The organism is Streptomyces sp. NPDC026417 (assembly GCF_055567695.1).
In genome coordinates this window covers 988-57,373 of record NZ_JBVHPY010000012.1, presented here as the reverse complement: position 1 = coordinate 57,373, position 56,386 = coordinate 988, and the positions used below count along the sequence as shown (strand labels likewise).

Below are 56,386 nucleotides of genomic sequence, written 5' to 3'. Positions count from 1 at the left end.
CGGCACGTGCTGACGGCCACCGGTGCCCGGGCCGCCGTCGAGAAGCGGATCGAGCGGCTCGCCGCCCGCAGCGCCGAGCATCTCGCGGGGGCCGGGATCCTGCCCGCCGTACGGGTCCGCCTGCACGCCCTGATGTGCGCGGCGGCCGGGACGGCACCGGCCCCCGACCAGGCGGCCGAACCGCCGGAGACCGCCGAGAAGGACCCGGCCGCATGCCTGACCGGCGCCGGAGCCGCGGGAGGAACACGATGACCAGGACGATCCCCGGCCGCACCGACCACGTGGTGGTGGTCGGCGCGGGGCTGGCCGGACTGTCGGCCGCCCTCCATCTGCTCGGCGCCGGACGGCGGGTGACCGTCGTCGAGCGGGGCGCCCTGCCGGGCGGACGCGCCGGGCGCATCGACCGGGCCGGATACCGCATCGACACCGGCCCCACCGTGCTGACCATGCCGGACATCGCCGACGAGGCGTTCGCCGCCGTCGGCGACAGCCTCCACGACCGCGTCGACCTCATCCCCCTCCACCCCGCCTACCGGGCGCGCTTCGCCGACGGCAGCGAACTCGACGTGCACACCCGGGCGGACGCGATGGAGGCCGAGATCGAACGTTTCGCCGGGGCCCGGGAGGCCGCCGGCTACCGGCGCCTGCGGCACTGGCTCGAACGGCTCTACGCCGTCCAGATGCGCCGCTTCATCGACGCCAACTTCGACTCGCCGCTGCAACTGCTCACCCCGGACCTGGGCCGGCTCGCCGCACTCGGCGGGTTCGGACGGCTGGACGCCCGCATCGGACGGTTCCTCGGCGACGAACGGCTGCGGCGCGTCTTCTCCTTCCAGGCCCTGTACGCCGGAGTGCCCCCGGAGCGGGCCCTCGCCGCGTACGCCGTCATCGCCTACATGGACACCGTCGCCGGGGTGTACTTCCCGCGCGGCGGCATGCACGCCCTGCCCCAGGGCATGGCCGACGCCGCCGCCGACGCGGGCGCCGACCTCCGCTACGAACACGACGTGACGGGTCTCGAACGCTCCGGCTCACGCGTCACGGCGGTCCTCACCTCGCAGGGCCGCATCGCCTGCGACGCCGTCGTGCTCACCCCCGACCTGCCCGTCACCTACCGCCTGCTGGGCCGCAGCCCGCGCCGTCCGCTGGCACTGCGGCACGCCCCGTCCGCCGTCGTCCTGCACGCCGGCACGGACCGGACCTGGCCGGGCCTCGGACACCACACGCTCTCCTTCGGCGGGGCCTGGAAGGGCACCTTCGACGAACTGACCAGGACCGGGAGCCTGATGACCGACCCGTCCCTGCTGATCACCCGCCCCACCGCCACCGATCCCTCCCTGGCCCCCGAAGGCAGGCACCTGCACTACATCCTGGCCCCCTGCCCCAACACCGACATCGGACCCGGCGCCGCCGCCTGGGGCGACCTCGCTCCCCGCTACCGAGACAGCCTGCTGGCGGTCCTGGAGCAGCGCGGACTCGACGGGATCGCCTCGTCGATCGAGGAGCAGTGCCTGGTCACCCCCGCCGACTGGCACGGGCAGGGGCTCGCGGCGGGCACCCCTTTCTCCGCGGCCCACACCTTCGCGCAGACCGGCCCCTTCCGCCCGCGCAACCTCGTCAGCGGCACCGAGAACGCGGTGCTGGCGGGTTGCGGAACCACCCCTGGGGTCGGTGTCCCGACCGTCCTCATCTCCGGAAAGCTCGCCGCGGCCCGGGTCGCCGGGCCGTCCTCCCGCCGCGGTCCGCGCCCCGCCGCCCGCCGTACGACCGTGGAAGGCGCCCGCCCATGACCGACCGTGAACTCGACGCCGCGGGCATCCACGATCCGCGGCTGCGCGCCGCCTACACGCACTGCCGCACGCTCAACGCCCGGCACGGACGCACCTACTTCCTCGCCACCCGGCTGCTGCCCGTCGCCCGACGGCCGGCCGTCCACGCGCTGTACGGCTTCGCGCGCTGGGCCGACGACATCGTGGACTCCCTGGACGACCCGCGCACCGTCCACGACCGCACCGCGGCGCTCGCCCGGCTGGAAACGCGCCTGGACCTCGGACTGCGGCGCGAGGGCCCGGTCGACGAGCCGGTCGTCGCGGCGCTCGCCGACACGGCCGCCCGCTACCACATCGACCACCGGCACTTCGTCGACTTCATGGCCTCCATGCGCAGCGACCTGCACGTCACGGGCTATGCGACCTACGAGGACCTGTACGGCTACATGCACGGCTCGGCGGCCGTCATCGGGCTGCAGATGCTGCCGGTGCTCGGCACGGTCGTACCGCGGGAGGAGGCCGCCCCGCACGCCGCGGCCCTCGGCGTGGCCTTCCAGCTCACCAACTTCCTCCGCGACGTGGGGGAGGACCTCGACCGCGGTCGCGTCTACCTGCCGGCGGATCTGCTCGCCGCCCACGGCGTCGACCGGGCGCTGCTGCGGTGGAGCCGGGACACGGGCCGCCGTGACCACCGGATCACCGAGGCGCTGCGCGCCGCCGAGGACCTGACCCGCGGCGTCTACCGCACGGCGGCCCCCGGACTGGCGATGCTCGACCCGGTGGCGCGGCCCTGCATCCGTACCGCGTTCGTCCTGTACGGGGCCATCCTCGACACCGTCGCGGACGAGGGGTACGCCGTCCTGCACCGCCGTGCGGTGGTACCCCGGCGCCGGCGGGCCGCGGTCGCGCTCGACGGTCTCGTGCGCGTCGCGGCGGCCCGGGTCAGAGCGGGTGGCGAGGACCGCACGGCACAGCGGACCGCCCGCTGTGACACCTCCGACGGCCGCACCTGGTCGTCCCGGCGCAAGGAGGCGGCGTGAACAGCCCGCACCGTCCCGTACCCGGCCGGCTGCCCCTGCGGCTGCGGCGCCGTGCCGTGGCCTGGGACAAGCAGCGCCCCACCTGGCGCGACGCCCGGCCGGGCGTCATCGCCGACGCCCTGAAGCGGGCGCTGGCCCGCCCGTCGGGCAACTGGTACGTCGTCGGGGCCACCCGGGATCTGAGCCCCTCCCGCCCGTTGGCCTGCTCGGTCGCCGGGCAGGAGGTCGTCGTCTGGCGCGACGCGGGCGGGCGTCTCGTGGCGGGGCCGGGGGTGTGCCCGCACCTGGGGGCGCCGCTGGCCGACAGCCCCGTCCGCTGCGGCACCCTCGTCTGCCACTGGCACGGCCTCGCCCTGGACGGCGGCCCCGCCGCGGGCTGGGAGCCGCTCCCCGTCCACGACGACGGTGTGCTGGTGTGGGTGCGCCTCGACGGAGTCGGGGGCGAGGAGCCGTTGTCCGCACCGCTGGTGCCGGTCCGGCCGCCGCTGCCGGGAGCGGTCGAGGCCGTGTACAGCGCGGTCGGCGGGTGCGAGCCGGAGGACGTGGTGGCCAACCGGCTCGACCCCTGGCACGGCGCCTGGTTCCACCCGTACTCCTTCGTGGACCTCACCGTCGTGCGCAGTCCCGCCGACCCGGGAGCCGGCGAAGGTGACGACGCCTTCGCCGTGGACGTCTCGTTCAAGCTCGCGGGTCGGCTCGTCGTGCCGGTACGCGCGGTGTTCACGGCACCGGAACCGCGCACGGTGGTCATGCACATCACCGACGGGGAGGGGGAGGGCTCGGTGGTCGAGACACACGCCACCCCGCTGGGTCCGGACGGACTCGGGCGCCCGCGCACCACCGTGACCGAGGCGATCGTGGCCGCGTCCGGCCGCCGCGGTTTCGCCGTGGCCCGGGGCGCGGCGCCCCTGCTCCGTCCGCTGATGCGGGCGGCCGCGGGCCGCCTGTGGCGCGACGACCTGGCCTATGCCGAACGGCGCTGGCACCTGCGCAGCACGGGACGCTTCCCGGGCTGAAGTCACCCCGGGCCCCGAGCCGACTCTCCGCGCCGCGAACCGCGAAGAGTTCTTCGCAAAGAAGTCTTTGCGAAGAACCCTTTGCGGTCTAGGGTGTGCGCTATGACGGAGACGAGTGAGGAGCCCAACGGCCCCCGGGCCGACGCGGATTCGGTGGTACTCGATGCCAAGGGGCTGCGGGCCCTGGCGCATCCGGTACGCGTCCAGCTGGTCGGCCTGCTGCGCAAGTACGGCCCGTCGACGGCCACCCGCCTCGCGGAGCGGCTGGGCGTGAACTCGGGAACGGCCAGCTACCACCTGCGCCAGCTCGGTGCGGCCGGCTTCGTGGAGGAGGACGCGGAACGCGGCAACGCGCGTGAGCGCTGGTGGCGCGCCGTCCACCGGACGACGGAGCTCAACGACCGGGACCTGGCCGACCGTGAGCCCGAGGCCACCCTGGCCTACCTGCAGTCCGTCGCCTCCACCTATGCCGTGCGCACCCAGCAGGCCCTGAACGAGCTGCACACGATGCCCCACGCATGGCGGGGCACCTTCGACATGAGCGACTGGTCCCTGCGGCTCACGCCCGAGGAATGCGTCGCCCTGCGCCTGGAGTTGCGGGAGGTCGTCGACCGCTACCGGCCGGACACGCCGGAGGCCGCGGCCGAGGCCCCCGAGGGCGCCGAGCGGATCTCCGTGATCACGCAGATCCTGCCCGAACTGGACGCGCCGCCCGCGCCGGACGAGTACCCCGGCTCCCGTGAGGAGACGGGACCGCGGACCTCATGACAGGCGGCAGCCCCGACGCCGGCGGCATACCCGGGCGACGGTCCCTGCGGCCGCTGACCGGAGTCCTCGCCGCCATGGCCGTGTCGCTGACCGGCACCCGGGTCTCCGCCGTCGCCCTGCCGTGGTTCGTGCTCGTCACGACCGGCAGCGCCACCCGGACCGGGCTGGTCGCCTTCTGCGAGATGGCCCCCTACGTCCTGGTGAAGGCGCTCTCCGGACCGGTCACGGACCGCATCGGACCCCGGGTCGTCTCCTGGACCACCGACCTGGTCAGCGCGGCAGCCGTGGCCGCCGTCCCGCTGCTGCACACCCTCGGCCTGCTGTCCTTCCCGCTCCTGCTGGCCCTGGTGGCGGTGATCGGAGCCACCCGCGGTCCCGGTGACCTGGCCAAGGAGGTCATGGTTCCCGAGGCGGCCGAGCACGGCCGGGTGCCGCTGGAGCGGGCCACCGGACTGTCCGGCGTGACCGAGCGGCTCGCGTCCACCGTCGGACCCGCGGCCGGCGGCGCCCTCGTCGCCTCGGTCGGCCCGCTGACCGGACTCGTCTTCAACGCGGGCTGCTTCGCGCTCGGGTCCGTGATCGTCGCGCTGGCCCTGCCGCGCGGCCTGGGACGGCCGGCCGAGGACGCCACCACGGAGACCGCGGCCGAACCCGAGGGCTACTGGCGGCGGTTCGGCGCGGGCTTCACCTTCCTGCGGAGCGAGCCGCTGCTGCTCACCGTGATCGTCGTGATCGGCCTCACCAACCTGCTCGACGCGGCCTTCGCCACCGTCCTCGCCCCCGTCTGGGCGGAGGAGTCCGGCAACGGGCCCGCCGCCCTCGGCCTGACGGGCAGTGTGATGGGGGCCGCGGCGGTGGGCGGGAGCCTGATCGCGACGCTGGCCGCACACCGGCTGCCGCGCCGCGTGGTGTTCTTCACCGGCTTCCTGCTGATCGGTGCCCCCCGGTTCCTCGTCCTCGCCCTCGACGCCCCGATGAGTGCGGTGCTGGTCGTGTTCGCGGTCGGTGGATTCGGCGCGGGCTTCGTCAACCCGGTCCTCGGAGCCCTGCTCCTCGAACGGGTACCGCGTCCGATGCTGGGCCGGGTCAACGCCCTCGGCGACTCGCTGGCCTGGGCGGGCATTCCGCTCGGCGGGCTCATCGCCGGAGCGGCGGTCGCCTCCGCCGGACTCGTACCGGTGCTGCTCGTCTGCGGAGCCGCGTACTTCCTCACCACGAACCTGGCCGGGCTGAGACCGGAATGGCGCGAGATGGACCGCGGGCGCCGCCGGAACGGCGGGGGACGGTCCGACGAGGACACCCCGCTGCCCGGCGCGAAACTCCCGGCCTGACGCCCGGTCGGCCGGAGCGGAACCGCGGCACGGCCTGCGGTTGCCCGGCCGGCCGTGTCGTGGCTGTGCGCGGGAGCGGCGGCACGAGGTGCGCCCCGGGCGGGGACCGGCGGCAGGGCTTCGACCCGGCCGAGGAGGGACGGCGCAGGCGTCCCTCCGCGCGGCTACCGGCCGAGGCCGCCGTTGCTCTGCAGCAGCTGGCCGTTGATCCACCCGCCCTCGGGGGAGCAGAGGAACGTGACCAGGTTCGCGCAGTCCTGGGGGACGCCCAGCCGTCCCAGCGGAGTGGAGCGGGCCAGCTCCGTCTTCTGCTCCTCGGCCATCCATCCCGTGTCGGTGGGCCCCGGGTTGACGGCGTTGCAGCTCACCCCCAGACGGGCGAGCTCACGGGCGGCGGCCAGCGTGATGCGGTCCATCGCCCCCTTGCTCGCCCCGTACGGCAGGTTGCCGGCGGTGTGATCGCTCGTCAGGCCGATGATCCGGCCGCTGCCGTGGGGCCCGCGGAAACGGAGACCGTATTCCCGGATCAGCAGCCAGCTCGCCCGGGCGTTGACCGCGAAGTGCCGGTCGAAGCTCTCCACCGAGGTGTCCAGCAGCCCGGAGTCCACCGATTCGCAGTGGCAGAGCACCAGCGCCGTGACGTTCCCCAGCTCGCGTTCGACGTCGTCGAAGAGCCGGGCGGGCGCGGCAGGATCGCCCAGGTCCGCCTCCACCGCGTGCGTTCTCGCCCCGAGGGACGCCGCCTTCTGCCGCAACTCCTCGGGGGCACCCGGCTCCGCGCCCCACTGCATGCGTGCGTCGTACGGGGTCCAGTACGTGAAGGCCACGTCCCAGCCGGCCCGGGCCAGGCCCAGCACCACGGACGAGGCGATGCCCGCCGACCGCCCCGCCCCCGTGACCAGGGCGAGCTTCCGCCCCGCGTCCTCCGCGTCCGGCCGGTGCTCCGTGCGCTTCCCACCAGTCATGATCCTCATCCTGGCGAACCGCGGTGACGACGGCACCCGGTTTCCCCGCCGAGGCGCCGCGGGCTCAGCCCAGCCAGTGCCCGTCGCGCATGAGGGTGCGTCCCCGAAGCTCGTTCGCCTCACGCCAGGCCTGGATGCGCCGCGGGCGGATCCGGAAGTACTGGTAGGGCTCGTCGAGCTTGCGCGGGTCGAAGCCGGTCCTGGCGGCGAAGGTGTCGCCCGTCCCGGGGCCCAGACCGTCGACGTCGACCGGTTCGGCGGTGCCGTCGATCACGACGACGTCGCGGGTCGGCCCGAGGCCGATCCGCACCCGGCCGTCCGCCAGCAGGTTCCGGCCGGTGACGGAGTCGCGCGGAGTGGCGACGAGGAGCGCGCTCCCGTCCCACAGGTAGGAGAGCGGGACGAGATGGACACCGGCGGCGGAGCCCGACGTGGCCACCCAGAGATCGATGTCGTTCTCCAGCCTTGTGCGGGTGTCCCGCAGTCTCTCCTCAAGTCCACGCGGCGGCGCGCCCGTCATGCTTCCTCCGGCTCACTCGGTGGGGACCTTCCCCGGGGGAGGGACTCCGTCGGCCCTCGGTCGGTTCCCCGGCACTGGCGCGGAGCGCCGGGCCGCACGGGGAGGGCGGCTCGGGCAGCGGTGTCACGTCAGGACGCGGACGCCAGGGACGCCGCTTCCCAGGCGAACCCGTCCGGGTCGGTGAAGGGACCCGCGTCGCCGCCGATGGCCAGCCGGTGCGAGCCCGTGCCGTCGGGGGAGACACCGGCGTCCTTGGCCAGCGCCCGGCGCCGGTACAGGGCGAGCTTGACCGGGCTCGACCCGGCCTCGAACTCGACGTACATGCGGCCGAAGCTCTTCGCCACGGTGAGGCCCCGCTCGACGTAGAACCGCTTGCTCGCGGCCACGTCGGCGACGCCCAGCAGGAGCACGATGTCGTCGATCTGCCGGGTGGCGGGGCCGGTGTCCTTCTTCGCCGACGTGGCGACCTTCCAGATCGTCCCGTCCGGGGCCTGCACGACACCGCCGTACCCCCACAGCGACTTCGAGGCGGGCTTCAGGGGCGTGGCACCGGCGTCGAGGGCGGCCCCGAGGAGGGCGTCGACGGTGGCCGGCTGGGACACGGTGAGCGACAGCGTGAACCCGCGGAACCCGGTCGTGGGTGCCTCCGAGGCGCGCAGCCGGAGCTGTGTGTCCAGACCGAAGGCGTCGGTGTAGAAGCGGCGGGCGGCCGTCGGGTCGGCCACGTCGAGGGTGAGGGATGCGATGGATGCCATGCCCCTCACGCTAGGGGCGGCGGGGCGCCGGACGCTTCTCGAATCCTGACCGGTCCCGCGAGGACCCGGTTCCGGTGTGTGGCGGGTCCGGTGTGCACCGGGTCCGGGCCGGTGCCGGTCGGGGGCGCGGAGCGGGAGCCCGTCCGGGCGTCAGACCGTCCCGGGTGCGTGGCCGTCGCCCGGGCCACCGGTCGCGGGGTGGAGGGGAAGCCGTGCGCCGAGGTCGGTGATGTGGACGATCGCCTCGACGGCGGGGCTGGTACGGGTGATCTCCACCGGCAGGCCGATGATCTCCAGCGCGTCCGTCATGCCGAGCAGGCTGTAGAGCCCGCCGACGTCGCAGTACGTGATGCCCGCCAGGTCGAGCCGGACGAGCCGGGTGGTCCGGGGCAGTACGGCGGTGACGATCGCCTCCCGCACCTGCGGACTGGTGTGCACGTCGAGTTCCCCGACCAGCGTCATGAGAATGCTGCCGTGCTCCTGCTGGCTCCGGCGCACCTGCAGCCCCGGCAGAAGGTCTCCGCTCACGTCCGGCACTTTCCGACCGGCCGGGCCGGTCATGACGGGTAGGGCCGCTGCTTTCCCAACGGCCCGGCCCCAGTCTGCCCCAACCCGGCCGCCGGGAACTCGCCCTGGGCACGGCCGGGACATGCTTCCACCGCAGCGACACATCTCGCACACCCGCCGCGCAGGGCTGCGCGAACCGCCGGACGGAGCGCGCGTGACGCGTCGGGTCAGTGCCGGACGAGGCAGAACGGATGACCCGCCGGGTCGGCGTACACCCGCCATCCGCGGCCGCCCCCGCCGGTGTCCAGCGGCGCGGCGCCCAGGGCGAGCACCTGCGCGTGGGCCACGTCGAGGTCCGGAACCTCCAGGTCGAGGTGGAACTGCTGGGGCCGGGCGGGGTCCGGCCACCGGGGCGGGCGATGGTCGTCCACCCGCTGGAAGGCCAGCACGAGCCCCGTGCCCGTGTGCAGGGTCGCCCAGCCGTCGCCGAGCGCCCACCGCGGGTCCGGCCGGTTCACCGCGCCGCCGAGCAGGCCCTCGTAGAACCGGGCGAGTTCGAGAGCGTCGGAGCAGTCCAGCACGACACACTGCAGCTTGGCGATCATGACGGGCAGCGTAGACCGCGCCGGTGACGGTGACGGTGCCGGAGTGGGCTCCGGTCCGTACCGGGGACAGCACCTGGTTCCGGGGCCGGGCCCGGACGCGGGCACGTGGCACGTCCGGGCCCGGCGCGCCCGAGGGGGAGGGGCCCCGGCCGCCCCGTCGTCACTGCCGGCCGACGCGCTCCCGGACCTGTTCGGGGGTCAGGTAGGCGTCCGTGTGCTCGAAGTCCCGCAGAGTGGCGGGCGTACGGGCCAGGAACCCCGTGCGGACGAAGTCGTCACCGGCCACGGAGTTCAGCGCCCAGTTCGTCGCGACCCTGACCTTCGCCACGTTGGTGCGCAGCGCCGACCAGTGGTAGCCGCGAGCGGCGACCAGGGCGGGCAGGCCGCGCAGTTCGACCCCGAGCGGCTTGGACACGGCATCCATGCCGCCGAGGTCCACGACGAGTCCCAGGTCCTTGTGGACGTACGGCGTCATCTGCTGCCCGCGCAGCGTCGCGATGACGTTGTCGGCGACGTGCTTGCCCTGCCGCATCGCGTGCTGAGCGGTCGGCGGGCAGATCGCGCCCTCCACGTCCTTGGCCTCGTCCGGCACCGCGGCGGCGTCACCGAGTGCGAAGACGCCCTCGTGGCCGGGCAGGCACATCTCCGACGTGACCGCCAGCCGCCCCTTGACGGTCTCGGCCCCCAGGGTGCCGATCAGCGGGCTGGCCGCGACGCCGGCCGTCCAGATCAGCGTGTGGGTGGGGATCACCCGGCCGTCCGTGAACGTGACCTGGTCGGGTCCCGCCTTCGCGATGGAGACCCCCAGCGAGACGTCGATGCCCCGCTTGCGCAGGACCTCCAGGGCGCTGCGGCCGAGCTTGTCGCCCAGCTCGGGCATCAGCTTCGGCGCGATGTCGATCAGATGCCACTTGATGAGACGGGGGTCGAGCCTCGGGTACCGCTTGACCGCGTTGTGCGTCAGGCGCTGCAGGCAGGCGGCGGTCTCGGTCCCGGCGTACCCGCCGCCGACCACCACGAACTGCAGCCGCGCCGCCCGCTCCGTCTCGTCCGTGCTGGCGTCGGCGATGTCGAGCTGCGAGATGACGTGGTCGCGGATGTACGCGGCCTCGGCGAGCGTCTTCATGCCCCGGGCGTTGTCCGCGAGGCCGGGGATGTCGAAGGTGCGCGTCACGCTGCCCGGCGCCAGCACGATGTGGTCGTACCGTTCGTTGACGATGTCGCCCGAGATCTTGCGGACGACGCAGACCTTGGACTTCAGGTCCACCCCGATGGCGCCGCCCGGGATGATGCGGGTGCGGTACCGGCGGCTCCGGCGGAGCGATACGGCGACCGACTGAGGCGTCAGCACCCCGGAGGCGACCTGCGGCAGCAGCGGCAGATAGAGCTGGTAGGAGAACGGTGTCACCAGAGCGAGATCGGCCTCGTCGGGTCCGAGCTTGCGTTCCAGCCGCCGGACGCACTCCACTCCCGCGAAGCCCGCTCCCACTACCAAGATCCTCGGTCGTGACACGATTCTCATCCCTTCACCGGCTGCAGACTGTCTGGCTCCCAGGGGTTCCAGTGCCCCCAGGCCGCCGCCTCGCACATGATTGATCCCATCGCGCCACGGGCCGACGCGCCACCGGGCACCCGCCCGCACCCCCTCCGGGCGGAGTTCGCCTGGTGCATCGGCAGTAGGGACGGCACGGGCACCTGTCGTGCCGCGGGCACTCCATCTGCCGTCCGGGGCTTGGGCTGTGGCGGGTGGGGCAGCCTTCGGCTTGTCATGCCCCGGACGCTGTGCCGGACAGGGGAGCCCGGCGCGGAGATGGCGGGCGCCCCCGTGCCGGACGGCGGACAGCGGGCGCCTTCCCTCCGGACGGAGAAATACCTTGACCGCGTTACGCCTTCGAAGACGCGCAGCCCTCATCCGCGGCTCCGCCTCGCGCGAACGGAAAGGGACGTCGCTCGTCCGCGGCTCCGCCCCGCGCGGACCCATACGTCCATGGCTCAGCCACGGCTCCGCCCCGCACGGACGCGGACGCCTCTCGCTCAGCCGCGGCTCCGGCCACCCCGGGCGCGGGCGCGGGCACCTGAGAGGCGGAGGCTCCCCCCGCACCGTCGGCCTTCTGTCGGTCCTGTCTCTTCTCGGCATCGCCCTGGTGGTGCCGTCCCCCGCACGAGCGGACACCGCCTTCTCGGCGAAGATCGACTTCGGTACCGCGGCGACGGTGCCCGTGAGCGGCTACGCGCTCGACCACGGACAGCCCTACGGCGCCCGCACCGGCCCGAACCAGGGCACGGGTCTCACCTACGGCTGGGTGGGCCTCACCGCCGACACCCCGCTCGACCTGACCGGCAACGGCCGCGACAGGGGGACCGCGGAGTCCGACCGGCTGCTCGCCACCTTCGTGCACATGCAACTGCCCGCCTCGTCGGCCGGGGTCAAGACGCCCGGCCGGTGGGAGATGGCGGTGCCCGACGGCACCTACAGCGTGACGGTCGCCGTCGGCGACGCCACCAGTGTGGACAGCGCGCACGCGATCCAGGTGGAGAACCAGAACGCCGTCGACGGGTTCGTCCCCTCCTCCACCACCAGGTACCAGACCCGGACGGTGCACCCCACCGTCACGGACGGCCGGCTGACGATCAGCCCACTCGGCGGCAGCAACACGAAGATCGCGTACGTGACGGTCGCACCGCTCGCCGACGCGGCCGGCCATCCCGGGATCCGGGCCGTGACCCCCGCGAACACGGCGACCGGAGCGTCGCCGACCGGCAGTGTGGTCGCCGACCTCCGGCTCCTGGGCCCCGGCGTCGACGCCGCGACCCTCACCGCCGGAACCGTCACCCTGAAGGAGTCGGCCACCGGCACCGCCGTGGCCGCCCACGTGGTCACCAGCGGCGGCGGCGACGTCGTCAACCTCTCCCCGACCGCGGGTCTGAAGCCCGGCACCCGCTACCGCTTCACGGTCACGAGCGGCGTGAAGGATCTGGACGGCCGGACGTTCACGCCGTGGAGCTCGGTCTTCACGACCGGAGCGGGGGGCGGCGGCGGCGCCGTCGCCTTCGACAAGGTCGCCACGTCCGCGACCGGCAAGAGCTTCGCCTCGGTGCTCAAGGGCCCGGACGGCAAGCTGTACGCGTCCACCCTCGACGGCTACATCATGCGGTACACCATCGCCGCCGACGGCACCCTGGGCGGGGCGGAGACGATCTCCACCGTGCGCACCGACGCGGCGGACCGCGGGCTGCCGGGGGCGCCCGACCGCTCCGTCATCGGGATGGCGTTCGACCCCTCCTCCACGGCCGCGAACCCGGTGCTGTGGATCACCTCCAACACCATGTACGCCGGGGGTACCCCCGCCGAGCCCGACTGGTCCAGCAGCATCGCCCGGCTGAGCGGCCCCGGCCTCACCACGTACACGGAGGTCGTCAGCCACCTGCCCAGGTCGGTGAAGGACCACGAGACCAACTCCCTCGCCTTCGGTCCGGACGGCGCCCTGTACGTGACGCAGGGGGCCAACAACGCGATGGGGGCCGCCGATCCGGTCTGGGGCAATCGGTCCGAGCATCTGCTCAGCGCGGCCGTGCTGCGGCTGGACCCTGCGAAACTCCCGGCCTCCGGCCCGCTCGACGTGCGGACCGAGAGCCCCGGGACGTACGACCCGTATGCCGCGAACGCCCCGCTGACGCTCTACGCGACCGGTGTGCGCAACGCCTACGACCTGGTCTGGCACACCAACGGCCACCTCTACACGCCCACCAACGGGTCGGCGGCCGGGGGCAATACACCGGCGACCCCCACGCCGCTGCCCGCCGCCTGCTCCCGCCGGGTGGACGCGGGGACCGCCGGCGCCTACACCGGCCCGGCCGTTCCGGCGATCACGTCGAATCCCGTCGCCGAGACGGACTACGTCTTCGACGTGAAGAAGAACCGGTACTACGGCCACCCCAATCCGGCCCGCTGCGAATGGGTGCTGGCCGGGGGCAACCCCACGTCGGGGACCAGCCCGTTCGAGGTCACCGGCTACCCGGTCGGCACCCAGCCTGACCGCAACCTGGATCCGGCCGGGATGTACGACGCGGGGCTGCACGCTTCGGCCGACGGTGTCGTCGAGTACCGCAGCGACACGTTCGGCGGCGCGCTCAAGGGCAGGCTCCTCGTGGTCCGGTACAGCAGCGGCCAGGATCTCGTCACCTTCGGCGTCGACGCACAGGGCAGGCTGTCGGCGCCCGCCGTCGGCACCACCGGGTTCACCGGATTCCAGCAGCCGCTCGACGTCACCGAGGACACGGCCCGCGGCACGCTCTACGTCACCGAACTGGGCGCGTCGAGGATCACCCTGCTGAGGCCCAGGGCGACGGCCGCGGGAGCGACGGCCCCACGCTGACCGCGGCACACGCGCCGCGGCCCGGCGGACGGATGTCCTGCGGGGCCGCAGCGGACGGGGGAGGGCTCCGGTGCCGCCCGGCACCGGAGCCCTCACCTGCACACGCCCGCCCGACCGCGCCTCGGCACGCCGAAGAGACGCTCATGGAAGCCGGCCGACGGCCTGGTCCGGGCGATACTTCGGCCTCTAGAAGTCGGCCATCACCCGGTTGATCCAGTCGAGACTCTCCGGCGTGCTCGCGTAGCTGTCCCGCTCGCCGTACTCGCAGTAGGGGTTGTTGTCGCCCGACAGGACGCCCACCTGGTAGCGGAGCCCGTCGACGAGCTTGAACAGCGGACCTCCCGAATCGCCGAAGCAGGCAACGCCGTTGAGCCCGGTGACGTCGATGGCCCGACCTCCGTACAGGTCGACCCCGCTGTTGCTCGCGACCTTGAGCTCGGCACGCTTGAGCACGGGGCTGGAGGCGCCGCCGTAGGTCGTGGAGCCCCACCCGAACGCATAGGTCGTCGCCCCGACAGCCGGGTGGGCGGCACCCGGTGCCCGGACCGGCCGGGTCGTAGTATCGGTGATCCCGGGTGGGAGAGGGGGGTGGGGTATGGGCAGGCGACGTCCCGGCGGCCCGACGCTGGAGGAGGTGGCCGCCCGCGCGGGCGTGGGGCGCGGCACCGTCTCACGGGTCATCAACGACGCGGCCGGCGTGCGGGGTTCGACTCGGGACGCGGTGCGGCGCGCCATCGCCGAGCTGGGATACGTACCCAACCTCGCGGCCCGTTCGCTGGCCGGGCACCGCGCCGACGCCGTCGCGCTGGTGATGACCGAGACGGACTGGCGGCTGTTCGGAGAGCCCTTCTTCAGCGAGATCGTCCGCGCGGTCGGCGACGCCCTGACGGACAGCGGTAGGCAACTGCTGCTCACCCTGATCCGCTCGGAGACCGAGCGTCGGCGCTTCGTCGAATTCGCCCGCGGCGGCCGGGTGGACGGCGTCCTGATGATGTCCGTCCGCGCCCAGGATCCCTTGCCGGACATGCTCGCGGACGCGGGTCTGCCCACCGTGCTGCTGGGGCGCCGCACGGGGGAGGAGTGCGTGACGTACGTCGACGCGGACAACGTCGGCGGTGCGCGCAGCGCCGTCTCTCATCTCCTGGACAGCGGACGCAGGACCATCGCCACCATCACCGGCCCGCTCGACATGTACGTCGCCCAGTGCCGGTTGCGCGGCTATCGCGAGGCGTTGCGGCGCGCGGGAGCCGAGGACGTGCCCTCCCTCGTCGTGGAGGGTGACTTCACGGAGGAGAGCGGACGCCGGGCGATGGCCGACCTCATCGAGCGGCATCCCGGCATCGACGGGGTCTTCGCCGCCTCGGACACGACCGCCGCGGGGGCGCTGAACGCACTGCGTGCGGCGGGCCGCCGGGTGCCGGACGACGTCGGAGTGGTGGGCTTCGACGACTTCCTGCTGGCCCAGCACACCGATCCGAAACTGACCACCGTCCGGCAGCCGGTGGACGAGATCGGCCGGTCCATGGTGCGGCTCCTGGAGGAGGAGATGGAGGAGCCGGCCGTGGCCTGGCGGCACGTCATCCTCCGGACCGAGCTGGTGCTGCGCGACTCGGCCTGATCCGGGGCGGGCGGCCTTGGGCTCGGATGCGGGGCTGCGGGGTGCGTCCGCGCCCCGCTCGCGAGTGACGTGCGTCGAGGCGCCGAGGTGCGTAGAGGGGCGGCAGCCATGCGCCGGGGTGCGTCGGGGTGCGGCAGACGTGCGCCGACGCGCGGCGGCCATGCGCTGAGGCGCGGCGGCATCCACCGACCCGCAGGCGTCCACCGACCCGCAGGCACCCGCCGACGCGCGGGGGCGTCCTCCAGGGGTCGCGGGACATTGATCGGGAGCGCTCCCAGTATCCGGTCCCGATGTCACCTCGGGTCGGCCGGAACCAGGACCTGCGGCTTCCCGATTGCCTTGACGGCATCCGGTTCAGCCTCTTGTCAGGGACATGCGTGACTCCTACAGTCCCTCTCGAATCGCCAATGGGAGCGCTCCCATTCACCGATGCGAGCCCACACCCGAAGGACTCCGGCCGCCCCTCCCAGAGAGGACCCCCCGCATGCGACCGTTACCGCACCCGACCCGCGCCGCCCGTGGCCTGTTCGGCGTACTGCTCACCGCGCTCGCCCTCGTGGCGACGCTCGTCACCGCCACCTCGCCCGCCGCCGCCGACACCGCCATCTGCGAGGAGTTCGGCTCGACCACGATCCAGGGCCGCTACGTCGTCCAGAACAACCGCTGGGGCACCAGCGCCACGCAGTGCATCACCGCCACGGACACGGGATTCCGGATCGACCGGGCCGACGGCTCCGTCCCCACGAACGGCGCCCCGAAGTCGTACCCGTCGGTCTTCAACGGCTGCCACTACACCAACTGTTCGCCGGGTACCAACCTTCCGGCGCAGCTCAGCACCATCTCCGGTGCGCCCAGCAGTATCTCCTACCGCTATGTCGGCGACGCCGTGTACGACGCCGCCTACGACATCTGGCTCGACCCCACGCCGCGCACCGACGGGGTCAACCGGACCGAGATCATGATCTGGTTCAACAAGGTGGGGTCCGTCCAGCCGGTGGGCTCGCAGGTCGGCACGGCCACCGTGGCCGGGCGCACCTGGCAGGTCTGGTCCGGCAACAACGGCGGCAACGACGTGTTGTCCTTCGTCGCCCCTTCGGCGATCAGCAGCTGGAGCTTCGACGTCATGGACTTCGTCCGGCAGGCCGTGAGCCGTGGACTGGCCCAGAACAACTGGTATCTGACGAGTATTCAGGCCGGCTTCGAGCCCTGGCAGAACGGGGCCGGGCTCGCGGTCGACTCCTTCTCCTCCACCGTGAACACGGGTGGCGGCGGCGATCCCGGCAACCCAGGCGGCTCGACCGCCTGCAAGGTGGCGTACGCGACGAACGTGTGGCAGGGCGGCTTCACCGCCGACGTGACCGTCACCAACTCCGGTGCCGCACCGGTCGACGGCTGGAAGCTCGCGTTCACCCTGCCCTCGGGGCAGCGCGTGACCAACGCCTGGAACGCCACGGTCGCCCCGTCGTCCGGCGCCGTCACGGCGAGCAGCGTCGCGCACAACGCACACCTGGGCCCGGGTGCCAGCCAGACCTTCGGCTTCCAGGGGACGTACAGCGGCACGTTCGCCAAGCCGGCGGCCTTCAGTCTGAACGGGACCGCCTGCACGGCCGCGTGACCGGCAGCGGGCAGGCGACCGGTGCGGTCGGATCGCGACGGTTCTGATCGCGACGGTCACGATTCCGGTGGTCGCGATCGCGACGGTCAGGAGCGGGGCGGTACGGACCGGTGCGGTGTGCTTCTGCCGCGATCCCGGCGCCGGCGTCGCCGCGCCCGAGTCGCTCCGGGGCCCGTCCTTCGCCTGCGCCGACAGGGACCGGGCCCCGGGGCCTTCGCGCCGGGAGCCCCAGCCGGCCTCGTCGCGTCCGCTGCGCCCATTCGTGGATCTGCCCCCGCGAGCCGTCGGACGACCGCTCGCCCCGAGGAACAGCGCGCCCCGACCACCACCCGACCCGGTACGACCGGAAGGAGACACCATGGCTCGACGCAGCACCGTTCTGTCGATGGCCGCCGCCTTCGCCACCCTGCTCGCGGCGCTCGGCATGACCCTGCTGGGGCAGGGCTCCGCCGAGGCGCACGGGGTGGCGATGCTTCCCGGCTCGCGCACCTACCTCTGCTATCTGGACGCCCGTACCGGCAACGGCGCTCTGGACCCGACGAACCCCGCGTGCAAGGACGCGGTGAACGACAGCGGCACGACACCTCTGTACAACTGGTTCGCCGTGCTCGACTCCCAGGCGGGCGGCCGGGGCGCCGGGTATGTGCCGGACGGCACCCTGTGCAGCGCGGGCGACCGCTCCCCGTACGACTTCTCCGCCTACAACGCCGCCCGGACCGACTGGCCGAGGACGCACCTGACGTCGGGGAAGACCCTGCGCGTCCAGTACAGCAACTGGGCCGCGCACCCGGGCGACTTCCGGGTGTACCTGTCCAAGCCCGGCTGGTCGCCCTCGTCCGAGCTGGGCTGGGACGACCTGGACCTGATCCAGACGGTCACCAATCCGTCCCAGCAGGGATCGCCGGGCACCGACGGCGGTCACTACTCGTGGGACCTGGCACTGCCGTCCGGCCGCTCGGGCAATGCCCTGATCTTCATCCAGTGGGTGCGGTCCGACAGCCAGGAGAACTTCTTCTCCTGCTCCGACATCGTCTTCGACGGCGGCAACGGAGAGGTGACCGGCATCCGGGATTCCGGCGGCACGCCGACACCCACGCCGACCCCGACACCCACGCCGACCCCGACCCCGTCGGACCCGCACACCGGTTCCTGCATGGCCACCTACACCGTGGTGAACGCGTGGAGCGGCGGCTTCCAGGCGTCCGTCGAGGTGATGAACCACGGCACGGAGCCGCGGAACGGCTGGGCGGTGGCGTGGAAACCCGGTACGGGGACCCGGATCAGCAATGTGTGGAACGGTGCCCTCTCCACCGGCACGGACGGCACGGTGACCGTCAAGAACGTCGACCACAACCGCGTCATCGCCGCCGACGGCAGTGTCACCTTCGGCTTCACCGCCACCTCCTCGGGCAACAACCTGCCCGCTGGTTCGATCGGCTGCGTGTAGGCGCAGATCCGTGCTGAACGCCGGTCGCGGTCCCTTCCCCGGAGGGCCGTGGCCGGCTAGCCGGCGCTGCGGAGACCTGCCCGCCACAGGTCGCGGAGGAGCGAGATCTCGGCCATGTGGTGGATGAATTCCAGGTTGGCCCCGGCCAGTACGCCGACGAAGGGGTCGTCGCGGTCGGAAGCGTACGGATACTGCGAGAAGCCGATCGTGTCGAGCTGCTCCTCGGTGACGGTGGCGACGCTGTCGCGCCAGCGGTCGATCAGCGCCCAGAACCGCTCGAGTGCCAGGGCGGCGGAGGGAGTGAAGTCGACGATCAGCTTCGGCTCCCGGCGCCGCTCGCCGAAGGTCCACTCCCAGCCGCCCGCGAAGTGGAAGTGCAGATGCCCGAGCCGCCACGCGATGGTCGTGACCGGCGTGACGTCGGGCTCCGGCGTGCCGGTGTGGGCGAGGACCTGCTCGACGCGCTCGGTACTCACACTCCAGTCCTCGGCGATCTTCGCGACGGTCATGCCGCCCGCGGCCTGCCGGGCCACCTCGGCGTACTCGCTTGCCGGGATGTCCGCGGCGCCCAGGTCGAGCACCCACTCGCCCGGCCCGAAGGCCCGGGGAGTCGTCGCCTCGCTCCGGCGCCGGATGGACCAGCAGCCGGGCGCCGGTTCCCACAGGTACTCCTCGTCGCCGAGCCCCGCCAGCCGCACCTGCGCCATCTCCCGGGCCTGGTCGAACTGTTCGAGAAGGAGGCCCAGCCGGTCGGTCCGTGTGCCCTGAGTGTCCATGCCCGACCGCTCCCTCGTTCGTCACCGCACCGCCGAGGCGGAACGTAGCGGCTCACCGTGTGCCGCGCGAGCGATTAACCGGCTCGCCCTGCGCCTGGTGGCCGGTCGACCGGTTCACTCGGTGTGCGCCGCGCGACCGGTCGATCCGCAAACGGAGCGGTGGTCAGGCCGGCGGGTGCGTTCGTCCCGCAGGCGTCGCACGAGGTCGCTGCCGGCCGCCGGCCACAGCGCGTGGCCGAAGGAGAAGCCGGCCGCGAGCAGGCGGCCGGGGACGACGCGCCGGCTCTTGAGGAGCAGTTCCGTGTCCGAGCGCAGCAGGAACGCGCCGAGCTCCGCCATCGACCTCGTCGCGGGCAGGCCCACGGGGGCACCCCAGGCGGCCCGCAGCTCCCGCATGAACGCGCGCTGGGGGAGGGGATCGGGGGCCGCGAGGTTGACGGGTCCGTCGAGGTCGTCCCGGGCGATCAGGAACTCGACGGCGCGCACGAAGTCCCGGTCGTGGATCCAGGACACGTACTGCGCGCCTCCCGCGACCGGGCCACCGAGACCGAGCCGTACCAGCCGCAGCAGGACGTCGAAGACGCCGCCGCGATCGGGGCTCATCACCATGGCGGAGCGCAGGGCGACCTTCCGGGTGTGCGGGGTCGGTGCCTCCTCCTGCGCCCGTTCCCAGGCCTTGGCGATCTCGACGCTGTAGGCCCAGTACGCGGGTACGTCCGGCTCGCTGCCGCCGATCACGCCGGTCGCCTCGTCGTGGGGCGCGTCGTGACGATGGGCGTAGACGGTGGCGGTGCTCATCTGCAGCCAGACGCGGGGAGGTCGTGCGGCGGCCCGGATCGCCTCGCCCACCACCCGGGCCGAGTGCACACGCGAATCCATCATGGCCTGCAGATTGGCCGGGGTGTAGCGGCAACTGACGCTGCGTCCGGCCAGGTTGACCACCACGTCGCTGCCGTCGACGGCCTCGGCCCACGGGCCGAGCGTCTCGCCGTCCCAGCGGATCTCGCGTTCGCGCGTGGGCCGTCTCGTCAGGATCCGCACGTCATGCCCGGCCGCGGTCAGGGCTCGGTCCAGGATCGTCCCCACCTGCCCGGTTCCCCCGGGTATCACGATCTTCATCGGGTCTCCCTTCCTGGCACCCCACCCTAGTACAGAAAGTTGAACGCGTTCAAAAAAGGCGAGCGGTCGGCTGAAGGGCGTCGCCTGCGCGAGAGACACGCGGTGCGGGCCGGGGGAGCGCAGAATCGGTGCGTGCGGAGTTGCCCTGCCGGGAGCTCGTCCCTCCGCGGCCCCCGGCCTCACGAGCCGTACCTCGTCGGGAAGTTGACAGCCCGGACCCGGCACGTCAGAGTCCCGGCGTGAGCGACAGTGACGACCTGACGCCGGCCGAGGCGCGTGTCCGGCAGGCCTATCCGAGAGGCGAGTCCGTCGATTTCCGTACCGCCGAGGACGAGGATCCGGCGGACGGCCGCGCATGGGGCGCCGAACGGACCCTCCGGGCGCGAGTGCTGAGGTCACTGCTGCTCGCGGCCCCCCAGGAGGAGGGTGAGGTCGCCGCGCTCAAGGTCACGGGAGCCAGGATCACCGGCGTACTGGACCTGAAGTACGCCACGATCGACGCCGCCGTCCGGCTGAGCCACTGCCACTTCGACGACGTCCCGGACCTCTACGGCGCCCAGGTACGGCAACTGAACGTGTCCAGGTCCGTGCTCCCGGGACTCACGGCGGCGACCTTGCGGGTGGAGGGGGTGCTGCGGATGACGGACTGCCGCATGCGGGGGCCGGTACGGCTCGGCGGGGCGCAGGTGTCCGGGGCACTGTTCATGGAGCGCGCGGAATTCACGTCGACCGACGACGCGGAACCCGTACTGCAGCTCAACCAGGCGACGGTCGGGGACGACGTGTGGGCGCCGGCGCTGCGTGCGCACGGGCAGGTGCGGCTGACGGGCGCCTCCGTGGCGGGCCGGATCAACCTTGAGGACGCCGAGTTCGACAAGCCCGACGGCACCGCGCTGGAGGCACAGAACCTCACCGTGGGAGCAGATGTGAGCGCGCGGTGCGTACGCGCCCGGGGTCGCGTCGAGCTTCGCGGCTCCCGCATACCGGGCCGCCTCGACCTGCTGCACGCCCACCTGTCGCATCCCGGCGACATCGCACTGCGGGCCAGCAGTTGTGTCATCGGCGAACTCTGGCTGCGCCGGGGGGACCGCATCGAGGGGGCCCTGAACCTGCGGCGTTCCCAGATAGAGATCCTGACGCTGGAGCCGGAGATGCTGCCGGACGAGGTGCACCTGAGCAACCTCACGTACACCGTGCTCGCCCCGCACGAGCCCGCAGAGCGCCGCCTTCCGATGCTGGAGAGGGACGGGGAGCGGTACGAGCCGCACCCCTACGAGCAGTTGACGGCGGCGTACCGCCACGTCGGCGACGACGACGCGGCCCGGCTCGTCCAACTCGCCGGGCAGCGCCGCCGGCGGGCCACGCTCACCTGGTACGGACGGCTCTGGGGGTACGTACAGGACGCCACCGTCGGCTACGGGTTCCGCCCGCTGCGGGCGGCCTTCTGGCTGGTGTCCCTCCTGGCGGTCGGGTCGATCGCCTACGGCCTGCACCACCCGCGTCCCGTCAAGGCGGACGAGGCCCCCGACTTCAACCCGGTCTTCTACACCCTCGATCTGCTTCTGCCGATCATCGACTTCGGCCAGGAGTCGGCGTTCACCCCGGCCGGCTGGTACCAGTGGCTGGCCTACGCCCTGATCGTCACCGGCTGGATTCTGGCGACCACCATCGTGGCCGGCGTGAGCCGCACGGTCAGCCGCCAATGAACGCGGGCCCGCATTCCGCGTCCTCGGGCGGGGTGCAGGATCTTCCCCCGACCCTCCGGTGGTCCGGCCGGACCACCGGAGTTCGGCGGACTCCGGAGGTTCAGCGGTCTGCCGGAGGTTCACCGAAATCCAGGAAGTCCAGCCGTGTCCCGGAAGTTCAGCCGGGCACCGGGGACGACCCGCGGGCCCCGGACACGAACGCCAGGATTTCGGGGACCGCGTCCCGCAGGTCGGTGAAATGGCGGTGCACACCGGAGACCTGGGCCGGAGCGTTGACTCCCCACACCGTCATGCCTGCTCGCAGACCCGCCTCCACGCCGGACGGCGCATCCTCGATCACCAGGCACTGCGCCGGATCGGCGCCGAGCCGTTCGGCGGCCAGCAGGTAGGGCACGGGGGACGGTTTGCCCTCGTCCACCGCGGCGGCGTCCACGAGGACGCGCGGGACCGGCAGACCGGTCCGGGCGAAACGCCCGCGGACCCGGTGCGCGTAGTTCGAGGTCACCAGCGCCCACGACGCCGGCGGCAGCGCGTTCAGCAACTCCGCCGCACCCTCGAAGGCCGTGTAGACGCCGGACCGGACGTCGTCGTCCTCCAGCTCGTGCAGCGCCGCCAGGCACTCGGCCGGGGCCTCGTCCGGCGCCACCCGCGCGAAGGTCTCCAGGGGCCGCGTCCGCAGGGCCACCCGGTAGACCTCGTCCGCGTCCAGCCCGTACCGCTCGGCCCACGTCCTCCAGACCCGGCGCTGGTTGTCGATGGCATCGATCAACGTGCCGTCGACGTCGAGGAGGACGTATCTTCCGGATGCGCGTTCCGCGAACTCACTGGTCACAGCGTGATCATGCCATGCCGATCGGAGCGGCGATGAGCTCGCGCGGTGCCTGCCGACGCCAACTCCGCCCGGAGGCAGCCCCGTTCAGGACCCGACGGCGGGCTTCAGCACCTCCCGGCACCAGGTGCGAAAGTCCGTGGGGGCCGGCGAGGTCAGGGCCTGCTGTTCGGCGTCGTAGATGCCGTCGTCCTGGGCGGCGGCCATGTCGGCCAGGCCCTGTGCCCAGGCGTCGCTCATTCCGTACCGCAGCATCGTCGCCTTGTAGGCCTGCGGATCGACCTGCCGGCAGCGGACCGGCCGCTCCAGCACCTCGGTCATGACCTGTGCCATGCCGTTCGGGGACAGGGTGTCGCCGATCACCGGGACGGTGTCCTGCCCCGTCCAGGAGTGATCTGTCAGCAGGGTGGCGGCGACCTCGGCGATGTCCCGCGTGGCGACGGTGGCCAGCGGGCGGTCCACGGCGTTCGCCATGGAGAAGGTGCCCTGCGTTCCGAGTGCCTCGACCTGGTTGAGGAGGTTCTCCATGAAGTACGGCATGGCCAGCGCCCGGTAGTTCACCCCGGTGCCCTCGATCATGTCGTCCATCGCGAACGCGGGGGAGAGCAGTCCGGCGTGCCTGCCATGAGCGCGGCCCAGGCTGGTGACACCGACGACGCGACCGACGCCCTGTGCCACGAAGGCGTCGCAGGCCGGGCGTGTGAAGCCGAGATAGTGGTCGTGGATGTCCTCGGCGCCCGGATCCGGCGGGACCAGCCACAGCACGCTGTCGGCGCCCTTGAACGCCTCGGCGAGCACCCCGGGGTCACGGTGTGAGCCGGGCACAACCTCGACCCGTTCCCTCGTTCGCGGTGCCAGCCGCCCGGGATCGCGGACGATCACCCGGAGCGGCCGGCCCTCGTCCAGCAGCGCATCGAGGATCTGGCGGCCGATCCGGCCGGTGGGAGCAGTGAGGACGATCACGGAGGCCTCCTGAAGCAGACGGTGTGGTGAGGGGTCCTGGAGACGGACACGGGCCCGGGTCGGGGCCCGAATCAGGGCCGAGGCCCCGGCCGTTTCCCTTGTTAACGGTCACACGTTTCCATCGATAACGCAAGCCGCTAACGGTTCGCTGTTATCGTTGGAAACCATGGAGTCCCTGGAGACCGACCGCACCGCGCCGGCGGAGAGCAATCGTGAACGGATCATCGCCGCCGCCGCCCGGCTCCTCGCCGACGGTGGACGCGACGCGGTGGTGACCCGGGCCGTCAGCGCTGCCGCGGGCGTCCAGGCGCCGACCATCTACCGGCTCTTCGGTGACAAGCAGGGACTGCTCGACGCGGTCGCCGAGCACGGCTTCGCGACCCATCTCGGCGCGAAGGCGGGCCTGACACCCACGGGCGACCCGGTCGAGGACCTGCGCACCGGCTGGAACCTCAACCTGGAGTTCGGTCTCGCCAACCCGGCCCTCTACACGCTCATGTACGCCGAGCCCCGCCCCGGCACCGTGCCGCCCGCCGCCACGGCCGCGCTGGAGATCCTCGGGGTCCACATCCACCGGATCGCCGAAGCCGGACGGCTGCGTGTCGACGAGGCCCGCGCCGCCCAACTGGTCCACGCCGTGGGCGGGGGAACCACCCTCGCCCTCATCGCCACCCCCGAGGACCGGCGGGACCTCACCGTGTCCGAGCTGGCCAGGGAAGCGGTCATCGCCGCGATCGCGACCGACGCGCCCGCCGCGCCGGCACCGGGGCCGGCCGGCGCGGCACTGGCCCTGAGGGCCCTCCTCCCGCGGGACGGCGTGCTCACCGCGGGCGAGCGGGCGCTGCTCACCGAGCTCCTCGACCGGATCGCCAAGGACGCGTGACGCCGGTCGGGACGGCGGCAGGCGTCGATCGAGACCGCGGCCGATGCCCGCGGAGCGCCCGCGTGCAGGTCGGATGCCGTGATGAACATATTGAACGCAAACGATCGATACGAATCGTGGGCGTACAGTGAGCGCACGGGATCACGCGCGGCGTTGCCCGTAGTTCGTCCGTCCGGCCTTGCCCCAGGGGGAACCCATGCGACTGCATGTCGACCAGCGCCACGAGCGGGTGCTCGAACTCGTCCGGGAGCGCGGCAGCCTCCGGGTCGCCGACCTCGCGGCCGAACTGGGGGTGTCCGCGGTCACCTTGAGGCGTGACGTGGAGGCCCTCGCCGCGCAGGGCAGGGTGCACCGGCTGCACGGAGCGGTGGTGTGGCCGGGCGACGCGGCCGCCGAGCCGGCGCCCCGGAGGGAGACCGCCGAGGGCGCGGTGATCGGGATGATCGTGCCGACCACCAAGCACATCTTCGCGGACATCGTCCAGGGGGCCCGGGAGGTCGTCACGGGGCAGGGCGGCCGCCTGGTCCTCGGCATGACCGGGTACGTCGACTCCGAGGACCCCGCGCAGGCGGAGCACCTGATCGCGGGCGGCGCGGACGGGCTGCTCGTCGCCCCCAGCTGGTTCGGGGGAGTGCCCGTGGACGGCCAGGAGAAGTGGCTGGTCGACTGCGATGTGCCGACCGTCCTGGTGGAGCGCTCCGCGCCGGCCGGGAACCCCGCGGCGGACCTGGACCGGGTGCGCACGGACCGGGCGCACGGCGCCGCGGTCGCCGTGGGGCACTTCGCGGCGCTGGGCCACCGCCGGATCACCGCTGTGCTCCAGGAGGGGCCGCACGCCGAGCAGATCTCGGCGGGCTATCGGGCTGCCGTCCGGTCCCTCGGACTGCACGCGGACACGGGTGCTCCCGCGACGCGTGAGCACGGGGACTACGAGGCCACGATCGACTACCTCGTCCAGGCCGTCCGAGGGCGCGGGGTCACCGCCGCGCTGATCCACAGCGACGAGGACGCCATCGTGCTGGTGCCGAAGCTCCAGGCGGCGGGCATCGGCGTGCCCGACGACCTCGCACTCATCGCGTACGACGATGAGGTGGCCGGCCTTTCGGACGTCCCCCTCACGGCCGTCGCCCCGCCCACGCGGTCGGTGGGGGAGCTGGCCGCCGGACTGCTGTTGCGGCGGATCGTGGAGAGCCGGAGCGGACACGGTCCCGCACCACGCCAACACATCGAACTGCTCCCCGAGTTGAGGGTGCGGTCGTCCTGCGGTGGCGGAGACTCCGCTTCCTGAGCGTTGTGCGATCGTTTTGATTGTTATGGTCGAACGCTCTTGACTCTGATCGTGTGCGCACAAAAGATGTCCTGCATCCGCCTCTTCCCCGTACGAGGTCTCGTAGGAGCCGTGCCATGTCGCGCACTTCACGTTCGTTCCGTACCCGCCTTGCCGCCACCGCCGCCGTCGCCGCCCTGGGCCTGCTCGCCACCGCCTGCGGCGGCGACGGCTCGTCCGACGCCAGGTCGGACGGCAAGCCGGTCACCATCGACTACTGGACCTGGACGCTCGGAGCCAAGTCGACCGTCGAGGCGTTCAACCGGACGCATCAGGACATCAAGGTCAAGTTCACCGAGATCCCCAGCGCGACGGAGGGCTACAGCAAGCTCTCCAACGCGGTGAAGGCGGGCAACGCTCCCGACGTGGCGACCATCGAGTACCAGATGGTCCCCGAGTTCGCGAGCCAGGGGAACCTGATCGATCTGAGCGAGTACGCCGGTGAAACGGTCAAGTCGAAGTTCCCCGCGTCGATCCAGAGCCTCGTGACCTTCGGCGGGAAGACCTGGACCGTCCCCTACGACGTCGCGCCGCAGCTGTACTACTACCGCACCGACCTGTTCAAGAAGTACGGCATCGACGTCCCCAGGACCTGGGACGAGTTCAGGACGGCCGCCGCCACGGTGAAGAAGAAGGACAAGAACGTACGGCTCGCGTCGATGCCCAAGTCCGACCCCGCCCTGCTGGCGGCCCTGTCCTGGCAGGCGGGCGGCAAGTGGTTCGCGACCGAGGGCGACGCCTGGAAGCCCGGCGTGAACGACGCCGCCACCAAGAAGGTGGCCGCCTACTGGGACGGCCTGGCCAAGGACGACCTGGTGCAGTCCTACACCGGCTACAGCCCCGAGGAGACCAAGGCCCGCGCCACCGGAAAGACGCTCTCCTTCCTCGGCGCCTCCTGGTCCGCGGGTGGCATGAGGACCGCCATGCCCGACCTGAAGGGCAAGTGGGCCGTCGCCCCGCTGCCCGACTGGGGCACCGCCGCCACCGGCAACTACGGAGGCACCTCCTACGGCGTCCTCAAGGGCAGCAAGCACGCCGAGGCGGCCACCGAGTTCATCACCTGGCTCACCACGAACAAGGCCGGGGTCGAGGCCCGCCTCGCCGACCTGGAGTCGCCCAGCAGCGCCCTGCCCGCCAGCCCGGGGCTGCGCACCGTGGCCGCCGCCAAGTTCGACACCTCGTACCTGAACGGCCAGGACCTCTACAAGCTGGCCTCCGAACAGGTCGACACCATCGTCCCCGGCTGGACCTGGGGCCCCAACCAGATGGACGTCTACACCGCGGTGCAGGACGCGGCGGCCAAGTCGGGCTTCGTCTCCGGCGTCGACGCCGGACAGCGGAAGGCCGAGTCGGGCATCGAGGAGCGCGGGCTGAAGCTCGCCGACTGACCCCGCGGGTCCGGCAGTCGGGCACCGCGTCCGGGCAGGACCCGGACCCGGTGCCCGGCCGACCCCGTCCCGAACCGTCTCCCCGCAGCGCCCAGCCCGCCAAGGAGCCCGCAGTGGCAGCACCTGTCGCCCAGCCCGTGAAGGCCGTGAGCCGGCCACCGACGAAGCAGCCCCCCGGGCCCGCGAAGCAGCCGGGCTCCGTCCGGCTCCGGCGCACCCAGCGCCGTGCCGCGGTCCTGTTCATCACTCCGTTCTTCGTGCTGTTCGCCGCCGTCATGGTGGCACCCATCGGCTACGCCGTGTGGATGAGCCTGTTCCAGGAGCACTCCTCCGGGCTCGGATTCGGCGGCACGGAACGGGTGTTCTCCGGTTTCGGCAACTACACCCGAGCGCTGTCCGACGCCGGCTTCCGGGGCTCGTTCGTCCACATCGGGCTCTACTGCGCCCTCTACATCCCGGTGATGATCGGCGGCTCGCTGTTCCTCGCCCTGCTGGTCGACTCGGCGCTCGCGCGCGCCAAACGGTTCTTCCAGCTCGCGCTGTTCCTGCCGCACGCGATCCCCGGGCTGATCGCCTCGATCATCTGGATCTACCTGTACACGCCGGGACTCAGCCCGGTGCTGGAATGGATCGGCGCCTTCGGCGGCTCCTGGAACTTCTACAGCAACGACCACGTGCTGTCGTCCATGGTCAATCTCTGCGCCTGGCAGTGGATCGGCTACAACATGGTCATCTTCTACGCGGCCCTCCAAGCCGTGCCCCGCGAGGTGATCGAGGCGGCCGTCGTCGACGGAGCCGGCGCCGTCCGGACGGCGCTCCAGATCAAGATCCCGATGATCGCCTCGGCGGTCGTCATGACCGTTCTGTTCACCTGCGTCGGCGCGATCCAGATCTTCACCGAGCCGAAACTCCTCAACCAGCGGGGAGCGCCCTCCATCGACACCGAGTGGTCACCGACGCTGTTCATCTGGAAGGCGGGCTTCGTGCAGCACGACTACGGCCTGGCCGCAGCGGCCTCCCTGATCCTGGCCCTCCTCGGCGTCGTCCTCTCCTACATCGTCACCCGGCTCGGCAACCGGTGGAAGGCGGCGTCATGAGCACCCTCACCCGAACCCCGAGCACCCCTCGCCCCGCGGCCGGCCCCGAGACCGCCGCCCCGGCCGCCCGCCGCCGGACCTCGCCCCCCGCCCTGCTCTCCCAGGGCGTCGTGAACGGCGTCCTGATCGTCGCCGCCTTCTACACCCTGATGCCGGTGAGCTGGCTGCTGTTCGCCGCCACCAAGAACGACCGCGACCTCTTCGGCACCTCCGGGTTCTCCCTCGGCGACTTCAACCTGTTCACCAACCTGCATCGCGTCTTCACCTTCAACGACGGCATCTACCTGCGCTGGTTCGGCAACAGCATCCTGTACTCCGTGGTCGGCTCCGCAGCCTCCACGTTCCTGTGCATCGCCACCGGCTACGCCTTCGACAAGTACGAGTTCCGTGGCAAGGAGAAGCTGTTCGGCCTGGTCCTCGGCGGCGTGCTGGTCCCCACCACCGTGATCCAGCTGCCGATGTACCTCCTCGCCACCAAAGCCGGGGTCGTCAACACCTACTGGGCACTCCTGCTGCCCGCCCTGGTCAACCCGTTCGGCGTGTATCTGGCCCGGGTCTTCTCCGAGGGATACGTCCCCGGCGAGGTGCTGGAGGCGGCCCGCGTCGACGGCGCCGGCGAGCTGCGCACCTTCGCCGGCATCTCCCTGCCCATGCTCGCACCGGGCTTCATGACGATCTTCCTGTTCTCGTTCACCGCCAGCTGGAACAACTTCTTCGGTGCACTGGTCATGCTGAACGACGACGAGCTCTACCCGGTCAACCTCGGCCTGTTCATGTGGAACAGCGTCACGCAGCAGCAGCCCGAGTACTACTCGCTCGTCATCACCGGCTCGCTCGTCGCCGTCGTCCCACTGATCGTCGCCTTCGTCTGCCTCCAGCGCTTCTGGCGCTCCGGTCTGACCGCCGGCGCGGTGAAGTGACCATGCTCGTGCCGGAAGACACCCTCCTGGACGGCCCGGACCCGGCGGACACGGGCCGCCGTCCCAGGACCGCCCTGGCCATGGGCCCCGAGGTCCACGGCTCCCTGCTGGCGGAGGGCGCACTCGACAGGCTGCGAACCGTCGCGGCCGTCGACCTCTCCTCCCACATCACCGACTTCGCCACCGCCGAGAGCAGTGAACTGGCCGCTCTGGAAGTCCTCTTCACCCACTGGGGCGCACCACTGCTGACCGACGAGGCGCTGCACCGCATGCCCCGGCTGCGTGCCGTCGTCCATGCGGCGGGCTCCATCAAGCACCATGTCACCGAGTCCGTCTGGAAGCGCGGCATCACCGTCTCCTCCGCGGCGGCCGCCAACGCCCTGCCCGTCGCCGAGTTCACCCTCGCCGCCATCCTCTTCGCCAACAAGCGGGTCCTCGACATCGCCCGCACCTACGCCGACGTACGCACCCGGCCCGCGCTGCTGCCGTACTTCACCGGACACGGCAACTACCGCCGCACGGTCGGCATCGTGGGCGCCTCCCGCATCGGGCGCCGCGTCGTCGAACTGCTCCGCCCCCTGGACCTCGACGTCGTCCTGCACGACCCGTACCTCGACCACGAAGAAGCACGGGACCTGGGGGTGGAACTCGCCGACCTCGACACGCTCGTCGAACGCAGCCACGTCGTGTCCATCCACGCACCCCAACTCCCCGAGACACGGCACATGTTCGACGCCCGCCGCATCGCGCTCCTGCGGGACGGAGCCACGCTCGTCAACACCGCGCGCGGCTCCCTCGTCGACACGGACGCGCTCACCGCGCACCTGCTCACCGGGCGCATCCACGCCGTCCTCGACGTGACGGAACCCGACGTACTGCCCGCCTCCTCACCGCTGTACGCGCTGCCCAACGTGCTGCTCACCCCGCACATCGCCGGCTCCCTCGGCAACGAGCTCGGCCGGATGGCCGACTGGGCCGTCGACGAGGTGCGGCGCTACGGCCGAGGACTCCCGTTCGTCCACGCGGTCGGACCGGAGGAACTCAGCCGTTCGGCCTGAACCGCGGCCGTGTGAGGCGTGCCGTGCCCCGTCCCCCCGGCCGGCCGGCACGCTCGGCGCACCGAACAGCCCCCGCCCCGGCGACCGGGCCCGCCCCGCCCGTGACCGCCGCAACGAAAGGACCCCGCCATGCCCGGTGCCGTCCACCGCGCCCTCGTCGTCGGTATCGACGGCGTACGCCTCGACGTGCTGCGCCGTCTGCCCACTCCGCACCTGGACGCCCTCGCGGCGGCGGGATTCCTCGCCCCCGTCGAGGTGGACGACGGCACACCGACCATGTCGGGCCCGTGCTGGGCGACGATCGTGACCGGCGTAGGTGCCGGGAAACACGGCGTGTGGAGCAACGACTTCAGCGGCCACCGGCTCGAAGTCTTCCCCGACTTCGCCACCCGACTGGCCGAGCAGGACGGCCGCCGCACCTTCGTCGCCGCCGGATGGCAGCCCCTGATGCAGGTGCGCGGCGGCGGCCCCCTCTTCCGCGCCCCCTCCAGGACCGCCTACGTCGCGCCCGCGGCCGACACACCCGAGGCCTGGGAGGAGTGCGACGAGCGGATCACGGTGGAGGCGGCACGGGTCCTCGCCGACGACGACGTCGAGGCGTCGTTCGTCTACCTCGGCGCACCCGACGAGACCGCCCACTTCCTCGGCTGCAGCGACGCCTACGAGGCCTCCGTGCTGCGGGCCGACGAACGGCTCGGCCGGCTGCTCGCGGCGGTGCGGTCCCGCGCCTCCTTCGACGACGAGCGGTGGACCTTCCTCACCGTCACCGACCACGGGCACGTCGACGCGGGCGGTCACGGCGGGCGGTCGCCCGAGGAGCGGACCGCGTGGCTGGCCGCCGCGGGGCCGGGCATCGGTACGCCGCCCCCGCTGGTACGTCATGTCGACGTCGCCGCCCAGGTGTTCGCGGCTGTGGGGCGACTCGCCGACCGGCACTGGACCCTCGACGGCCGCCCCTTTGCGGAGGCTCCCCACGCGGTGCTCCTCGACATGGACGGGACCCTCGTCGACACGGAGTCGCTGTGGCTGCGGACGGTGCGCGAGAGCGCCGCCCGCCTCGGCCACGAGCTGGGCGACGACGACTTGCCCCACGTCCTGGGCCGCTCGGTCCAGGACACCGCGGCCCATCTGAACGGCCTGTCCGGGCGCGACCCGGACGCGCTCGCCGCCGAACTGGACACCGCGTTCCTCACCGCGGTGCAGGCCGAGGTCGCCCCTCTGCCGGGCGCCGTGGAACTCCTCGCCCTACTGGACGAGTTGGGGATCCCGGCGGCTCTGGTCTCGGCTTCCCCGCGCCCCGTGGTGGACAGCGTGCTCAAGGTGCTCGGCGCGCACCGGTTCCGCACGACGGTCGCGGAGGGGGAGACGCCCCGGACCAAGCCCGCAGCGGATCCCTATCTCGTCGCGGCCCGGGCGCTCGGTGTCGATCCCGCGGCCTGTCTCGCCGTCGAGGACAGCCCGGCCGGCGTGGCCGCCGCCGAGGCCGCGGGCTGCCGGGTGCTCGCCGTGCCGTCGTACACGCCGATCGCGCCCGCGCGACGCCGCAGTGTGCGGCCCGGACTCGCGGGGATCGGCGTGCACGACCTGTGGACCGCGGGTCTCCAGGCGTCGGAGGGGGCGCCTGGAGACCCGCACGCCGGTCCTGTGGCCTGAGGGGCCCCGTCGGAGCCGGGGCCGGTCAGCCGAGCCGGACGGTGATCTTCTGGGTGACGCCGGCCGTGGCCCGGAGGTCGCCGAAGGTGAGCTTCAGCGCGGAACCCGTGGTGGCCGAGGTGACGGTGGACGGCTTGGAGACCACCGAGGCGACGGCCCGGCCCCAGGTGAGGGTCAGACCGGTCTGCGTACGCATCGGGTCGCTGACGCAGACGACCGCGGTGCCGTCGCTCCTCTCACTGATCATCACGCAGCAGGGATGGCTGGCGGTGAGGGCTCCGACCGTGCCGCCGAACCAGAAGTTGACCCCGGTGAAGCCGAGCGAGGGCACGCCGACACCCTGCTGGTTGTCCGAATTGGCCAGTACGGTGAGCCAGTTCGTGGCGGCGGCCCGCGCCTGCGTCTGGGCCGCGGTGGCACCGGGCATGAGCAGATAGGCGTACGAGCCGGCGGTCGGATTCGTCCCGTGGTCGACGTACAGGGTGAGGTACTTGCGGTTCAACACGGCGGTGGAGCCGCCCTTGTTGATGTCGCTCCACCTGCCGTCACGGGCCTCGCGCAGCGCCTTGACGGTCGCCCCGCCGGGGAAGACGTAGCCCCCGTGACCGCCGAGGTGCGCCCACGTGGCACCGGTCAGTGTCTCCGACCAGGGATGGGCGGCCGGTTTGGTGACGCCGTCGACCTGGAAAGAGGCGCCGCCGGTCGGGCCCAGGTTGCGGTTCTCCACCGTCGACTCCACCGCGGTGCCGTCGGCGCACTTGATCCCCGCGCCGAGGCAGACGATCGTGTCGTCCAGGCAGAACCACGACTTCTTCGCGAGCAGGGTGCTCTGCAGTCCCTTGAGGTACTGGCCGACGGCGGCGCGCTGCCCGTCCGTGGCACCGCCGACCCAGTTCACGTCCGGAAGGGCCGCGCCCCAGTCACCGCCCGCCGCGTCCGCGAGCACCTTGCGCGAGGCTGTGGTGCCGGGCAGCCGGTACGGGTCGACGGTGGGCCAGAAGGCGTCGCTGTACTGGCCGTTGGCGAAGGTGTCGCCCCACCAGTAGAGCATTCCGGAACCGGTGTGCCAGCCGCGCAGGTTCTCACCGTTGCCCGTCTCGTAGTACGTGATCCGGCGGTCCGCCATGCTGATGGACGCGGCCCAGCCGGGACGGCGATGGGTGGCCCGCGCCATGCCGGTGAACAACCGGTGACCGGTCGGCTCGGCGATCGCCGGCACCGAGGTGTCGTCCGCCACCGCCTTGAGCCGGGCCAGGGCGGTGAGTCCGAGCGAGGGGTCGCTCAGCGGCGGGCTGTAGTAGTCGCGCTGCATCCAGCCCTTCACCAGGCCTCGCCAGCGCGCGTTCTGTGCGCTGCCCGCCCCCTGTCCGAGCAGCACGATCGAGGCGAGGATCGGGTGCCCGCGCAGATGGTCGTCCTGCTGGATCCGCTTGGCGTCGGACGCCGCCACGCCCCTGCTGATCGCCCGCCCGGACACGCCGTCCATGACGAGCCCGTTGTAGAGGAAGGGCGCCCAGGCGTTCTCCACGGCGTCGAAGACGATCTGCCGTCCCGGGTCCGTGACCTCCCAGGTCGAACCGGCGAGCAGCGTGAAGAGCATCCCGAGGCCGCCGAGCATGACCGACCCGTACGACCCCGTGTACGGCACGGTGGTGTGCTGGATGAACGACCCGTCCGTGTAGAGACCGTCCCCGCTCGTGACGTACGGGAAGACGGGTGAGAGCGCGTCCCGGGCCAGCGCGATCTTGGCGGGGGCGGCGCCCACGACACCCCGCAGGGCCAGGACCCGGCAGAGGTCGACCCGGTTGGCCCCCGTGCTCGTGCCGCTGTAGGCGGCGACGGCCGAGTCGGGCACGAAATGGTCGACGGCCCTGAGGTAGTCGGCGATCCGGGCGGCCGGCACCTGGTCGTACATCAGCACGCAGACGTCCAGCAGCGCCTGCGGGGCGCCGATCTGCCAGCTGTACCAGTTCCCGTAGCGGGCCTGACCCTCGTGGTAGATCTCCGAGTACAGGTGGTCGAGGCCGGCGAGGATTGCGTCCCGGAGACCGCTGTTCCCGGTCAGGCCCGTGCCCTGCTGGCAGTAGGCCTGGGCGAGCGTGCTCAGCCGGTTGTAGCTCGTGTTGAGGTTGCCCGAGTAGCCGTACGACTCCTGGTCGGTGTCGGGCTCAGGGTCCGCGTAGACCAGTTCGGGCCACAGGGAGCCCGTGGCGGGGGCCATCGAGGACTGCAACTGGGCTGCTGTGGTGCCGAGTTCGGCGAGCCTGCTCTTGAAGGGCTCGGCGGTGGGGCTGAACCCGGTACCGAGCAGGAGGGTGCGCCAGGTCGCGCGCAGGGTCGCGAACTCGTCCGCGGCCTCCGTCGTACGGGTGGCGGACAGGGGAGCGGCGCCGGCGAGGCCGGCACTGCCGAGAGCGAGTGCGGTGCCGCTGCTCGCGGCGAGAAAGCCGCGGCGTGACCAACGAGTCGTCATGAGCGCGTTGTCTAGCACGGATCTGTTCAAACGCTCAATAACTGCAACTGAAGTGAGCGTATTGATCGAATGGTCGCGGCGTCGACGTCACGGAAGCGCTTCCGAGTGAACTCGGCGGCCGTTCTCCCCGTATCTCTCGGCAGGGATGCCGGGAAACCGCGCCCGCGGAAGGAGAGCAGCGTGTCGACACCGCCCGAACCCGGCTCGGGGCCCGACCGCCCGGCGATCGAGCCCACGCACATCGAACCCCGCCGCACCTCGGACTCGCTGGCGGACCTGCTGCGGCAGGTACGGGAGAGAGAGGCCCGCACGGCCGCGCCGAACGGGGGAGAGCCCCCGGGCCCGCGGCCCGCGGCCGCCGCCGTGCCCTCTTCCGCCGCCGACCGAGCACCCGACCACCCCGACGGGGACGGTCCCGCGTATCCGCCGGCTCCTCACCGCCCGACCGGTCCTGCGGACGTGAGCGACCCCGCCTCTTCGCGCGCACCTGAAGCGCGTGGCCCCGCCCGTCCGCAGCACACCGCGCCCCCGGAAGGGGACGACTTCGCGTATCCCCCCGCTTCCGCTCCTGATCGGGCGCCGGATCAGGCAGATACGGACGTCTTCTCCTACTCGCCCGCGCCCGGTCGGCTGTCCGGTCTTGCGGATGCCGGTGCGCGAGTGGGGGCGGGGGCGGCTGATGCGGCGTATCCGCCCGCTCCTGGCCGGGTGCCGGATTCCGCGGGTGCGGACGACTTCTCCTTCCTCCCTGCGCCGGGTCGGCCCTCCGGTCTTGCGGGTGGGGGTGCGGGTGACGCGGCGTATCCGCCCGCGCCGGATCAGGTGCCGCATTCGGCGGGCTCGGGCGACCTCACGCACCCGCCCGTACCCGATCATGCGCCCGGCTCCGTGTATCCGTCCGATCCCGGCCTCCCGCCCGGTCCTGAGCTTCCGTCCGATCCTTCCCTCGGACCGGACTTCGGCTATCCGGCCGCCCCCGCCTACGCGCCCGCCCCTGCCCACGCACCCGGCCCGGACGGCGCACTGGGCCCGGACGGCGCACTGGGCCCGGACGGCGCACTGGGCCCGGACGGCGCGCCCGGCTCACGGTACGCATCCGCTCCCCGTCCTGGGTCAGGCCTCGGGCCCGCCCCCGATCAGGGTCCCGTTTACGAGCCTGGGTCCGGCCTCGATCAGGGTCCCGTCTCCGGGCCTGGGTCCGGCCTCGATCAGGGTCCCGTCTCCGATCCGGGGCCAGGCCTCGATCAGGGGTTCGCTCCCGACGCCGGTCCCCGGCCCGCCTTGAGGGGCATGTCCGATTCCGGCCCCACGCCGGGGCGACGCCCGGCGCCGGACTTCGGTCCCGCACCCGAGGCGGGGCCCCCGGCCGACCCCGGGCCCGTTCCACGTTCCGGTGCCAGGCCGTCGACGGGGCTGCCCGACGCCAGGTACGAGTTCGTCACCGCGCCCTCCGCACCTGCCGCACCGCCGGACACGGCGGGAGACGAGACGGGGAAGCCGCCGCCCGGATCACCCGGAGGACCTGGATCACCCGGAGGACCCGCAACGCCCGGATCGCCCGTGCCTGAAGGCAGTACACCCGCCACCGAAGACGCCGACCCGGAGCACGCGGCACCCGGGGCCACGCCCGCCGGCGACGAGGCGGCGGGACGGCGGGCCACCGGGAGACGACGGGCCGGGAAGAGGGCGGCCGTCGGCCGCCAGGCCACGGTCCGGGCGGCCGCGGCGCCCGGGAGGCGAGCGGCCGGACGCCGAGCCGCCGCGAAGGTCGCCGGACACAGCCACGTCCGACGGGTCACGGGCGGCCCGGTCCTGCGCCGCGCGGCGATCGGCGCCTCCGTGGTCGCGGCGGCCGTGGTCGGATTCACCGTCGCCATGCTGCTGCCGGGTGACGACGCCGCCCGCTCCAGCGAGCCGGCCGGCGCCCCGGTGGGATCGTCGGCCGGTTCGGCGGACGACACCGATCCGGACGGCCCCGGCACGCTCCGCGAGGGCGACAGCGGCCCGGAGGTGACCGAGCTTCAGGAACGCCTGCTGCGTATCCCCGACGTGTACAAGAACGGGGCCACCGACGGAACTTACGACGCCGCCCTCACCGCCGCGGTCGCCCGCTTCCAGAACTGGTACGGGATACGCGGCGACGAAACCGGCGTGTACGGCGACGACACGCGGCACGACCTGGAGGCGCGCACCACGCCCGCCGCGGGGTGAGCGACGCCGGCAACGGGAGAGGGGGAGGTGCCGTCCCCTCCCTCCCGCAGGCATGCCGCCCCTCCGTCCCGCAGGCGTGCCGACGGAACCCGCTGTCGGCTCCAGCTGCCCCCAGGCGCGCCCGACCCTCAACGCCGCCTTCGCCTCCGGCAGTTGGCTGGATACGGACGCAGGCATTCTGTGCAACTCGTTGACTAGAAAGCGCTTTCCCCCTACCTTCCCGTTCAGCAGCGTGACCAGCAGGCGTCATTGCGCGTACGGCAAGGACATGAGCAAGAGCCGTACGACCTGGGGACAACCCCTCTCTCGGAGGGTGTGCCGTCCCTGGCGAGGATGTTCGCCTGTACTTCACGTTCAACATGGCGTACGTCGTTCATCTACATGGCCTACGGATCGCACCCGAAGGGAAAGCCCGCATGCGTACTCACCCCCCGCACTCCCGTTCCCGCAGACCGACCCTGGCGACGGGCGCCGCAGCCGCACGGGCTGCTTCGCCGGCCCGCCCGATGGCCGCACCGCCGAGCCGGCGTCGTCCGCCGTCGCCTCGGTGACCTCCGGCGCCGCGGCGCCGGAAAGCTCTGAATCCCCCACGCACAGAAGGAATCGGGACATGACTTCCTCAGCACATCCGCGTCCGGGTCACCCCCGCAGGCGCCGTGCCCTGGCGGGTGCGACGGCCGCCCTGGGGCTGACCGTCAGCACCTTCCTGGTGGGCGGCCTGGCGGGCACCGCCGACGCCGCGGCGGCCTGGCCGACACCGACCGGGAACGTGGCGGTCACCGCGACGAAGGCGATCTCCGGCACGTACGACGGCGGCCTCCGGCGGTTCTACGGCAGCGGCGACCTGGGCGACGGCGGTCAGGACGAGGGCCAGGATCCGCTGTTCAACCTCGCGGACGGAGCCGTCCTCAAGAACGTCGTCATCGGCGCCCCGGCGGCCGACGGCATCCACTGCGCCGGTACCTGCACGCTGCAGAACGTGTGGTGGGAGGACGTCGGCGAGGACGCCGCCACGTTCAAGGGCAAGTCGTCCTCGGCCACGTACCTCGTCAGCGGCGGTGGCGCGAAGTCCGCCTCGGACAAGGTGTTCCAGTTCAACGGCGCCGGCAAGCTGACCGTGACCGGCTTCCAGGTCTCGAACTTCGGCAAGCTGGTCCGCTCCTGCGGAAACTGCTCCACGCAGTACAAGCGCACGATCGTCGTCAGTGACGTCGACGTCACGGCGCCGGGCAAGTCCGTCGTCGGCATCAACACCAACTACGGCGACACGGCGACGCTGACCAAGATCCGCATCCACGGCGACAGCAGCAAGAAGATCAAGCCGTGCATCCGCTACACGGGCAACAACACCGGAGCCGAGCCCACCGAGACCGGCAGCGGTCCGGACGGCACGTACTGCAAGTACACCGCCTCCGACATCACCTACAGCTGAGCCGACGCCTCGGCGGCCGCGTGCCCTGCCCTCACGCAGGCGCACCGGCCGCCGAGCGTGTGGCGGCCCGGCGGCCCCGATGCGCGCGGGCGGCGGGCGGCTGCTTCCGAGACCGCCCACCTGTGAACGGGGTGTGGCCGAGATGTGAATCTTCTAACGGCCGGGCGGCCCCGGGGGCGGGTACGGCCCCGTATTTGCCGGGAACCTGTGTTCGGCGGGGTGACTCATTGAGCTGATGGTGGCTGCGGCGGTTGCACAAAGTCTCCGCACTGCGGGACTGTTGCCGTTAGACATCTGTTCTCTTCGCTAAGTGAGGTGAGGGTCCACGCGCAGGGGCCCCGTTGCATGACTTCTTCCCCGGCCGCCCCCAGCACCAGTGCCATCAGCACGGTCAGCGCTGCTACCGCCCCCTACCCCCTGGTGGTCATAGACGCGGACGGGCACGTCGTGGAACTGAACGACGCCGCCCGTGCCCTGCTGCCCAGGGCCCGCACCCGCCAGGTGCTGTCCGCCCCCTCCTGGCTCGCCGCCACCGGCGGGCGAACCCGCCAGGGTCCCGTCAGCGGCCCCGTGGGCGACCGCTCCTTCTCCGCGCACCCCACCGTCCTGCCCGGCGGCAACACGGCCTGGTGGCTCGTGGACGAGAGCGACTACCGGTCGGTGCTGCACGAACTCGAGGCGGAGCGCGAGCGGACCCACTTCCTCACCGACGCCTCCAGCGCCCTGCTCGCCTCGCTGAACCTGGACCGGTGCATGGAGGTCACCGCCCGCCTCGCCACCGAGCATCTGGCCGACGCGGCCCTGGTCATCGCCCCCACCGCCGCCAAGAAACTGCCCGTGGTCGTCTGCGACCACCACGGCATGCTGACCCGCGACACGGTCGCCGCGGCACCGGACACCGTGCCGGGCCTGGCCGAAGCACTGCGGGGCTTCCCGCCGGTGCCCTCGCGCTGGATAGATCCCGCCGCCGCCCCGTCCTGGCTGATCCCCGAGGGGTTCGGCGAGGTCGGCTCAGTGGCGATCACCCCGCTTCCGGGGCACGGGGTGCCCGCCGGAGCGCTGGTTCTGCTCCGCCGTAGCCACACGGCCGCCTTCACCGACGGCGAGGAGGCGCTGGCCAGGCTGTTCGCCGCCCGGGCCGGGGCCGCGATGTCGGCCGCCCGCCTCTACGCCGAGCAGAACACCATCTCCGACACCCTGCTGCGTGAGCTCCTGCCGCCCACCCTGCGGCAGGTGCAGGGCGTCGAGTTCGCCGGCGGCTACCGGCCCAGCAAGGACACCGAACGGGTCGGCGGCGACTTCTACGACGTCCACCCGCCCACCGAGGACTTTCCCGAGACCCTCGCCGTGCTGGGGGACGTGGCCGGCAAGGGGCTGGAAGCCGCCGTACTCACCGGCAAGATCCGCAACACCCTGCACGCACTGCTGCCCATGGCCGACGACCACGCCAAGATGCTGCGTCTGCTCAACAACGCCATGCGCACCAGCCACCACACCCGCTTCGCGACCCTCGTGCTCGCCTCCGTCCGCCGCGAGGAGCGCGACGTGGTCCTCCGGCTCACTTCGGCCGGGCACCCGACGCCGCTGATCGTGCGCCGCGACGGAACCATCGAGGAGGCCGACACCGGCGGAACCCTGATCGGCGTCCTGCCCACCATCGCCTCCCGCACCGCACACGTCCGGCTCGCGCCGGGGGAGACGTGCCTGCTGTTCACCGACGGCGTGACCGAGGCCAGGGGCGGCCCGCTGGGCGACACCCTGTTCGGGGACCAGCGGCTGAAGCGCGCCGCGGCCGAGTGCGCCGGCATGCCGGCCGAGGCCGTGGTCGAGCGGATCCAGATGCTCACCGCCCAGTGGATCGGCGACGGCCGCCACGACGACATCGCCGTCGTCGCCATCACCGCACCGCGGGGCGCCCATCTCAGTGCCGTGAACGGCACGACCCGGGGCAGGTTCACGGCATGAGCACCCACACCACCGACACCGACGAGGACCCGGGCCGCCACGGCGTCGGCGCCCGGTTCACCTCGCCGCACAGCGACGAGGAGAGCCCGCACTGGGCGGACAAGCTCTGGGTCGCCGTGCGGGCCGGGGACGAGTACTCCGCCCTCGATGTCGTCACCAACGCCCTGAACGCCGGACTGGAACCCGAAGCGGTCCTGCTCGACGTCATCGGCGCCGTCCAGCACAAGGTCGGCACCGAGTGGGCCGCCAACCGCCTGAGCGTCGCCGGCGAGCACGTCGCCACCGCCATCAACGACCGCGTCATCGCCGCCCTGCCCGTCCGGCGGCCCGCGAGCAGCCGGGGCCGCGTCACCGTCGCCTGCGTGGACCACGAGTGGCACGCCCTGCCCGCCCGCCTGCTCGCCGAGACCCTCCGGCTGCGCGGCTGGGAGGTGGACTACCTCGGCGCGCAGGTGCCCACCGCCCACCTGATCGGCCATCTGCACCGCACCGCCCCGGCCGTGGTGTGCCTGTCCAGCTCCCTGCCCACCCGCCTGCCGCTGGCCCACACCGCGATCACCGCCGTCCAGGCCACCGGGACCCCGGTCATGGCCGGCGGTCTCGCCTTCGGCGCCGACGGCCGCTACGCCCGCCTGCTGGGCGCCGACGCCTGGGCTCCCGAGGGGCGCGCGGCGGCCGACCGGCTCGCCGCGGGTCCGTTGCCCCAGCCCTCGTCCGTCCACCAGACGATCGACGACCTGCCGCACCTGGCCGACCAGGAGTACACCCTGGTCGCCAGGTCCTCCACCCGCCTGGTGCGGGGCACCTTCCAGCGTCTGCAGGAGCGCTTCCCCGCCATGCGGGACTACAGCGACGACCAGCGCGAACGGACGGCGGAGGACCTCGCCCACATCGTCGACTTCCTCACCGCCGCGCTGTACGTCGACGCCCCCGAGGTCTTCACCGACTTCCTCGCCTGGACCGCGGACGTCCTCAGCGCCCGCGGCGTGCCCGCAGGTTCGCTCCTGCCGGGCCTGGACCTGCTGAAGGAGCAGCTGTACGACTTCCCGCGCGCCCGTCGCCTCCTCGACGCCGGGCACACCGCCCTCGCCCCCCGCACCTGACCCCGACCCGCTGGACCACCATGACTACCTCCCCGGATGCAGAGCCCGTCGTGCCCACCCCGCCCGCCGACGCGCACACCGTCCAGGTCGCCCTCACCGGCGACCTGGACTACGACACCTGCGGCGAACTCCTCCATCAGGTACGCGCAGCACTCCACGCCCGCGAGGACACCAAGGACGTGCGCCTGGACTGCCGGGAGCTGGAGACGGTCGACTCCATGGGCCTGTCGACCCTGCTGCAGATCCACCGCACCGCCTGCCAGGACGGTCTGGGCTTCCACTTGGACAACATCGGGCCGGCGCTGCAGCGGCTGCTGGAGATCACCGGTACGTACGAGTACCTGACCACCCCCCAGCGCGGCACCACGCGGAGCGAAGGCAAGCCGACCTGATCCCGGCGGCGCGGACCACCGCCACGCCGCACGCGCGCCGGACAGGTCCCCGGTGCACCCGCCGCCCGCTGGCAGACTTCCGGGGGTGACAGCCAAGGCGAGCCCGGACCGCACCCCGGACGGGCGGTACATCATCGTGGGCGGACGACGCTGGCGGGCGACGGACCCGCAGCTTCCCGAGGATGTCGCCGCACGGCTGCGCTCCCACCTCATGGCGGCCCGGCGCGCGGTCGCCGCCGCACGCCGCGCGCAGGACCCCGAAGCCGAACGGGCCGCACGTGCCCGCGTGCACACGGCCAAGGTCGCTCTCGGCGAGCGCGGCACACCGTGGTGGGAGCAGAGCGACGCGGAGCGCCGTACCCGCTGGCGCGAGGGGCTGGCGGCCCTCGACTGAGTACCGGCCCGCCCCTGCGGGGGAACGCGGGTGGTGGGTCGCCCGCCCCGCACACTGCCGTACGGGACCCGGGCCGCAGCCGGTCCGGCGACCGCTACCGCGCCGCCGCCGGATTCGTCGCCGTCACTCCCCGGCCCGGGCCGCCGTCACGTCCTCGGCGTCGGCCGGGACGCCCAGGCGGTCGGCCAGGGCGGTCAGCGCTGTACCGAGGGGGAGCGCGACGCGCGTGACGGCGTGCGGATCACCCCGCGTCGGGTCCCGGTTGATGATCAGTACCGGCTTTCCGGCCTGGGCGGCCTGGCGGACGAACCGGAGGCCGGACATCACCGTCAGCGACGAGCCCAGGACGAGCACGGAAGCCGCGTCACGGACCAGCTCGCGGCAGTGTTCGACCCGCGGCGGCGGAACGGTCTCGCCGAAGAACACCACGTCCGGCTTGAGGACGCCGCCGCAGTCCGTGCAGGGCACCACGCGGAAGTCCCCGACCTGTTCGTCGGTGAGGTCGGCGTCACCGTCCGGGTTGATTCCGGCGGCCACCGGAGCGAAGTCCGCGTTGGCCTCCGCCAGCCGCCGGGCCAGTTCGCGGCGGGGGCTGAAGACGCCGCAGGACAGGCAGACGACCCGCTCCAGGCTTCCGTGGAGTTCCACGACGCCCTCGCTGCCGGCGGCCTGGTGCAGACCGTCGACGTTCTGGGTGATCACACCCGAGAGCAGGCCGTGCCGGGCGAACGCGGCCACGGCCCGGTGCCCGCCGTTGGGCCGGGCGCGGCCGAAGGTGCGCCAGCCGAGGTGGCTGCGCGCCCAGTACCGGCGCCGGGCCTGCGCACTGGCGGTGAAGTCCTGGTAGGTCATCGGGGTGTGCCGGCTCAGGCTGCCGCCCTCGCCCCGGTAGTCGGGGATGCCCGATTCCGTGGAGATGCCCGCCCCGCTGAGCACCAGCACACCGCCGGCGCTCAGGACGTCGGCGACCGGCTCCAGATCCGTGGTGCCGGGCGGCAGGTCCCCGGCAGGGGTCCAGCTCAGGGTGGGACGCATGCGCATGCCGCCAGGGTACGGAACCGGCGGGGCCGACCGGGTGGGGCCGCCCGTGACGCCGTCGCAGGTGAGGCCGGCAACCTCCCCGGCCGGAGAGGCCGGTGGGCTCCTGTGCCGCCCCGGTGGCCACGCGGTCCGGGCGGGACACCGGCAGCCGCGGCCCTGCCGGACCCGGAAGCGGGCTCCTCTGATGCGCCGCCGCATCCCCTGACGCAGACTGAATGCGTGAACGCTTCGGATACACAGCGTGACGACGGTACGGTCCCGGTGCGGTCGGCACACCAGCAGACGCTCGCCCTCGCGGCCATGATGTTCGCCGTTGCCATGACGTTCATCGATCAGACGATCGTCGCCATCGCGGCCCCGGACATCGTCCGGGAACTGGACCTGTCGACCGCGGGCATCCAGTGGGTGGTCAACGCGTACCTGCTCACCCTGGCGGCGTTCTTCGCGCTGGGCGGGCGGCTGGCGGACCTCTACGGGCCCCGGCGCGTGGTGGTGATCGGCACCCTGGTCTTCGTGATCTCGTCCGTGCTGTGCGGATGCGTTCCGAAGGGGGAGGCGGCACAGGCCTGGCTGATCGCCTTCCGCGCACTGCAGGGAGTGGGGGCGGCCCTGCTGTTCCCGGCGGCGCTGGCCGTCGTGGTGGCGGTCTTCCCCGTCGAACGCCGCGGCCGTGCCCTCGCGCTCTTCTTCGGCCTGTCGGGCGCGCTGACGGCGCTGGGCCCGCTGCTGGGCGGCTGGCTGACGGCATGGACCTGGCGGGCGGTCTTCTGGGTCAACGTTCCCGTGGCCGTGGTCGCGCTGGTCCTCACCGCCCTGGCACACATCCCCGACCGGCGCCGGTCCGGAACCCTGGACGTCCGCGGCGCCGTCCTGATCGCCGTCGGCATGGGCCTGAGCGTGCTGGGCTTCCAGCAGGCCGGCGTCTGGGGCTGGGACAGCGCGGCGACCTGGGCCTGCATCGTCGGCGGCCTGGCGGTGCTCTACGTGTTCGTCCGCTTCGAGCGGGGCGTCCGCCATCCCCTGGTCGACCTGAGGGTGTTCCGCGACAAGGCGTTCTCGGTGGACGTGGCCGTCCTGTTCTTCGCGATGCTCGCCTTCGTACCGCTGTTCTTCTTCGCGTCCGTCTACGCGCAGGTGTCCCTGAGCGCCTCGCCGAACCAGGCGGCCCTGTTCCTGCTGTACTTCTTCGCGGGCTTCGCCATCGCCTCGCAGTGGGGCGGCCGGATCCTGGACAAGCAGGGAGCCCGCCCGGCCCTCAAGATCGGAACGGCGCTGGGCGCGGCGGGCTTCGCCCTGTGGGCCGGCAAGATGACGGACCTGTCGATGCACGACCAGTGGCCCTACGCGGCCCTGGCCGGTGCCGGAATCGGCTTCATCCTCGCGCCCGCCTCCACGGACGCGGTCAACCGCGCCATCGGGGCGTCCTACGGAGAGGTCACCGGCATCACCCAGACGGTGCGCAACTACGCGGCGAGTGTGGGCCTGGCCGTCTTCGGCACCGTCCTGACCCATGTCACGAACGACCGCGTGGTCGACACCCTCGTCGCGCGCGGGGTGCCCGCGGACGAGGCGCACGGAGTGGCGCATGACATCACGCAGGCCGTCACCGGCAACGGCGACGCCAACATGCCCACCGGCAGCGGCCGGACGGCCGAGACGATGCGCGACGCCATGGCGGCCGTGCGCATGGACTTCGCCGAGGCCAACCAGTGGGTGTTCTACGGCATGGCCATCGCACTCGGCATCGGTTTCCTGTGCGCACTGCGCCACCCGGGCGGTCGCGCGGCCGGGGGCGAGCAGGAACCGACGCCGGCCACGGTGTCCGCTGACCGCTCCGCGGATCGCTGACCGCCCGCCTCGCCGGTTTTCGCTCATCGGCGGGCGGGGTGGCTGCCTTCCGGTGAGCGGCCGCTGACCTGGCAGCCACTCAAGTGGTGCTGTCCGGGGGCGGGTCGGACTTCGTGTGGAGGATGTCGCGGGCCTGTTCGGCGGCGCGGGCGATGCTCTCCGAGACGAAGTCGAGGAAGCGGGCGATGTTCTCCAGGCGGACGGCGGCGGGGGTGCCCGGACCGAGGACGCCGACGCCCTGCCGTGCGGTCTCGACGAGTCGGGCGGTGGAGCGGGCGCTGGCCATCATCGACTGATACCAGACGTCGTCGTCGACCACATAGCGGTCCCGGCGGCGTTCGTCGCGCTCGCGGCGCACCAGACCCTGGCTCTCCAGGAACGCGATCGCCTTGGAGATGGACGCCGGGCTTACCTGGAGACGCTCGACGAGCTCCGCGGCCGTCAGGCTGCCGGTGTCGGTGAGGGTGAGGCAGGCCATCACCCGGGCCATCATCGTGGGCGTGCCGGCGGCCATCATGACGGTCGTGAACACCTCCTCGTACGCGCGCACCGCTTCGGCGTCGCGTCCGTAGGGCTGCGGGGCGTTCCTCGTGTCGCGGGGCGCTGTCTGCCTGCGCCGGTGCGCGCGGTGTTCCGTGGCCCGGTGGGCGAGTTCGGCGCGGTAGGCCGTGGGGCCGCCGTTGCGCATCACTTCACGGGTGATCGTCGAGGTCGGTCGGTCCAGGCTCCGCGCGATCTCCGCGTAGGCGAGGCCGTCGGCGAGTCCCAGCGCGATCTGCTGGCGTTCCTGCTGGGTGAGTCTGCCTCCCGGCATCACGGCCTCCTTCGGGGTGTGCGATGCATGCACCTTAGCGTTCATCGGCATGCCATTGCAACGAAGCTAAGGGGAAACGTTGCGTTAGGTGCGAGCCCATTGCAACAAAATCCATCGACTTACCTGCGAATACGGGGTTTTGAGGCAACAAGACTGTTGCCGGAACAGTGAATGCAACGTAGCTTTTCCTTCATCGGAAACGGCGCGGCCCAGACGGGGCCCACCACCGCTGAAGGAGAAGACCATGCAGAAGTTCGACACCCCCACCGCGATCACCGCCGTCCTGGACATCCCCGCCGGGCGCATCCGGTTCATCGCGGCCGACCGCACCGACACCACCGTCGAGGTCCTGCCGGCGCAGCCCGCCAAGAGCCGCGACGTCAAGGCGGCCGAACAGGTCGAGGTCTCCTACGACGACGGCGTCCTGCACGTCACGGCACCCCAGGCCGGGAACCGGCTCCTGGGACACACCGGATCCGTCGAAGTGACCGTCCAACTGCCCGCCGGCTCCCGCATCGAGGCCACCTCGGCGGCCGCCGAACTGCGTGGCGTGGGACGCCTGGGCGAGGTCGCCTTCGACGGCGCCCGGGGCACCGTCAAGCTCGACGAGGCGGCCGGCGCCCGCCTCACCGGCCTGGACGCCGACATCACCATCGGCCGCCTCACCGGCCCCGGCCACGTCACCACCCACAAGGGCGACCTCCACATCGCCGAAGCCGTACGCGGCATCCTCACGCTCGACACCCAGCAGGGCGACATCACCATCGGCGCCGCCCGCGGCGTCTCCGCCACCCTCGACGCCGGCACCACCTACGGCCGCGTCACCAACACCTTCACGAACACGGGCACTCCCGCCCTCACCGTCCACGCCACCACGGCCCACGGCGACATCACCGCCCACGGCAACTGATCCCCGCCCCGCGGCAATCGGCTCGCAGTCCGCGGCAACCCATCGGCACTCGCAGCCTTTCGAAGGAGCTTTCCCTCATGACCAGCTTGGCCATCGCGGCGAACGGGCTGCGCAAGTCCTACGGCGAGAAGACCGTCCTGGACGGCATCGACCTCACCGTCCCGGAAGGCACGATCTTCGCCCTCCTCGGCCCGAACGGCGCCGGCAAGACCACCGCCGTCAAGATCCTCTCCACGCTGATCTCGCCGGACGCCGGCTCCGGCCGGATCAGCGTCGGCGGCCACGAGCTGGCCGCCGAGGCGCAGGCCGCACGTGCGGTGATCGGTGTCACCGGGCAGTTCTCCGCCGTCGACGGCCTGATCACGGGGGAGGAGAACATGCTCCTGATGGCGGACCTGCACCACCTGCCCAAGCAGGAGGGACGCCGGGTCACCGCCGAACTGCTGGAGCGGTTCGACCTGGTCGACGCGGCGAAGAAGCCGGCCTCCACCTACTCCGGCGGCATGAAACGCCGCCTCGACATCGCCATGACCCTCGTCGGCAGCCCCCGCATCATCTTCCTCGACGAGCCCACCACCGGCCTGGACCCCCGAAGCCGCCACACCATGTGGGGCATCATCCGCGAACTCGTCACCGGCGGGGTGACCGTCTTCCTCACCACCCAGTACCTGGAGGAGGCGGACGAACTCGCCGACACCATCGCGGTGCTGCACGACGGCAGAATCGCCGCCGAAGGCACCGCCGACGAGCTCAAGCGGCTCGTCCCGGGCGGACACGTACGCCTCCGCTTCACCGACCCCACCGCCTACCGGAACGCCGCCGACGCCCTCGACGCGGCCACCCGAGACGACGAGGCACTGGCCCTGCAACTGCCCAGCGACGGCAGCCAGCGCGCCCTGCGCACCGTCCTCGACCAGCTGGACGCGGCGGGCGTCGAGGCCGACGAACTGACCGTGCACACCCCCGACCTCGACGACGTCTTCTTCGCCCTGACCGACGGCACCACCGTGCCGAACCAGCCCAAGGAGGCTGTCCGATGAGCTCCCTCTCCCTCGCCGTACGCGACTCGTCCACGATGCTGCGCCGCAACCTCCTGCACGCCCGCCGCTACCCCTCCCTCACCCTGAACCTGCTGCTGACACCCGTGATGCTGTTGCTGCTGTTCGTCTACATCTTCGGCGGCACCATGAGCGGCGGCGCGGGCCGTTCCGCCTACATCGCCTACATCGTCCCCGGCATCCTTCTGATGACCGTCGGCTCCACCACGATCGGCACCGCCGTCTCGGTCTCCACCGACATGAACGAAGGGATCATCGCCCGCTTCCGCACGATGGCCATCCACCGCAGCTCCATCCTGTTCGGACACGTGGTCGGCAGCGTCCTGCAGACGATCATGAGCGTCGTCCTGGTCGGCGCCATCGGTGTGGCCATGGGCTTCCGGTCCACGGACGCCACCGTCCTGGAATGGCTGGCCGCGTTCGGTCTGGTCGCCTTCTTCGCCCTCGCGTTCACCTGGATCGCGGTCGGCATGGGCCTCGGCAGCCCCAACGCCGAGGCCGCCAGCAACAACGCGATGCCGCTGATCCTGCTGCCCCTCATCTCCAGCGCCTTCGTCCCGCTCGACTCGATGCCCGGCTGGTTCCAGCCGATCGCCGAGTACCAGCCCTTCACCCCGGCCATCGAAACCCTGCGCGGACTCCTCCTCGGCACCGAGATCGGCCACAACGGGTGGCTCGCCCTCGCCTGGTGCCTGGCCCTGACCGTCCTCGGCCACCGCTGGTCCAGAGCCCAGTTCAACCGCGATCCCAAGTAGCCGGCATGACGAAGCGGGCCACCGCCCGCCCCCCGTCCGACCCCCACCAGGGCGGCGTACCCCGACGATCGGTCGGAGCACGCCGCCCTGGTCGTGTGCTTTAGTGCCCCGGCGGTCAGCGTGCCCCGGTGCCCGTCGCGTGGAGGTGCTCCAGTGCGTCCAGGACGACGGTGTGCCGGTGCCAGAGCAGCCAGTGGCCCGTCTGGGCGCCCAAGGTGTCGAGGGCGGTGAGCTGGCTGCGGGCGAGGTCCGTCAGCGGGTTTTCGTAGTGCGAGGAGATCAGGCCGAGGACCGTGCCCGTCCGGCTGGTCAGGGGCAGGCTGTGGACGGCCCGGCTGCCCGCGCGAAGGATGGTCTCGCGCGAGTCGGTGTCGAAGATGTCGGAGGCCGCCACGTCCTTCACGGTGACCGGCCGGCCGTCCTGAGCCGCTTGCGCGCAGGCGGTCGTGGAGTCCTGGACGAAGGCGAAGAAGTCGGTGAACTCCCGGCTCAGGCCGGTGTGTTTCTCCAGCCGCAACAGCCCGTTCTCTGCCAGTTGTACGTTGCCCATCGGGGTGTCGGTGATGTGCAGGGCCCGCCGCAACGCGGCCCGGAGTACCGCTCCGTGGCTGTTGCGGCCGTCCTGGTTGAGGTCCAGGCCCGGCAGGGGCGGCGGAGCGTAACGGGCCCGACGGGGGAACCACCGCGCCGCGCCGGTGTCCGGGCCGGCGACGTGCGTGACGGCGTCGGCCAGCGTGTGCATCTTGACGTTGCACCGCTGCGACGTCTGGCGCAGCAGCTCGAACGCGTCCTGCAGGGAGGACATCCGGTAGCGGTCGGCCAGAATCCGCTGCGCGGCGGCGACCCCGGACCGGGCCAGCCGGCGGTTGCGCACCTCGACATCGTCCCGGCGCGTCCCCGGGTCGCTCGTGCCGGCCTGGGGCGTCCCACCGGCCGTCGTCACCTCAGGAGTTGTGCTGCCGGCCATGACGGGGCCTCCCTCGCTGCTTGCAGGAAACGGAGATCCGCGGCGGCGTCCTTCGCGCACCGCGGACGTGCCTGCTTCCCAAGCACCTCTCCCACCATAACCAGGACCGGAACGGCTCCGGCACCTCACCCGTGTACGAGCCCGCGTCCCGTCCGTGGTCCGGGCCGGCCCCGCTGCCGACGGCATCCGGATCGGGCCGCGGCCGGCCGACGGGCGTGCAGCAGCCGTGGCAGACGTCGTCGTCCGTCACTTCGCGCCGAGTCGCCCCGTGGGGAGGAAGTAGGCGCCGTCGGCCGTGGATCCCTTCGGCGTGCCGGGGAAGACCCAGTAGCCGTTCTCCTCGCGCGGGCGGTTGTAGCCGACGTAGCCCACGACCAGTTCGTCCCGGCCGTCGGCGTCGAGGTCGGCCAGGGCCACGTCCCAGCCGAAGAAGTCGCTGTCCGCCTCGTGCGAGGGCCCTCCCGGCAGATCGAGGACGTGTCGGTCGAAGGAGCTCTGCGCCTCGGCCCGCGGGCCCCGCTCGCCCCCGAGGTGGACGGTCACCGTCCCGGCCGGATGGCGGCGTCCGTAGCGCGCCTCGACGAGATCGTCCCGGCCGTCGCCGTTCACATCGCCGATCGCCGCGGCACGCAGGGCCGGGGCGGGAGCGGTCCGGCCGCCGCCCTCCAGGAAGCCCGAGCCGCCGAACCGTACGGTCGTGCCCTGGAGGACGTCGACGGCCCCGTCCCCGTCGAAGTCACCCAGCGAGAGCGGGTCGCCCGCCGGCAGGTCGCCCCACGGCCCGATCCCCGGCGGAGAACCGGCATGGGCGAAGCCCCGGGCGGTGCCGACGTACAGCTCGACGTGGTCGGACACCGGTGGCTCGTCGGCCTCGTCGGACGGATCCGGGTCGCCGACCACCGACTCGGCGAGCAGGTCCGTGAGGCCGTCTCCCGTGAAATCGCCCCAGACCACCTGACGGGGTGTGACCGTACCGCCGAGGGACAGGTCGAGTGCCGTCACCCGGGCCGGATTGCCGTCCGGACCGAACGGTCCGCGCAGCGCGAAGAACGTGTTGCAGCGGTCTTCTCCCAACTGGTCCCACAGGCTGGCCGGCGGCCGGAAGGCCAACGCGTCCGCGGTGCCGTCGCCCTGTACGTCGGTGACCCCACCGGCGTCGAACTCCGGCAGTGTGCGCGAGAGTTCGGAGACGATCGCGATGCCCTGACGGCCGCCGCGGGCGAGGTACTGCACGACACGGACCGCCCGCTTCTCCTTCCTCAGACCGTGCACGACGACGTCGGCGAGGCCGTCACCGTCCAGGTCGGCCGAGGGCAGCACACCGCCCGCTCCGGCACGGGGACTGCCGGGCCGGTCCTGGACGATCGTGCGGCCCCCGGAGAGGAGCGGGACGCCGTGCGAGGGAGGCGTTCTGCCGCCCTCCGTTCCCGGCAGGTAGGCCGGGTTCCGCCGCCAGCCGCCCCCGTCGACGGGCCGGTACCAGCCGTCCACGAAGAGATCCGCGACGCCGTCCCCGTCGATGTCGTCCGATCGTGCACCGGAACCGCCGGAGATCCCTTCACGGGTACTCGTCTCCGCCGTGCCGGCCGCCGGAGGCGTCACGCACTCCGTCGGCACACCGCGTGCGGCCCCGTCGCGCCCGTGCTTCCCGGCTTCGCCCGTACAGCCGTTGCCGCCCGCCGCGAGGACGACGACGGTGCAGCTCAGGGCGAGGACTCGCAGACGCGGGGGCATCGCACGAGTATGCGGCCCGCGCCGCCGCGGGCCAAGGCTTCGCGGACGGCCGTCACGGGGGTGCGGGCGTCGCCCGGCGACGGCCGCACGCGTGCGGGTGGGCGGCTCAGCCCCCGGTCGAGACCGCTCTCGCACCCGGCCGTCCTGGTCAACCTCCCCGGAGTGCACGGGAGTTCACTCCGGGCCCGAAGAGGGGATGGAAGGACGAAGGGCTGAGGCCGTCCCTGTCCGAAGCACAGGCCGGGGGCGGGTGGCGCCGGCGTTCTGCATCCCGGTCCGGCCGCGGCCGGTCAGCGGGGCGATGCCAGCACCAGCGTCCACCAGGGGCCACCCCGCCCGGCCCGCATGCCCGCACCGGCGTCGGCGTACTGGCAGCCGAGGACGATGGCGCGGTGCGCGGGGCTGTCCAGCCACGCCCGGACGGCGTCCTCCGCACCGGCGGGTCCGGCCGTGAGGGCCTCGCCCGTCAGTGCGGCGCGGTATCCGGCGGCCCGCAGACGGTCGTCCGTGGTGCTGCCGCCGCTGCCGGTGTGGGACAGGCGCCGGTGGCGGGCCATGTCCGCGCTGTGCCGGCGGGCGGCCCGCCCGAGCGCGGGGTTCGCCCGCACCGCGGGGCAGCCGGCCCGCTCGCGGGCGCGGTTGACGGCCGCGATCACCGCCGTCTCGGAAGGTGCGCGCAGCACCGGCAGGACGGGCGGCCAACGGCCCGGCCCCACGGTCGCCGGCCACCACGGAACCGGGTGACGCGGCGGCCCCGTGACCGGCGGCGACCCTCTCCCTGACAGCGCTCCGGGTACCGGCGACGACCCCGCCCAGGACGGCGGATCGGGCACCGGCGGCGACTCCGCCCGGGACGGCGCCGCAAGAGCCCACAGCACCGTGACTGCGGCAACGGCGAAAGCGGTGACGCTGCGGGCTCCGGCCGCCATGGCTCCACCTCTTCTCGGCACGGTCCAGGACCTCGTCGAAGACCGGTGTGTACGCGGACACGAGAGGGGTTCATTCTTCGTGCCGTCACCTGTCCGCGCCGCCGCAGCCGGTCCGTCCGGGCCAACGCCGCCCGCCGCTCGGGGTACGGCCTCTTCCTGGCCCCGACCTGTCGCAGGGGTGCGGCACGTGGCGTGCAGGACAGCGGCGATGCAGGACACCCGCGTTGCGGGACACCGGCATCGCGGAACCGTGGTGTTCCGGGCGGCCCGCACGGCGGCCCGCCCGCGGGGGAGCCGGCGTCACTGCCCCAGCAGCCGTCCGATGTGCTCGGCCGTCTTCTCGCCCGCCCGCTGCTTGATCAGGCCCTCCTTGGCGGCGGCCCGCACCCGTACGCCGGTGCCGTGCGCTTCCTTGGCGCTCAGCACGGCGGTGACGAGCACCGGGTTCAGGCCGCCGAATCCGCCGCCGGCCATCACGCGCAGCGCCGCTCGGTCGGTGCCGCTCTCCACCGGCCACGGACTGTTTCCGCCACCCGCCTCGGCAAGGGCCCGGCGTACGCGTTCGAGGGCGGCGGCGAAGGGCAGCGGCAGCACCAGATCCAGCTCGCCGACGTTCTTCTTCAGGCGCTTGGCCGTGAACATCGCGCCACGGCGGCCCTGCCCGGCGAGCGCGCCCAGGGCCTGGATCAGCAGTTCGTCCTCGGACTGGTCAGGCATCCGCTTTTTCCCCCACTTCGGTGCAACGGCTTCGGTGCACGGCAACTGAGCGCATCCTGCCTCCTGTCACCGGCCGGCGTGGCGGGCGGGGGTGCCGTGATGCGGCCGTGCGGGGTGGGTGTTCAGGCGGCGGGCGCGGGGGCGATCTCCGCGATGAGGGCCTCGACCAGGGTCTTGATCTCGTCGCGGATGGGCCGTACGGCCTCCACGCCCCGACCCGCCGGGTCCTCGAGCTGCCAGTCGAGGTAGCGCTTGCCGGGGAAGACGGGGCAGGTGTCACCGCAGCCCATGGTGATGCAGACGTCCGAGGCGCGGACCGCGTCCACGGTGAGCATCTTCGGGCTGTTCGCGGAGATGTCGATGCCCACCTCGGCCATCGCCTCCACCGCGGCGGGGTTGACCTTCTCGCCGGGGGCGGAGCCGGCGGAGCGGACCTCGACGCGGTCCCCGGCCAGGTGGGTGAGCCAGGCGGCGGCCATCTGGGAGCGCCCGGCGTTGTGGACGCAGACGAACAGGACGGACGGCTTGCCGGAATTCTCGGGCATGAACAACTCTCTCGTCTCAACGTTCGAAGGGCCGGGTCGCACCGGCCCGCACCGGGCTGCGGATGGCCCGGGCCGGGGTCAGGGGCGCAGGTCGAGCAGGGCGGACATGGCCGCCACCACGGACGGCGCGACCCGGTAGTACACCCAGGTGCCGCGCCGCTCGGAGGTCAGCAGTCCGGCCTCGCGCAGCTTCTTCAGATGGTGGGAGACGGTCGGCTGCGAGACGCCCACGTCGGCGATGTCGCACACGCAGGCCTCCCCGCCCTCGTGCGAGGCGATCTTGGAGAACAGGCGCAGCCGCACCGGATCGGAGAGCGCCTTGAACATGGCCGCCATCTTCTCCGCGTCGGTCTGCGACAGCTCCGCCGAGGTGATCGGCGGGCAGCACGGGACGACGTCCTGCTCCGGCTGCAGGACCGGGAGCTCCACCACCTGAGAATTCGACATGCGTCTATGTTGACAGTCATCGATACCGGTGGCAAGCTCCAGACATCGACAGACATCGATACCTGTCGAAACAAGAAGCCTCGGCCGGGGCCGGAGCAGCCGTCACGGAGACGGCGTGAGCACACACCCCGGTCCCGGATCCGCCCCGAGTGGCCGGCGCGACCGGCCGCCGCCCCGCCCCTGTGAGGGCAGCCCGTCCGCCGCCCTCTTTCCGTGCCATGAGGAGACCCACCGCCATGAGCGAGCAGCAGCTTCCCGTCGTCGTCATCGGGGCCGGCCCGGTGGGTCTGGCCGCCGCCGCCCACCTGCGCGAGCGGCAGCTGGAGGCCCTGGTCCTGGAATCGGGCCCGGTCGCCGCCCACGCCGTACGGGAGTGGTCCCACGTCCGGCTGTTCTCCACCTGGGGCGAGGTGACCGACCCGGCCGCCGAGAAGCTGCTCGCCCCCACCGGCTGGAGCCGCCCCGACGCGGCGACCTACCCCACGGGCGGGGACTGGGCCGAGCACTACCTGCAGCCGCTGGCCGACGCCCTCGGCGACCACGTCCGCTACGGCGTGACAGTCACCGGTGTCTCCCGGGCCGGCCGCGACCGCATCGTCGACGCCGACCGGGAAGACCAGCCCTTCGTCGTGCACTTCACCACCGCGGACGGCCGCGAGGAGAGAGTCCTCGCCCGAGCCGTCGTCGACGCCTCCGGGACCTGGAGCACGCCCGGTCCGGCCGGCGGCAGCGGACTGCCCGCCCTGGGCGAGAAGGCGGCCGCCGACCGCGTCACCTACCGCGTCCCCGACCTCGACGATCCCGCCGTACGCGCCCGCTACGCCGGCAAGCGCACCGCGGTCATCGGATCCGGCGCCTCCGCCTTCACCGCGCTCGCGACGCTCGCCGGCCTCGCCCGGGACGAGCAGGACACCCACGCGCTGTGGATCCTGCGCCGCGGCATCGGCGGCGCCACCTTCGGCGGCGGCGAAGCCGACCAGCTGCCCGCCCGCGGCGCCCTCGGACTGGCCGCCAAGCGGGCCGTCGACAACGGCCACGCCGACGCCGTGACGGGCTTTCGCACCGCAGCCGTCGAGCGCGACGACGACGGACGACTGATCCTCATCGGCGAGGACGGCCGCCGCCTTGAGCCCGTCGACGAGGCCATCGTGCTGACCGGCTTCCGCCCCGACCTGTCCTTCCTGTCCGAGATCCGCCTCGGCCTCGACGAGCGCCTGCAGGCACCCACCGCCCTGGCCCCGCTCATCGACCCCAACCAGCACTCCTGCGGCACCGTCTACCCGCACGGCCACCGCGAGCTCTCCCACCCCGAGCAGGGCATCTACCTGGTCGGCATGAAGGCCTACGGCCGCGCCCCCACCTTCCTGGCCCTGACCGGCTACGAGCAGGTCCGCTCCGTCACCGCCGCGATCGCCGGCGAGAAGGAAGCAGCCGACCGCGTCGAACTCACCCTCCCCGAAACCGGCGTGTGCGGCGGCGCCGGCCTCTTCGACGACCCCGGCGCGCAGGAGGACGCCGGCGGCTGCTGCACCCCCGCCCCGTCCCTCGTGCAGATCGGCACCGCCCCCGGCCCGCAGGCACCCCCCGGCGGCTGCGGCGCCTGAGACACCCCCGGTGCCCGGCACCACGGCCGGGCACCACCTCTCGAACAGGAGGACCGTCATGTCCCGAGTCCAGCTCGCCCTGCGCGTTCCCGACCTCGATGCCTCCATCGCCTTCTACAGCAAGCTGTTCGACACCCGGCCGGCCAAACTCCGCGACGGCTACGCCAACTTCGCCATCGCCGAGCCCCCGCTCAAGCTCGTCCTCATCGAAGGCACCCCGGGACAGGACACGCGGATGGACCACCTCGGAGTCGAGGTGGAGAGCACCGAAGCCGTCCACGCCGCCACCGACCGCCTGGCCGGACAGGGCCTGGCAACCGACGTGGAGAACGACACCACCTGCTGTTACGCCCTGCAGGACAAGGTGTGGGTCCACGGCCCCGGCCGGGAGCCGTGGGAGGTCTACACGGTCAAGGCCGACGCCGACACCCTGGCCCGGCAGCAGGACAGCACCTGCTGCGCCACCGCCGAACCGGCCGCCGACGCCCCGGAAACGGCACCGGCCGCAGGCGTGAACTGCTGCTGAGGACACCCCGCGCCGCCCCGGACCGCCTCCGGCCCCCCACCGGCGTCACTCCCGTCCCGAATTACCCGGGTGCCGCGCGACGTGCGGGGTAGGTTCCGGCCATGAGCGATGTCGTGGACTCTGACGAGCTGCTGCGCCGGATCCAGCGTGCCCGGGACTGGGCCGCGCAGGAGGAACGGCACTACAAGACCCGCCCCGAAGGATCCGAGGACGGCCCCGGCGCACGGGAGGCGGACCTGCTGGCCTGCGCCTACGAGGCGGTCCGCAAGGCCCTGGACGAGGTCGTCAACCCGGGAAGCAACGCCCCCGACCAGCACCGGGGGTGAACGTGCCGGTCGCACCCGTCCCGCCTGCGGGACTGTTGCCGGCGCGCCCGCCTGCGCGAAGGGGGGTGTGTCGGGCCGCCCGGCGGTTGGTCCACCCCGTGGAGTCCTCCGCGCCTCACGCCCTTGACAGGCGGAGAGGCACGC

The 56,386-nt window shown here is 72.5% G+C and carries 51 protein-coding genes (1 of these 51 cut by a window edge); 31 read left to right on the top strand and 20 right to left on the bottom strand.

The window, feature by feature from the left end:
• From ACZ4NT_RS20115 to ACZ4NT_RS20090, 6 genes are all read left to right on the top strand, one after another.
• Positions 1-252 carry the final stretch of a polyprenyl synthetase family protein gene (locus ACZ4NT_RS20115; protein ID WP_467726664.1) on the top strand. Its footprint begins 1,062 nt before the window's first position, so 252 of the gene's 1,314 nt are visible here — the last part of the coding sequence; the start codon falls outside the window, past its left edge; it ends in the stop codon at positions 250-252.
• Complete coding sequence (locus tag ACZ4NT_RS20110; RefSeq protein WP_467726662.1) at positions 249-1,790, top strand: phytoene desaturase; 1,542 nt, start codon at positions 249-251, stop codon at positions 1,788-1,790. Before ACZ4NT_RS20115 ends, ACZ4NT_RS20110 begins: the two co-directional genes overlap by 4 nt.
• Positions 1,787-2,809, top strand: coding sequence for a phytoene/squalene synthase family protein (locus ACZ4NT_RS20105; protein ID WP_121409392.1), 1,023 nt, complete (start codon positions 1,787-1,789; stop codon positions 2,807-2,809). The genes ACZ4NT_RS20110 and ACZ4NT_RS20105 overlap by 4 nt, the downstream gene beginning before the upstream one ends.
• Positions 2,806-3,825: a DUF5914 domain-containing protein gene (locus tag ACZ4NT_RS20100; protein WP_467726659.1), complete on the top strand. Its 1,020-nt coding sequence runs from the start codon at positions 2,806-2,808 to the stop codon at positions 3,823-3,825. The genes ACZ4NT_RS20105 and ACZ4NT_RS20100 overlap by 4 nt, the downstream gene beginning before the upstream one ends.
• Before the next feature lie 102 nt (positions 3,826-3,927).
• Positions 3,928-4,593 carry an ArsR/SmtB family transcription factor gene (locus ACZ4NT_RS20095; protein ID WP_467726657.1) on the top strand — a complete coding sequence of 222 codons (666 nt, stop codon included), beginning with the start codon at positions 3,928-3,930 and terminating at the stop codon, positions 4,591-4,593.
• Positions 4,590-5,924: an MFS transporter gene (locus tag ACZ4NT_RS20090; protein WP_467726656.1), complete on the top strand. Its 1,335-nt coding sequence runs from the start codon at positions 4,590-4,592 to the stop codon at positions 5,922-5,924. The genes ACZ4NT_RS20095 and ACZ4NT_RS20090 overlap by 4 nt, the downstream gene beginning before the upstream one ends.
• A 164-nt stretch (positions 5,925-6,088) precedes the next feature.
• On the opposite strand, the gene ACZ4NT_RS20085 is transcribed toward ACZ4NT_RS20090, so the two are convergent.
• From ACZ4NT_RS20085 to ACZ4NT_RS20060, 6 genes are all read right to left on the bottom strand, one after another.
• Positions 6,089-6,889, bottom strand: coding sequence for an SDR family oxidoreductase (locus tag ACZ4NT_RS20085; protein WP_467726654.1), 801 nt, complete (start codon positions 6,887-6,889; stop codon positions 6,089-6,091).
• Positions 6,890-6,953: 64 nt separating this feature from the next.
• Positions 6,954-7,409 carry a pyridoxamine 5'-phosphate oxidase family protein gene (locus tag ACZ4NT_RS20080; RefSeq protein WP_467726652.1) on the bottom strand — a complete coding sequence of 152 codons (456 nt, stop codon included), beginning with the start codon at positions 7,407-7,409 and terminating at the stop codon, positions 6,954-6,956.
• A 128-nt stretch (positions 7,410-7,537) separates the two neighbouring features.
• The gene (locus tag ACZ4NT_RS20075; RefSeq protein WP_467726650.1) at positions 7,538-8,164 is read right to left on the bottom strand and encodes a glyoxalase; all 627 of its coding nucleotides are present in this window, start codon (positions 8,162-8,164) and stop codon (positions 7,538-7,540) included.
• A 150-nt stretch (positions 8,165-8,314) separates the two neighbouring features.
• A complete protein-coding gene (locus tag ACZ4NT_RS20070) occupies positions 8,315-8,692 on the bottom strand; it encodes an STAS domain-containing protein (protein WP_183117260.1) in 378 nt (125 codons plus the stop codon).
• 206 nt (positions 8,693-8,898) lie between these two features.
• On the bottom strand, positions 8,899-9,276 hold the full coding sequence (locus tag ACZ4NT_RS20065; protein WP_121409385.1) for a VOC family protein: 378 nt from the start codon (positions 9,274-9,276) through the stop codon (positions 8,899-8,901).
• 160 nt (positions 9,277-9,436) lie between these two features.
• Positions 9,437-10,798, bottom strand: coding sequence for an NAD(P)/FAD-dependent oxidoreductase (locus tag ACZ4NT_RS20060; protein WP_467726647.1), 1,362 nt, complete (start codon positions 10,796-10,798; stop codon positions 9,437-9,439).
• Positions 10,799-11,420: 622 nt separating this feature from the next.
• Between ACZ4NT_RS20060 and ACZ4NT_RS20055 the strand changes: the two genes are divergently transcribed.
• Positions 11,421-13,652, top strand: coding sequence for a PQQ-dependent sugar dehydrogenase (locus ACZ4NT_RS20055; RefSeq protein WP_467726646.1), 2,232 nt, complete (start codon positions 11,421-11,423; stop codon positions 13,650-13,652).
• Between the two features lie 186 nt (positions 13,653-13,838).
• Here the strand turns inward: ACZ4NT_RS20055 and ACZ4NT_RS20050 are convergent, their stop codons facing one another.
• Complete coding sequence (locus ACZ4NT_RS20050) at positions 13,839-14,333, bottom strand: trypsin-like serine protease (RefSeq protein ID WP_121409525.1); 495 nt, start codon at positions 14,331-14,333, stop codon at positions 13,839-13,841.
• On the opposite strand from ACZ4NT_RS20050, the gene ACZ4NT_RS20045 reads away from it, so the two are divergent.
• From ACZ4NT_RS20045 to ACZ4NT_RS20035, 3 genes are all read left to right on the top strand, one after another.
• On the top strand, positions 14,248-15,270 hold the full coding sequence (locus ACZ4NT_RS20045) for a LacI family DNA-binding transcriptional regulator (protein ID WP_121409382.1): 1,023 nt from the start codon (positions 14,248-14,250) through the stop codon (positions 15,268-15,270). The two genes, ACZ4NT_RS20050 and ACZ4NT_RS20045, sit on opposite strands and share 86 nt — an antisense overlap.
• Before the next feature lie 484 nt (positions 15,271-15,754).
• Positions 15,755-16,885: a glycoside hydrolase family 12 protein gene (locus tag ACZ4NT_RS20040; RefSeq protein ID WP_467726643.1), complete on the top strand. Its 1,131-nt coding sequence runs from the start codon at positions 15,755-15,757 to the stop codon at positions 16,883-16,885.
• A gap of 358 nt (positions 16,886-17,243) precedes the next feature.
• Positions 17,244-18,332, top strand: coding sequence for a lytic polysaccharide monooxygenase (locus tag ACZ4NT_RS20035; RefSeq protein WP_467726641.1), 1,089 nt, complete (start codon positions 17,244-17,246; stop codon positions 18,330-18,332).
• Between the two features lie 56 nt (positions 18,333-18,388).
• Here ACZ4NT_RS20035 and ACZ4NT_RS20030 read toward each other — a convergent pair whose 3' ends face one another.
• Positions 18,389-19,108 (bottom strand): DinB family protein, encoded by a 720-nt coding sequence (locus ACZ4NT_RS20030; RefSeq protein WP_121409379.1) that lies wholly within the window; start codon positions 19,106-19,108, stop codon positions 18,389-18,391.
• A 114-nt stretch (positions 19,109-19,222) separates the two neighbouring features.
• Positions 19,223-20,227: a TIGR01777 family oxidoreductase gene (locus tag ACZ4NT_RS20025; protein WP_467726639.1), complete on the bottom strand. Its 1,005-nt coding sequence runs from the start codon at positions 20,225-20,227 to the stop codon at positions 19,223-19,225.
• A 239-nt stretch (positions 20,228-20,466) separates the two neighbouring features.
• Between ACZ4NT_RS20025 and ACZ4NT_RS20020 the strand changes: the two genes are divergently transcribed.
• Complete coding sequence (locus ACZ4NT_RS20020; protein WP_467726637.1) at positions 20,467-21,933, top strand: membrane-associated oxidoreductase; 1,467 nt, start codon at positions 20,467-20,469, stop codon at positions 21,931-21,933.
• A gap of 157 nt (positions 21,934-22,090) precedes the next feature.
• Here ACZ4NT_RS20020 and ACZ4NT_RS20015 read toward each other — a convergent pair whose 3' ends face one another.
• Complete coding sequence (locus ACZ4NT_RS20015) at positions 22,091-22,765, bottom strand: HAD-IA family hydrolase (protein ID WP_467726635.1); 675 nt, start codon at positions 22,763-22,765, stop codon at positions 22,091-22,093.
• An 84-nt stretch (positions 22,766-22,849) separates the two neighbouring features.
• Entirely contained in the window at positions 22,850-23,725 is an 876-nt protein-coding gene (locus ACZ4NT_RS20010) for an NmrA family NAD(P)-binding protein (RefSeq protein WP_121409375.1), read from the bottom strand.
• Positions 23,726-23,900: 175 nt separating this feature from the next.
• On the opposite strand from ACZ4NT_RS20010, the gene ACZ4NT_RS20005 reads away from it, so the two are divergent.
• The 7 genes from ACZ4NT_RS20005 (at position 23,901) to ACZ4NT_RS19975 (ending at position 32,051) form a co-directional block, all read left to right on the top strand.
• The gene (locus ACZ4NT_RS20005) at positions 23,901-24,608 is read left to right on the top strand and encodes a TetR/AcrR family transcriptional regulator (protein ID WP_121409524.1); all 708 of its coding nucleotides are present in this window, start codon (positions 23,901-23,903) and stop codon (positions 24,606-24,608) included.
• A gap of 196 nt (positions 24,609-24,804) precedes the next feature.
• Positions 24,805-25,896: a substrate-binding domain-containing protein gene (locus ACZ4NT_RS20000; RefSeq protein ID WP_467726632.1), complete on the top strand. Its 1,092-nt coding sequence runs from the start codon at positions 24,805-24,807 to the stop codon at positions 25,894-25,896.
• A 116-nt stretch (positions 25,897-26,012) separates the two neighbouring features.
• Positions 26,013-27,323: an ABC transporter substrate-binding protein gene (locus ACZ4NT_RS19995; protein WP_467726630.1), complete on the top strand. Its 1,311-nt coding sequence runs from the start codon at positions 26,013-26,015 to the stop codon at positions 27,321-27,323.
• Positions 27,324-27,436: 113 nt separating this feature from the next.
• Entirely contained in the window at positions 27,437-28,420 is a 984-nt protein-coding gene (locus tag ACZ4NT_RS19990) for a carbohydrate ABC transporter permease (RefSeq protein ID WP_467726628.1), read from the top strand.
• Positions 28,417-29,340, top strand: coding sequence for a carbohydrate ABC transporter permease (locus tag ACZ4NT_RS19985; protein WP_467726626.1), 924 nt, complete (start codon positions 28,417-28,419; stop codon positions 29,338-29,340). Before ACZ4NT_RS19990 ends, ACZ4NT_RS19985 begins: the two co-directional genes overlap by 4 nt.
• 80 nt (positions 29,341-29,420) lie before the next feature.
• The gene (locus ACZ4NT_RS19980) at positions 29,421-30,398 is read left to right on the top strand and encodes a hydroxyacid dehydrogenase (RefSeq protein WP_467726835.1); all 978 of its coding nucleotides are present in this window, start codon (positions 29,421-29,423) and stop codon (positions 30,396-30,398) included.
• A 129-nt stretch (positions 30,399-30,527) separates the two neighbouring features.
• The gene (locus ACZ4NT_RS19975; RefSeq protein WP_467726624.1) at positions 30,528-32,051 is read left to right on the top strand and encodes an HAD-IA family hydrolase; all 1,524 of its coding nucleotides are present in this window, start codon (positions 30,528-30,530) and stop codon (positions 32,049-32,051) included.
• Between the two features lie 25 nt (positions 32,052-32,076).
• On the opposite strand, the gene ACZ4NT_RS19970 is transcribed toward ACZ4NT_RS19975, so the two are convergent.
• The gene (locus ACZ4NT_RS19970) at positions 32,077-34,524 is read right to left on the bottom strand and encodes a polysaccharide lyase 8 family protein (RefSeq protein WP_467726622.1); all 2,448 of its coding nucleotides are present in this window, start codon (positions 34,522-34,524) and stop codon (positions 32,077-32,079) included.
• Between the two features lie 1,560 nt (positions 34,525-36,084).
• On the opposite strand from ACZ4NT_RS19970, the gene ACZ4NT_RS19965 reads away from it, so the two are divergent.
• From ACZ4NT_RS19965 to ACZ4NT_RS19940, 6 genes are all read left to right on the top strand, one after another.
• On the top strand, positions 36,085-36,735 hold the full coding sequence (locus ACZ4NT_RS19965; RefSeq protein WP_467726620.1) for a peptidoglycan-binding domain-containing protein: 651 nt from the start codon (positions 36,085-36,087) through the stop codon (positions 36,733-36,735).
• Positions 36,736-37,345: 610 nt separating this feature from the next.
• Complete coding sequence (locus tag ACZ4NT_RS19960; protein ID WP_467726619.1) at positions 37,346-38,167, top strand: pectate lyase; 822 nt, start codon at positions 37,346-37,348, stop codon at positions 38,165-38,167.
• A 345-nt stretch (positions 38,168-38,512) separates the two neighbouring features.
• Complete coding sequence (locus ACZ4NT_RS19955; RefSeq protein ID WP_121409366.1) at positions 38,513-40,132, top strand: PP2C family protein-serine/threonine phosphatase; 1,620 nt, start codon at positions 38,513-38,515, stop codon at positions 40,130-40,132.
• Complete coding sequence (locus ACZ4NT_RS19950) at positions 40,129-41,235, top strand: cobalamin B12-binding domain-containing protein (protein WP_467726617.1); 1,107 nt, start codon at positions 40,129-40,131, stop codon at positions 41,233-41,235. Before ACZ4NT_RS19955 ends, ACZ4NT_RS19950 begins: the two co-directional genes overlap by 4 nt.
• Positions 41,236-41,255: 20 nt before the next feature.
• Positions 41,256-41,627 (top strand): STAS domain-containing protein, encoded by a 372-nt coding sequence (locus ACZ4NT_RS19945; RefSeq protein WP_121409364.1) that lies wholly within the window; start codon positions 41,256-41,258, stop codon positions 41,625-41,627.
• A gap of 85 nt (positions 41,628-41,712) precedes the next feature.
• Entirely contained in the window at positions 41,713-42,021 is a 309-nt protein-coding gene (locus ACZ4NT_RS19940) for a hypothetical protein (RefSeq protein ID WP_121409363.1), read from the top strand.
• 123 nt (positions 42,022-42,144) lie between these two features.
• Here ACZ4NT_RS19940 and ACZ4NT_RS19935 read toward each other — a convergent pair whose 3' ends face one another.
• Positions 42,145-43,062: an NAD-dependent protein deacetylase gene (locus ACZ4NT_RS19935; protein WP_121409362.1), complete on the bottom strand. Its 918-nt coding sequence runs from the start codon at positions 43,060-43,062 to the stop codon at positions 42,145-42,147.
• Between the two features lie 300 nt (positions 43,063-43,362).
• On the opposite strand from ACZ4NT_RS19935, the gene ACZ4NT_RS19930 reads away from it, so the two are divergent.
• Positions 43,363-44,910, top strand: coding sequence for an MFS transporter (locus tag ACZ4NT_RS19930; RefSeq protein ID WP_467726834.1), 1,548 nt, complete (start codon positions 43,363-43,365; stop codon positions 44,908-44,910).
• A 79-nt stretch (positions 44,911-44,989) separates the two neighbouring features.
• On the opposite strand, the gene ACZ4NT_RS19925 is transcribed toward ACZ4NT_RS19930, so the two are convergent.
• Entirely contained in the window at positions 44,990-45,724 is a 735-nt protein-coding gene (locus ACZ4NT_RS19925; protein WP_467726614.1) for a GbsR/MarR family transcriptional regulator, read from the bottom strand.
• A gap of 244 nt (positions 45,725-45,968) precedes the next feature.
• On the opposite strand from ACZ4NT_RS19925, the gene ACZ4NT_RS19920 reads away from it, so the two are divergent.
• From ACZ4NT_RS19920 to ACZ4NT_RS19910, 3 genes are all read left to right on the top strand, one after another.
• Complete coding sequence (locus ACZ4NT_RS19920) at positions 45,969-46,634, top strand: DUF4097 family beta strand repeat-containing protein (protein WP_467726612.1); 666 nt, start codon at positions 45,969-45,971, stop codon at positions 46,632-46,634.
• Positions 46,635-46,711: 77 nt separating this feature from the next.
• Positions 46,712-47,674, top strand: a complete 963-nt coding sequence (locus ACZ4NT_RS19915) for an ATP-binding cassette domain-containing protein (RefSeq protein ID WP_467726610.1) — start codon at positions 46,712-46,714, stop codon at positions 47,672-47,674.
• Positions 47,671-48,447, top strand: a complete 777-nt coding sequence (locus ACZ4NT_RS19910) for an ABC transporter permease (RefSeq protein ID WP_121409358.1) — start codon at positions 47,671-47,673, stop codon at positions 48,445-48,447. The genes ACZ4NT_RS19915 and ACZ4NT_RS19910 overlap by 4 nt, the downstream gene beginning before the upstream one ends.
• 115 nt (positions 48,448-48,562) lie before the next feature.
• Here the strand turns inward: ACZ4NT_RS19910 and ACZ4NT_RS19905 are convergent, their stop codons facing one another.
• From ACZ4NT_RS19905 to ACZ4NT_RS19880, 6 genes are all read right to left on the bottom strand, one after another.
• Positions 48,563-49,414, bottom strand: coding sequence for a GAF and ANTAR domain-containing protein (locus tag ACZ4NT_RS19905; RefSeq protein ID WP_121409357.1), 852 nt, complete (start codon positions 49,412-49,414; stop codon positions 48,563-48,565).
• A gap of 246 nt (positions 49,415-49,660) precedes the next feature.
• The gene (locus ACZ4NT_RS19900; protein WP_467726607.1) at positions 49,661-51,148 is read right to left on the bottom strand and encodes a hypothetical protein; all 1,488 of its coding nucleotides are present in this window, start codon (positions 51,146-51,148) and stop codon (positions 49,661-49,663) included.
• Between the two features lie 290 nt (positions 51,149-51,438).
• On the bottom strand, positions 51,439-51,831 hold the full coding sequence (locus tag ACZ4NT_RS19895) for a CAP domain-containing protein (protein WP_467726605.1): 393 nt from the start codon (positions 51,829-51,831) through the stop codon (positions 51,439-51,441).
• Positions 51,832-52,377: 546 nt separating this feature from the next.
• On the bottom strand, positions 52,378-52,794 hold the full coding sequence (locus ACZ4NT_RS19890) for a hypothetical protein (RefSeq protein ID WP_467726603.1): 417 nt from the start codon (positions 52,792-52,794) through the stop codon (positions 52,378-52,380).
• 122 nt (positions 52,795-52,916) lie between these two features.
• Positions 52,917-53,339: an arsenate reductase ArsC gene (locus tag ACZ4NT_RS19885; RefSeq protein ID WP_467726601.1), complete on the bottom strand. Its 423-nt coding sequence runs from the start codon at positions 53,337-53,339 to the stop codon at positions 52,917-52,919.
• 78 nt (positions 53,340-53,417) lie between these two features.
• A complete protein-coding gene (locus tag ACZ4NT_RS19880; RefSeq protein WP_121409352.1) occupies positions 53,418-53,786 on the bottom strand; it encodes a metalloregulator ArsR/SmtB family transcription factor in 369 nt (122 codons plus the stop codon).
• A 236-nt stretch (positions 53,787-54,022) separates the two neighbouring features.
• On the opposite strand from ACZ4NT_RS19880, the gene ACZ4NT_RS19875 reads away from it, so the two are divergent.
• The 3 genes from ACZ4NT_RS19875 to ACZ4NT_RS19865 all read left to right on the top strand — a co-directional run bounded on the left by ACZ4NT_RS19875 (position 54,023) and on the right by ACZ4NT_RS19865 (position 56,242).
• Positions 54,023-55,390 (top strand): NAD(P)-binding domain-containing protein, encoded by a 1,368-nt coding sequence (locus ACZ4NT_RS19875; RefSeq protein ID WP_467726599.1) that lies wholly within the window; start codon positions 54,023-54,025, stop codon positions 55,388-55,390.
• Between the two features lie 58 nt (positions 55,391-55,448).
• Entirely contained in the window at positions 55,449-55,916 is a 468-nt protein-coding gene (locus ACZ4NT_RS19870; protein ID WP_467726597.1) for an ArsI/CadI family heavy metal resistance metalloenzyme, read from the top strand.
• A gap of 101 nt (positions 55,917-56,017) precedes the next feature.
• Positions 56,018-56,242, top strand: coding sequence for a hypothetical protein (locus ACZ4NT_RS19865; RefSeq protein WP_121409349.1), 225 nt, complete (start codon positions 56,018-56,020; stop codon positions 56,240-56,242).
• Positions 56,243-56,386 lie beyond the last annotated feature (144 nt).

What these genes read in the sequence shown, in the direction of transcription:
- ACZ4NT_RS20110 (WP_467726662.1), top strand. Translation starts at nt 249, where the DNA reads ATGACCAGGACGATCCCCGGCCGCACCGACCACGTGGTGGTGGTCGGC.
- ACZ4NT_RS20105 (WP_121409392.1), top strand. Translation starts at nt 1,787, where the DNA reads ATGACCGACCGTGAACTCGACGCCGCGGGCATCCACGATCCGCGGCTG.
- ACZ4NT_RS20095 (WP_467726657.1), top strand. Translation starts at nt 3,928, where the DNA reads ATGACGGAGACGAGTGAGGAGCCCAACGGCCCCCGGGCCGACGCGGAT.
- ACZ4NT_RS20090 (WP_467726656.1), top strand. Translation starts at nt 4,590, where the DNA reads ATGACAGGCGGCAGCCCCGACGCCGGCGGCATACCCGGGCGACGGTCC.
- ACZ4NT_RS20085 (WP_467726654.1), bottom strand. Translation starts at nt 6,889, where the DNA reads ATGACTGGTGGGAAGCGCACGGAGCACCGGCCGGACGCGGAGGACGCG.
- ACZ4NT_RS20080 (WP_467726652.1), bottom strand. Translation starts at nt 7,409, where the DNA reads ATGACGGGCGCGCCGCCGCGTGGACTTGAGGAGAGACTGCGGGACACC.
- ACZ4NT_RS20075 (WP_467726650.1), bottom strand. Translation starts at nt 8,164, where the DNA reads ATGGCATCCATCGCATCCCTCACCCTCGACGTGGCCGACCCGACGGCC.
- ACZ4NT_RS20065 (WP_121409385.1), bottom strand. Translation starts at nt 9,276, where the DNA reads ATGATCGCCAAGCTGCAGTGTGTCGTGCTGGACTGCTCCGACGCTCTC.
- ACZ4NT_RS20060 (WP_467726647.1), bottom strand. Translation starts at nt 10,798, where the DNA reads ATGAGAATCGTGTCACGACCGAGGATCTTGGTAGTGGGAGCGGGCTTC.
- ACZ4NT_RS20045 (WP_121409382.1), top strand. Translation starts at nt 14,248, where the DNA reads ATGGGCAGGCGACGTCCCGGCGGCCCGACGCTGGAGGAGGTGGCCGCC.
- ACZ4NT_RS20050 (WP_121409525.1), bottom strand. Translation starts at nt 14,333, where the DNA reads ATGACCCGTGAGACGGTGCCGCGCCCCACGCCCGCGCGGGCGGCCACC.
- ACZ4NT_RS20040 (WP_467726643.1), top strand. Translation starts at nt 15,755, where the DNA reads ATGCGACCGTTACCGCACCCGACCCGCGCCGCCCGTGGCCTGTTCGGC.
- ACZ4NT_RS20035 (WP_467726641.1), top strand. Translation starts at nt 17,244, where the DNA reads ATGGCTCGACGCAGCACCGTTCTGTCGATGGCCGCCGCCTTCGCCACC.
- ACZ4NT_RS20030 (WP_121409379.1), bottom strand. Translation starts at nt 19,108, where the DNA reads ATGGACACTCAGGGCACACGGACCGACCGGCTGGGCCTCCTTCTCGAA.
- ACZ4NT_RS20025 (WP_467726639.1), bottom strand. Translation starts at nt 20,227, where the DNA reads ATGAAGATCGTGATACCCGGGGGAACCGGGCAGGTGGGGACGATCCTG.
- ACZ4NT_RS20000 (WP_467726632.1), top strand. Translation starts at nt 24,805, where the DNA reads ATGCGACTGCATGTCGACCAGCGCCACGAGCGGGTGCTCGAACTCGTC.
- ACZ4NT_RS19995 (WP_467726630.1), top strand. Translation starts at nt 26,013, where the DNA reads ATGTCGCGCACTTCACGTTCGTTCCGTACCCGCCTTGCCGCCACCGCC.
- ACZ4NT_RS19985 (WP_467726626.1), top strand. Translation starts at nt 28,417, where the DNA reads ATGAGCACCCTCACCCGAACCCCGAGCACCCCTCGCCCCGCGGCCGGC.
- ACZ4NT_RS19980 (WP_467726835.1), top strand. Translation starts at nt 29,421, where the DNA reads ATGGGCCCCGAGGTCCACGGCTCCCTGCTGGCGGAGGGCGCACTCGAC.
- ACZ4NT_RS19975 (WP_467726624.1), top strand. Translation starts at nt 30,528, where the DNA reads ATGCCCGGTGCCGTCCACCGCGCCCTCGTCGTCGGTATCGACGGCGTA.
- ACZ4NT_RS19970 (WP_467726622.1), bottom strand. Translation starts at nt 34,524, where the DNA reads ATGACGACTCGTTGGTCACGCCGCGGCTTTCTCGCCGCGAGCAGCGGC.
- ACZ4NT_RS19960 (WP_467726619.1), top strand. Translation starts at nt 37,346, where the DNA reads ATGACTTCCTCAGCACATCCGCGTCCGGGTCACCCCCGCAGGCGCCGT.
- ACZ4NT_RS19955 (WP_121409366.1), top strand. Translation starts at nt 38,513, where the DNA reads ATGACTTCTTCCCCGGCCGCCCCCAGCACCAGTGCCATCAGCACGGTC.
- ACZ4NT_RS19950 (WP_467726617.1), top strand. Translation starts at nt 40,129, where the DNA reads ATGAGCACCCACACCACCGACACCGACGAGGACCCGGGCCGCCACGGC.
- ACZ4NT_RS19945 (WP_121409364.1), top strand. Translation starts at nt 41,256, where the DNA reads ATGACTACCTCCCCGGATGCAGAGCCCGTCGTGCCCACCCCGCCCGCC.
- ACZ4NT_RS19935 (WP_121409362.1), bottom strand. Translation starts at nt 43,062, where the DNA reads ATGCGCATGCGTCCCACCCTGAGCTGGACCCCTGCCGGGGACCTGCCG.
- ACZ4NT_RS19930 (WP_467726834.1), top strand. Translation starts at nt 43,363, where the DNA reads ATGATGTTCGCCGTTGCCATGACGTTCATCGATCAGACGATCGTCGCC.
- ACZ4NT_RS19925 (WP_467726614.1), bottom strand. Translation starts at nt 45,724, where the DNA reads ATGCCGGGAGGCAGACTCACCCAGCAGGAACGCCAGCAGATCGCGCTG.
- ACZ4NT_RS19920 (WP_467726612.1), top strand. Translation starts at nt 45,969, where the DNA reads ATGCAGAAGTTCGACACCCCCACCGCGATCACCGCCGTCCTGGACATC.
- ACZ4NT_RS19915 (WP_467726610.1), top strand. Translation starts at nt 46,712, where the DNA reads ATGACCAGCTTGGCCATCGCGGCGAACGGGCTGCGCAAGTCCTACGGC.
- ACZ4NT_RS19910 (WP_121409358.1), top strand. Translation starts at nt 47,671, where the DNA reads ATGAGCTCCCTCTCCCTCGCCGTACGCGACTCGTCCACGATGCTGCGC.
- ACZ4NT_RS19905 (WP_121409357.1), bottom strand. Translation starts at nt 49,414, where the DNA reads ATGGCCGGCAGCACAACTCCTGAGGTGACGACGGCCGGTGGGACGCCC.
- ACZ4NT_RS19900 (WP_467726607.1), bottom strand. Translation starts at nt 51,148, where the DNA reads ATGCCCCCGCGTCTGCGAGTCCTCGCCCTGAGCTGCACCGTCGTCGTC.
- ACZ4NT_RS19890 (WP_467726603.1), bottom strand. Translation starts at nt 52,794, where the DNA reads ATGCCTGACCAGTCCGAGGACGAACTGCTGATCCAGGCCCTGGGCGCG.
- ACZ4NT_RS19885 (WP_467726601.1), bottom strand. Translation starts at nt 53,339, where the DNA reads ATGCCCGAGAATTCCGGCAAGCCGTCCGTCCTGTTCGTCTGCGTCCAC.
- ACZ4NT_RS19880 (WP_121409352.1), bottom strand. Translation starts at nt 53,786, where the DNA reads ATGTCGAATTCTCAGGTGGTGGAGCTCCCGGTCCTGCAGCCGGAGCAG.
- ACZ4NT_RS19875 (WP_467726599.1), top strand. Translation starts at nt 54,023, where the DNA reads ATGAGCGAGCAGCAGCTTCCCGTCGTCGTCATCGGGGCCGGCCCGGTG.
- ACZ4NT_RS19870 (WP_467726597.1), top strand. Translation starts at nt 55,449, where the DNA reads ATGTCCCGAGTCCAGCTCGCCCTGCGCGTTCCCGACCTCGATGCCTCC.
- ACZ4NT_RS19865 (WP_121409349.1), top strand. Translation starts at nt 56,018, where the DNA reads ATGAGCGATGTCGTGGACTCTGACGAGCTGCTGCGCCGGATCCAGCGT.